At 68.6% G+C, this 40737-nt stretch carries 44 protein-coding genes and 4 pseudogenes; 18 read left to right on the top strand and 30 right to left on the bottom strand.

Annotated elements, in window-relative coordinates:
- The 4 genes and pseudogenes from AOJ26_RS44185 to AOJ26_RS43340 all read left to right on the top strand — a co-directional run.
- A pseudogene (locus tag AOJ26_RS44185) lies at positions 1-201 on the top strand (hypothetical protein); the annotation flags it as partial.
- Positions 198-2633 (top strand): FxSxx-COOH system tetratricopeptide repeat protein, encoded by a 2436-nt coding sequence (fxsT, locus tag AOJ26_RS05810; RefSeq protein ID WP_053847076.1) that lies wholly within the window; start codon positions 198-200, stop codon positions 2631-2633. The pseudogene AOJ26_RS44185 and the gene fxsT, both read left to right, overlap by 4 nt.
- A gap of 838 nt (positions 2634-3471) precedes the next feature.
- On the top strand, positions 3472-4254 hold the full coding sequence (locus tag AOJ26_RS05805; protein ID WP_053847075.1) for a hypothetical protein: 783 nt from the start codon (positions 3472-3474) through the stop codon (positions 4252-4254).
- Positions 4255-4640: 386 nt separating this feature from the next.
- Entirely contained in the window at positions 4641-5129 is a 489-nt protein-coding gene (locus AOJ26_RS43340; protein WP_143663563.1) for a hypothetical protein, read from the top strand.
- Positions 5130-5659: 530 nt separating this feature from the next.
- Here AOJ26_RS43340 and AOJ26_RS43335 read toward each other — a convergent pair.
- Both AOJ26_RS43335 and AOJ26_RS05790 read right to left on the bottom strand, forming a co-directional pair.
- The gene (locus AOJ26_RS43335) at positions 5660-6553 is read right to left on the bottom strand and encodes a helix-turn-helix domain-containing protein (protein ID WP_143663564.1); all 894 of its coding nucleotides are present in this window, start codon (positions 6551-6553) and stop codon (positions 5660-5662) included.
- A gap of 375 nt (positions 6554-6928) precedes the next feature.
- A complete protein-coding gene (locus tag AOJ26_RS05790) occupies positions 6929-7774 on the bottom strand; it encodes an IS5 family transposase (protein ID WP_053847073.1) in 846 nt (281 codons plus the stop codon).
- Between the two features lie 468 nt (positions 7775-8242).
- On the opposite strand from AOJ26_RS05790, the gene AOJ26_RS05785 reads away from it, so the two are divergent.
- From AOJ26_RS05785 to AOJ26_RS45180, 3 genes are all read left to right on the top strand, one after another.
- Entirely contained in the window at positions 8243-9112 is an 870-nt protein-coding gene (locus AOJ26_RS05785; protein ID WP_053847072.1) for an IS5 family transposase, read from the top strand.
- A 552-nt stretch (positions 9113-9664) separates the two neighbouring features.
- Positions 9665-10153, top strand: coding sequence for a DUF6233 domain-containing protein (locus tag AOJ26_RS05780; RefSeq protein ID WP_046917774.1), 489 nt, complete (start codon positions 9665-9667; stop codon positions 10151-10153).
- 62 nt (positions 10154-10215) lie between these two features.
- Positions 10216-10347: a hypothetical protein gene (locus AOJ26_RS45180; protein ID WP_373413176.1), complete on the top strand. Its 132-nt coding sequence runs from the start codon at positions 10216-10218 to the stop codon at positions 10345-10347.
- A 465-nt stretch (positions 10348-10812) separates the two neighbouring features.
- Here AOJ26_RS45180 and AOJ26_RS43330 read toward each other — a convergent pair whose 3' ends face one another.
- Positions 10813-10974, bottom strand: a complete 162-nt coding sequence (locus tag AOJ26_RS43330) for a hypothetical protein (RefSeq protein ID WP_159026228.1) — start codon at positions 10972-10974, stop codon at positions 10813-10815.
- 234 nt (positions 10975-11208) lie between these two features.
- On the opposite strand from AOJ26_RS43330, the gene AOJ26_RS05775 reads away from it, so the two are divergent.
- Positions 11209-12345 carry a hypothetical protein gene (locus AOJ26_RS05775; RefSeq protein WP_143663565.1) on the top strand — a complete coding sequence of 379 codons (1137 nt, stop codon included), beginning with the start codon at positions 11209-11211 and terminating at the stop codon, positions 12343-12345.
- A 405-nt stretch (positions 12346-12750) separates the two neighbouring features.
- Here AOJ26_RS05775 and AOJ26_RS44175 read toward each other — a convergent pair whose 3' ends face one another.
- Positions 12751-12993 (bottom strand): LAETG motif-containing sortase-dependent surface protein, encoded by a 243-nt coding sequence (locus tag AOJ26_RS44175; protein ID WP_234358461.1) that lies wholly within the window; start codon positions 12991-12993, stop codon positions 12751-12753.
- On the opposite strand from AOJ26_RS44175, the gene AOJ26_RS44170 reads away from it, so the two are divergent.
- The 3 genes from AOJ26_RS44170 to istB all read left to right on the top strand — a co-directional run bounded on the left by AOJ26_RS44170 (position 12911) and on the right by istB (position 15343).
- A complete protein-coding gene (locus tag AOJ26_RS44170) occupies positions 12911-13093 on the top strand; it encodes a hypothetical protein (RefSeq protein ID WP_234358460.1) in 183 nt (60 codons plus the stop codon). The genes AOJ26_RS44175 and AOJ26_RS44170 overlap by 83 nt on opposite strands.
- Positions 13094-13157: 64 nt before the next feature.
- Positions 13158-14576, top strand: coding sequence for an IS21 family transposase (gene istA / locus AOJ26_RS05765; RefSeq protein ID WP_053847069.1), 1419 nt, complete (start codon positions 13158-13160; stop codon positions 14574-14576).
- Complete coding sequence (istB, locus tag AOJ26_RS05760; RefSeq protein WP_053847068.1) at positions 14573-15343, top strand: IS21-like element helper ATPase IstB; 771 nt, start codon at positions 14573-14575, stop codon at positions 15341-15343. The genes istA and istB overlap by 4 nt, the downstream gene beginning before the upstream one ends.
- Positions 15344-15396: 53 nt before the next feature.
- Here istB and AOJ26_RS05755 read toward each other — a convergent pair.
- Positions 15397-15810 (bottom strand): annotated as a pseudogene (locus AOJ26_RS05755) (SpaA isopeptide-forming pilin-related protein); the annotation flags it as partial.
- A gap of 168 nt (positions 15811-15978) precedes the next feature.
- Between AOJ26_RS05755 and AOJ26_RS44165 the strand changes: the two are divergent.
- Complete coding sequence (locus AOJ26_RS44165; RefSeq protein WP_234358459.1) at positions 15979-16287, top strand: hypothetical protein; 309 nt, start codon at positions 15979-15981, stop codon at positions 16285-16287.
- Between the two features lie 85 nt (positions 16288-16372).
- Here the strand turns inward: AOJ26_RS44165 and AOJ26_RS05745 are convergent, their stop codons facing one another.
- Positions 16373-17230, bottom strand: coding sequence for an ABC transporter permease (locus tag AOJ26_RS05745; RefSeq protein WP_234358458.1), 858 nt, complete (start codon positions 17228-17230; stop codon positions 16373-16375).
- Positions 17227-17835 carry an ABC transporter ATP-binding protein gene (locus tag AOJ26_RS05740; protein ID WP_053847067.1) on the bottom strand — a complete coding sequence of 203 codons (609 nt, stop codon included), beginning with the start codon at positions 17833-17835 and terminating at the stop codon, positions 17227-17229. The genes AOJ26_RS05745 and AOJ26_RS05740 overlap by 4 nt, the downstream gene beginning before the upstream one ends.
- A 170-nt stretch (positions 17836-18005) precedes the next feature.
- Here AOJ26_RS05740 and AOJ26_RS05735 point away from each other — a divergent pair, with 170 nt between their 5' ends.
- Positions 18006-20321, top strand: a complete 2316-nt coding sequence (locus AOJ26_RS05735) for a polyprenyl synthetase family protein (RefSeq protein ID WP_053847066.1) — start codon at positions 18006-18008, stop codon at positions 20319-20321.
- A gap of 266 nt (positions 20322-20587) precedes the next feature.
- Here AOJ26_RS05735 and AOJ26_RS05730 read toward each other — a convergent pair whose 3' ends face one another.
- The 23 genes and pseudogenes from AOJ26_RS05730 to AOJ26_RS05630 all read right to left on the bottom strand — a co-directional run bounded on the left by AOJ26_RS05730 (position 20588) and on the right by AOJ26_RS05630 (position 35879).
- Positions 20588-20902, bottom strand: a complete 315-nt coding sequence (locus tag AOJ26_RS05730; protein WP_053847065.1) for an MSCRAMM family protein — start codon at positions 20900-20902, stop codon at positions 20588-20590.
- 118 nt (positions 20903-21020) lie between these two features.
- A complete protein-coding gene (locus tag AOJ26_RS43325; protein WP_053847064.1) occupies positions 21021-21413 on the bottom strand; it encodes a hypothetical protein in 393 nt (130 codons plus the stop codon).
- A 164-nt stretch (positions 21414-21577) separates the two neighbouring features.
- Positions 21578-21874 (bottom strand): hypothetical protein, encoded by a 297-nt coding sequence (locus tag AOJ26_RS44160; RefSeq protein ID WP_234358457.1) that lies wholly within the window; start codon positions 21872-21874, stop codon positions 21578-21580.
- Entirely contained in the window at positions 21875-22072 is a 198-nt protein-coding gene (locus AOJ26_RS44155) for a hypothetical protein (protein ID WP_225966874.1), read from the bottom strand. It lies immediately after the preceding gene.
- A gap of 41 nt (positions 22073-22113) precedes the next feature.
- Positions 22114-22980 (bottom strand): DUF317 domain-containing protein, encoded by an 867-nt coding sequence (locus AOJ26_RS05715; RefSeq protein WP_053847063.1) that lies wholly within the window; start codon positions 22978-22980, stop codon positions 22114-22116.
- Positions 22981-23020: 40 nt separating this feature from the next.
- Positions 23021-23701: an HAD family hydrolase gene (locus tag AOJ26_RS05710; protein ID WP_053847062.1), complete on the bottom strand. Its 681-nt coding sequence runs from the start codon at positions 23699-23701 to the stop codon at positions 23021-23023.
- Entirely contained in the window at positions 23698-24858 is a 1161-nt protein-coding gene (locus AOJ26_RS05705) for an MFS transporter (protein ID WP_053847061.1), read from the bottom strand. Before AOJ26_RS05705 ends, AOJ26_RS05710 begins: the two co-directional genes overlap by 4 nt.
- Positions 24855-26075 (bottom strand): ATP-grasp domain-containing protein, encoded by a 1221-nt coding sequence (locus AOJ26_RS05700; protein WP_053847079.1) that lies wholly within the window; start codon positions 26073-26075, stop codon positions 24855-24857. Before AOJ26_RS05700 ends, AOJ26_RS05705 begins: the two co-directional genes overlap by 4 nt.
- Positions 26076-26177: 102 nt before the next feature.
- A pseudogene (locus tag AOJ26_RS44150) lies at positions 26178-26507 on the bottom strand (hypothetical protein).
- A 47-nt stretch (positions 26508-26554) separates the two neighbouring features.
- Positions 26555-27796 carry an MFS transporter gene (locus tag AOJ26_RS05690; protein ID WP_053847060.1) on the bottom strand — a complete coding sequence of 414 codons (1242 nt, stop codon included), beginning with the start codon at positions 27794-27796 and terminating at the stop codon, positions 26555-26557.
- Positions 27793-28344, bottom strand: a complete 552-nt coding sequence (locus AOJ26_RS05685) for a hypothetical protein (RefSeq protein ID WP_053847059.1) — start codon at positions 28342-28344, stop codon at positions 27793-27795. The genes AOJ26_RS05690 and AOJ26_RS05685 overlap by 4 nt, the downstream gene beginning before the upstream one ends.
- Positions 28341-29219, bottom strand: a complete 879-nt coding sequence (locus AOJ26_RS05680) for a winged helix-turn-helix transcriptional regulator (protein ID WP_063790235.1) — start codon at positions 29217-29219, stop codon at positions 28341-28343. Before AOJ26_RS05680 ends, AOJ26_RS05685 begins: the two co-directional genes overlap by 4 nt.
- Before the next feature lie 33 nt (positions 29220-29252).
- On the bottom strand, positions 29253-29678 hold the full coding sequence (locus tag AOJ26_RS05675; protein WP_053847058.1) for a hypothetical protein: 426 nt from the start codon (positions 29676-29678) through the stop codon (positions 29253-29255).
- Between the two features lie 9 nt (positions 29679-29687).
- Positions 29688-30131 (bottom strand): hypothetical protein, encoded by a 444-nt coding sequence (locus tag AOJ26_RS05670; protein WP_053847057.1) that lies wholly within the window; start codon positions 30129-30131, stop codon positions 29688-29690.
- Positions 30128-30601 (bottom strand): hypothetical protein, encoded by a 474-nt coding sequence (locus tag AOJ26_RS05665; RefSeq protein ID WP_053847056.1) that lies wholly within the window; start codon positions 30599-30601, stop codon positions 30128-30130. The genes AOJ26_RS05670 and AOJ26_RS05665 overlap by 4 nt, the downstream gene beginning before the upstream one ends.
- 110 nt (positions 30602-30711) lie before the next feature.
- Positions 30712-31056, bottom strand: a complete 345-nt coding sequence (locus tag AOJ26_RS05660) for an SH3 domain-containing protein (protein ID WP_053847055.1) — start codon at positions 31054-31056, stop codon at positions 30712-30714.
- Positions 31057-31250: 194 nt separating this feature from the next.
- On the bottom strand, positions 31251-31970 hold the full coding sequence (locus AOJ26_RS05655; RefSeq protein ID WP_078959758.1) for a hypothetical protein: 720 nt from the start codon (positions 31968-31970) through the stop codon (positions 31251-31253).
- Between the two features lie 59 nt (positions 31971-32029).
- On the bottom strand, positions 32030-32716 hold the full coding sequence (locus tag AOJ26_RS05650) for a hypothetical protein (RefSeq protein ID WP_053847053.1): 687 nt from the start codon (positions 32714-32716) through the stop codon (positions 32030-32032).
- Between the two features lie 30 nt (positions 32717-32746).
- Complete coding sequence (locus AOJ26_RS41525; protein ID WP_264086544.1) at positions 32747-33088, bottom strand: GNAT family N-acetyltransferase; 342 nt, start codon at positions 33086-33088, stop codon at positions 32747-32749.
- A 143-nt stretch (positions 33089-33231) separates the two neighbouring features.
- Positions 33232-33825 (bottom strand): hypothetical protein, encoded by a 594-nt coding sequence (locus tag AOJ26_RS05645; protein ID WP_053847052.1) that lies wholly within the window; start codon positions 33823-33825, stop codon positions 33232-33234.
- On the bottom strand, positions 33822-34310 hold the full coding sequence (locus AOJ26_RS05640) for a hypothetical protein (RefSeq protein ID WP_053847051.1): 489 nt from the start codon (positions 34308-34310) through the stop codon (positions 33822-33824). The genes AOJ26_RS05645 and AOJ26_RS05640 overlap by 4 nt, the downstream gene beginning before the upstream one ends.
- The gene (locus AOJ26_RS05635) at positions 34307-34984 is read right to left on the bottom strand and encodes a DUF4913 domain-containing protein (RefSeq protein WP_086724224.1); all 678 of its coding nucleotides are present in this window, start codon (positions 34982-34984) and stop codon (positions 34307-34309) included. Before AOJ26_RS05635 ends, AOJ26_RS05640 begins: the two co-directional genes overlap by 4 nt.
- 139 nt (positions 34985-35123) lie before the next feature.
- Entirely contained in the window at positions 35124-35879 is a 756-nt protein-coding gene (locus AOJ26_RS05630; RefSeq protein ID WP_046918732.1) for a DNA-methyltransferase, read from the bottom strand.
- Positions 35880-36416: 537 nt separating this feature from the next.
- Here AOJ26_RS05630 and AOJ26_RS05625 point away from each other — a divergent pair.
- The 5 genes and pseudogenes from AOJ26_RS05625 (at position 36417) to AOJ26_RS05605 (ending at position 40735) form a co-directional block, all read left to right on the top strand.
- Positions 36417-37526 (top strand): C40 family peptidase, encoded by a 1110-nt coding sequence (locus tag AOJ26_RS05625; RefSeq protein ID WP_053847049.1) that lies wholly within the window; start codon positions 36417-36419, stop codon positions 37524-37526.
- Between the two features lie 196 nt (positions 37527-37722).
- The gene (locus tag AOJ26_RS05620; RefSeq protein WP_234358456.1) at positions 37723-38088 is read left to right on the top strand and encodes a hypothetical protein; all 366 of its coding nucleotides are present in this window, start codon (positions 37723-37725) and stop codon (positions 38086-38088) included.
- A gap of 255 nt (positions 38089-38343) precedes the next feature.
- The gene (locus tag AOJ26_RS05615; RefSeq protein WP_053847048.1) at positions 38344-38652 is read left to right on the top strand and encodes a DUF6112 family protein; all 309 of its coding nucleotides are present in this window, start codon (positions 38344-38346) and stop codon (positions 38650-38652) included.
- Entirely contained in the window at positions 38652-39335 is a 684-nt protein-coding gene (locus AOJ26_RS05610; protein ID WP_053847047.1) for a hypothetical protein, read from the top strand. The genes AOJ26_RS05615 and AOJ26_RS05610 overlap by 1 nt, the downstream gene beginning before the upstream one ends.
- A 40-nt stretch (positions 39336-39375) precedes the next feature.
- Positions 39376-40735 (top strand): annotated as a pseudogene (locus AOJ26_RS05605) (SCO6881 family protein).
- Positions 40736-40737: the final 2 nt, after the last annotated feature.

The following is a 40737-nucleotide window of genomic DNA, read 5'->3' as shown; positions in this document are numbered from 1 at the left end:
TCCACCGGGGACGCCGGGGTGCGCAGTGCCCCGGACAGCTCTCCGGCCCGCCCGGCGCCCCAGGCCCCGGCCCCCCCTGCACCCCAGCCCGAGCCTGGGCCTGGCTCGGTGGCCGCGTCCGGAGAACGGTCGATCGCCATCAACGGCAACCCCGGGGGCACCATCTCCACCGGCGACCAACTCGGCGAGGACCCCGCGTGAAGTGGCCTTTCAAGAAGCAGCCCGCGCAGCCGCAGGCATCAGAGCCCGATGTCCTCCCCAGCGTCGAGGCATCCGGGACGCGGTCCGTAGCAATCGACACCGGCGGCGGCGACTTCCTGGGGACCGCCCTGACCGGGGACAACGCCACAGCCATTCAGCTGCCGCCCGAGGCGCTCGTGCCCCCGGCTGAGATCCAGGCCCCACCAGGACTGGACAACTTGCCGATACGCCCGGATACGTTCGTGGGCCGCGCCCGTGAGCTGGAGCGGTTGGATGCCGCACTCTCGTTCGGGGGCCAAACGGTCGTCCAGGCGGTACATGGGCTGGGCGGGATCGGCAAGAGCACTCTGGCCGCGCACTGGGCCGCCACCCACCCCCACGGCCGTGCCCCGGTCCGGTGGATCAACGCCGAGAGCCCCGTCGCCGTCCAGCAGGGCCTGGCCGACCTCGCCACCGCCCTGCAACCCGCCCTGGCCAAAGCCCTGACCGCCGAAGCACTCGCCGAACGCGCCGCACAGTGGCTGGCCACGCACACCGGCTGGCTGATCGTCCTGGACAACGTCAACGATCCCGCCGACATCACCGGCTTGCTCGCCCGCGCCCCCGGCGGACGCTTCCTGATCACCAGCCGGCTCGCCGCCGCCTGGACCATCGCCACCACCGTGGTCCGCCTGGACATCCTGGCCCCGGACGAGTCCCTGGACCTGTTCACCCGCATCACCACCGCCACAAACCCCGGGCGGGACCTGGACGGCGCCGCCGACGTGTGCGAAGAACTCGGCCACCTGCCCCTGGCCATCGAGCAGGCGGCGGCCTACCTCGCGCAGAACCCGCTCATCACCCCCCGCGCCTACCTGCGCCTGCTCGCTGAGCACCCGGCGGCGATGTACCGCCACGGCGCGGCCACCACCCCGGCCGAGCGCACCATCGCCCGCATCTGGAACGTCACCCTCAATCGCATCACCGAACTCCAGCCTCAGGCCGCCGACCTGCTGCGCACCCTGGCCTGGTACGCCCCCAACCTCATCCCCACCACCCTGGCCGACGGCGGCCCCGCCGACCCGCCTGCGCTACACGCGGCACTCGGCCTGCTGACCGCCTACAGCATGATCACCCCCGACAACGTCACCGGCACCCTGGCCGTCCACCGGCTCGTCCAGGCCCTCGCCCGCACCCCCGACCCCGAGGATCCTCACCGCACCCCGCACCACATTGCCCAGGCCCGCGAACAGGCCACCGCCAACCTGCGCACCGCCCTGCCCGCCACCTGGGAAACCCCCGCCACCTGGCCCACCTGGCGCACCCTGCTCCCCCACATCGACGCCCTCGCCGATCACACCACCGCCGACACCGACACCGCCACCACCGCAGGTATCCTCAACCACACTGCGGGCTTCCTCGGCGACCAAGGCCGGCCCGCCCACGCCATCAGACACCTCCAACGCGCCCTCACCGCCTGTGAACGGGTACTGGGTGAGGACCACCCCGACACCTTGAACTCCCGCAACAACCTTGCCCTGGCCTACCGGTCGGCTGGCCACCTAAAGAAGGCCATCGCCCTATACGAGCGGACCCTCACCAGCCATCTGCGGTTGGACGAAGACCATCCCTCCACGCTGACCGTCCGCAGCAACCTCGCCAGCGCCTACCGTGAGGCGGGACTCCTCGAAGAGGCCATCGCCCTGTACGAGCGGACTCTGATTGACCAGCTACAAGTGTTGGGCGAAGACCACCCTGGAACCCTGGCTTCCACCAATGGCCTCGGCCGTGCCTACCAGTCGGCGGGAGACCTGAAGCGCGCCATCCCCCTGTTCAGGCATGCTCTCATCGGCCATCTGCGGGTGTCGGGCGAAGACCATCCCTCCACGCTAGCCGTCCGCAGCAACCTCGCCGGCGCCTACCGTGAGGCGGGGCACGTGAAAGGCGCCATCCTCCTATGCGAACAGAACCTCGCCATTCGGGAGCGGGTTCTGGGTAAAGACCACCCCGATACCCTAGCTTCCAGGAACGACCTCGCTGGCGCCCACCGGGCAGCAGGGCACCTGAAAATCGCCATCTCCCTGCACGAGCAGACCCTCACCGACCAGCTACGGGTGTTGGGCGAAGGCCACCCCCACACCATGGCTTCCCGCGGCAACCTCGCCGAATCCTACGAGTCGGCGGGAGACCTGAAGCGCGCCATCCCCCTGTATGCGAAGGCCATCAGCACTTATGAACAGGTGTTGGGCGATGACGACCCCCATACCTTTGCTCTCCGCCGAAGGCTCGCTAGCGTCTACCGCTCGGCGGGGTTTCCCGACCGCGCCATACCCCTGTACGAGAAGATCCTCGCATCCTGCGAACGGGTGATGGGTAAAGAACACTCGCTCGCGGTGATGGCCCGAGACGATCTCACCGCTGCAATCGCCGAACGCGACGGTGCAAGATCGTAGTGACCGCCGTGTCACAAGCACGGATGTGACACAGGCGGCCGACCGCCGGACCGTGATCACGTTCCCGCAGGTCGCCTTGTGTCAGAAGCTGACGTCACCAGGCTTGGTTCAAAGCCCGCGTCATGGCGCCAAGCCGTGGGATCGATCTCGCCTATTGCCGTGTCAGTACGACCAATGGAGCGCCATGGACGGGGCTTGAGCAAGCGAACTCGTGTCCGGGGCGGTCTATCCGATCTGCGACTACACCTTCGTAGGTCCGGGCGCTCCCGTCCGCGGCGCGGACGGGAGCGCCCGGACCTACGGATGCACACCCTTCTCCATCACAGCCTCAGCGGCGAACTCTCCGGCGGCCATTGACCTTCAGGCTCTCCCCGGGCCATCTGCCGGGGGAAATGAGGAAAGGGCCACGCTTCTGAGACAGGCACGTGGCCACCGGCGTGAGACACCGCGTCAATGCGCCTGCCACAGTCCTCCGAGATGTCAAACGGCATGAGATCTACACAATGAATCCAGTAGTCCGCCCCGCGCTGACCTGCGACGACTAACGTGACTGGCAAAGGGGTTGGTGCGTCCGTCCCGCTCACCAACGCCGTGACCTATGGTGACTGCGTTGGATGGCAAGGAACTCCACGGACTGGGTTCGATATCGGCGGACAACTTGTCAGTTGACATTATGTGTGGGATCTCAGGTCCCGTAGCCGCACTTCACGAACCGTGGCCACTCAGCGGCCAGTTGGCCGCGGTTGCGAGACTGACCAGCTATCCATCGCATTCCCGGCCACGAGCCGGCGCCGCCGGGCCCCCTGCAGCGTGATCTTCGGCGTGAAACAATGCCGGGATGGATCAGGGGGCGGCTGCCGTACTCGCGGCGCTGATCGCAGTGGCAGGTGTGGCGCTTGGCCTCTTCGGGGCCCGCTGGCAGGCACGCGGCATGCAGGAGCAGGCGAACGCGGCCATCGAAGCGGTCAGGGCGCAGGGACGAGACCAAAACGCACAGTGGCGTCGAACCGTAAGGCGCGACGTCTGGGTTGAATATCTCGGAGCCGTGGATGAGTTCAGGCTGACTGCCGGAGTCGTGGCAGGACATCTCGCCGACGAGAATTTACCGGAGGCCGAGCGGGAACTCGAAGTGGCTCATTCCCGCTACGTGGACGCAACTGACGCATATCGCAAGATCGAGCTTGAAGGGCCCGAGCAGCTCGTCACTAAGGGCTACGCCTTGCAGGGCGCCATAGTCTGGACGATCTTTGAGCTGGAACAGGCACTCACTGCCGTGCGCGCGATGGGAGTACTCGAAGGTGCCGGGCAGTTCGAGCAGCGCGAGGTTCCCTCTGATGAGAATCGGCCGATCGCGGCGGTTCTCAGGTCCCTACGGGAGCTGCGGGGAATGGACTCCGACGATCCGGGCAGCACGGAGTACGGACAGCGACTCAGCCTCCAGATCCACGCCTTGGACTTGCTAGCTGCCTCTGACACCACGGCCCTCGTTTACACGTACGCACACCAACTGTCTCTAAGCGAAGCTGTGGAGCGCTTCCCCCACGGGCGGTGGCGGCGTTTCCACGAAGTGCGAACAGACTTCGTCCAAGCGGCTCGCTCGCATCTCGATGGCAGCACCTGAGCGTGACCGCCGGTCAGGTCGCTGGTAAATCGTCGCTCGCTCAGGCCGATCCGAGGATTCGGACACGACCGTGAGCCTGGCTGGCCGGGAAACGGCGACAGACTTCAGGCGAAGGGGACAGCGTGCCGCCGCCCCCTTTCCTCGCTTGGACCGGTCAGCGTTAGGTAAGGATCCAGCGCCCGGCAGGCGTCACCGCTGTGACTGAGCCGCCTTACATTGGCCACCTGAGCATCCCAGTTGGCCACCACGATGACCTGACGCGGTCAGGGCGTTCCTCGGCCAGCCAGAAGGGCCTGGTAGACGAAGAGGGTGGAAGTCTCTCCGCATGCCCAGTCCCAGCGGCGAGCGTCCCGGCCGACAGACAGGGCCGCGTCTACCGTGCGTCCATGCACGGAGTTCGCGTCGACAGTGGTCCCACGCCGGCAGACTGGCTGAGCGCCTGGTCGACAGCCTTTGCGGCGGTCGGCACCGTGGGTGCGTTGCTCCTCGGCTTGCTCCTCTGGCGACAAGACCGGAAGCAGCAACGCCGTGCCCAGGCACGCCGCGTGCACGGCCATGCTGTCCCAACGGAGGAATACATGCAGGGCACGGACGTCAGTGCGGCGGAGTACGTCATCGAGAACAAGAGCGATGGTCCGATTTACATGGTCCACCTGCCCCGAGAGGGGGGCGCCGTGATCCAGCTGAGCAACATGGTCCCGGCCGAGGCGAGTATCCGCTACGCGGTCGAGAACGTCACCGACGTTGAGCGCCTAGGGCTGGCAGACGGGACCGTGAGTGCCGTGCCCATCACCTTCTCTTTCACCGACCAAGACGACACCCGGTGGACGCGCTTCGACAACGGGCACCTCAAGGAGACGGCAGACGCTCCATGACCGGGCCAGCACATGCTCAGAATGACCAACCGAAGCGCTCCGTGGCCAGGTAAGGCGCTCAGTCACAACCGCACCCGCGCAACCAGATGTGACCTCCACCGGTAGATAGCCAATCCGTCCAAACGCGTCGCAGGCCACGGGCTCGCGCTCAACCGCAACTGGCCACTTTGCTCAGTGATGATTGGCCAACTGGGTCACGGGCTCGGGTCCAATTGGCGTTTGGGTCCGTGGGCCGTCAGTGACATCCGGGACGGCGGTCGCATGCCTCACCGGCGGCGGCCAGGTGCCACGGCTCCTCCTTCAGTCCGAAATCTCGCCGTGCCGCTGGCCGTCGGCTAGGGCTCTGACGTGGGATGAGTCGACTGCCGAGCGGGACCAGTCCAGCGGCGAGGCCGCGCCGAGTTCGGTGAGCAGGGCCTCGGGCCGCTGCTGCCACACGTCGGCCGATCGGTAACGCCACGGCGACAACGAACGTGAACCCACCAGGGGCTGTCCGCCGGTACTACCGCGAGGCGGCACCGCCCAGCGGCCTACGTGAACGACATCTCAACGGAGATGGTCTCCCACATTGCGTTGAACCAGAGAACCGACTGCTCAACGAAGTCTGTGTCTGGACCGTTTTCACCGGCTCCGAAAACCCGCACCAAGCCCATGGGACCCGCGTCATACACTTCCATGATCCGTTGATCGATCTCTATCTCACGTCGCACCATTGTGTAGTACGAAAACAGTGCGGTGCTGTCATTGATGAGGTACAGCTTCGCCATGGGGGCAAAAGGAATCGCCCGATACGCAACTTGCACATCGACGCCGTGAGTTGCGCGAAGTGATCGCAGCGAGGTCGTCATCGACCTTGCATGAGCGTTACGCTCACTGAGCCACGCCTGGTGGACATGGCCGTCTTCGTCATCGTCCGGCTTCGCCGCGCGAGGGAACGCCAAATCAATGTCTCGGCTGGGAAGCAGCACTCGAACGTTGATCCTTTCTGGCTTCACCTCCCCAGCATGAATCGCATGAATGGGATCTCCCATTGCAACTGCCAACGACTGGCCGTTGAGACACATGGCGTCAATCCAAACCTCTGGCGCCGCGAAAGCGGACCTGAGGTGGTCACGGAGGGCCACAACGGAAGAGGCGAATGGAACCTGGGGAGCGTCTGCGACTGCCGGAGATTCCATTAGTTGTCGCCAGCGGCGTTCGACCGGCGGATCCTGTTTCGCCCATCCACATAGCAAACGGACCACTTTCAGCAATTCCTCTGCGTCCCGTGGTACGTGGTTACCTCGGCGCCAATCGCTGAGTGTCGCCACCGGGACACCTGATTCCCGGCTGACCCGGGTGAGCGTCAACCGGCCTCCAGCCTCGGCCTGCGCCACCTCCCACAACTTGGACAACTCGACGACCACGGGGGGAACCGCGCTCACGCGGGCAGATCTATCCAGCATCCGAACCCCCACCGTTCGTGGCTTGCTTCCGAGTCGGAAGTTCCGACTCGTGTGCCGAGCCTACGGCTCGCCAACGGCCTTTCCGAAGTACTTCGAGAGCACTGCCGTTGGGCCGCCGAAGCACCATCAATGGACCTCAGGCGCAGCGGCATTGAGGGCCGCGACCCACCTGGGGAGGCTGCAATGAAGAGGAACAGTCCAACTGGTCAGCGACTCGCACGCACCGCGTTGTTCGCGTTGGTTCGTGGAGCGGGAGCGGCTGTGGGCTCAGCCGCCGTCGCAACGGTCGTCTGGTGGGTGCAGACGCGGTGATGCTCTCCCCTTAGAGGACGTCCTGCTTGAAGAAGCGATAGTTCATGGTTTGTGCCAGGTTATGACCGTTTCACCCGTCGCTCGTTTTGCGAGATTGGAGATCATCGCGAGGCGAATCATGCTCTCGGAGTGCGCCGGTTTGGTCTCGTAGTCGCGGGCGAGGCGACGGTGCATCATGATCCACCCGAAACTCCGCTCCACGACCCAGCGCCGCGGGATCACGGAAAAGCCTTTGACCTGCTCGTTCCGTGGAACGACGTCGACATCGATACCGAGCGAGGCGCCGTGTTCGATGGCCTTCTTCTTGTAGCCGGTGTCGACCCATGCCTTGCTGATGGTGGGGTGGTCGGCGGCGACGCGGGTGAGGAGCTGGATACCGGCCGCGTTGTCCGAGACGCTGGCGGCGGTCACCATGACCAGCAGTAACAGGCCGAGAGTGTCGACGACGATGCTGCGTTTGCGTCCGACGATCTTCTTGCCGGCGTCGGTGCCTTGGGTGTCGGTGGGAACGCTGGTCGCGGTCTTGACGCTCTGGGCGTCAATGACACAGGCAGTGGGTTCGGCGGTGCGTCCTGCCTGCTCACGGACCATCCGGTGCAGGTGGAGGCCGAGTTTCTCGATGGTGCCGTCGGCGGTCCAGGCGCTGAAGTAACCGAACACGGTGGTGTGCGGCGGGAAGTCATGGGGCAGGTAGCGCCAGGGGACGCCGGTCCGGTTGAGGAAGAGGATCGCGTTCATGACTTCCCGCAGGTCAGTGACCTTTCCCCCGAGGTTGAGCGAGGTCTTCTGCCGCTCGGCCCGCCAGGCCGTCAACGTCGGCTCGATCAATGCCCAGCGGGCATCGGACAGATCGCTCAGGTACGGCTGGCGCTGCTGCGAGGAGGTCATGGGGATACTCATGCACGAGGACCACACCCGGGCATATCGCTCGATCGAGCGAGGCAAAAGCCGTCTTTCAGAAGGTATTCGAACCGGACAGGAGCTATCGGCTTTAACCATCGCGAAATGCGAGATCAGCACCGACGCGACTGCGGCCGCAAACTACCTGTTTCGCCTGTACGACGCGAATTCCGGCAGGAGCGAACCCCCATGAAGCGTCACATAAGTGACGCGAACGTCCTCTTAGAGGTCGTTTTCATCTCTAGTGCGGTGATAGCTCCGCTATTGCGCCAGCCGATGAACTGGTGCGGGTGGGGCTGTCGAGGTGGTCTTGCTTTCTGAGGCCGATGGTGTGACGTCTGGGGCGCGATTCGGCTTACGCCTGTCTCATTCCAGGACGCCCGGATCTGTTCCGTGCTTCCACCAGGCAGGATGCACGCCTGGGCGCACGCCCCCGACCGGCGGTAGGTCCAGGACATGGCCGACCGTCGTGCGTATCCGAGTGATCTGTCCGATGCCCGCTGGGAGTTGATTGAGCCGGTCCTGTCCGCGTGGCGCTTCGAGCGTCGCGGCCGGGCCCTGGACTTCGGCCGGCCCCCTGAGCATGACCTGCGCGAGATCATGAATGCGATCCTGTACGTGGACCGCACCGGGGTGCAGTGGCGCTACTTGCCGCACGACTTCCCGAACTGGAACACGGTCTACGGCTACTTCGCCAAATGGCAGCAGGAAGGCGTGTTCGCCCAGCTCAACGGCCTCTTACGGGAGTTGGTGCGTCAGCAGGAGGGCAAACACCGCCACCCCTCGGCCTGCGTGATCGACGCCCAGAGCGTCAAGACCTCCACTTCCGTCCCCGCCAGGACACAGGGCGTCGACGCGGGCAAAAAGATCGTGGGCCGCAAGCGCAGCATCATCACCGACACCCTCGGCCTGCTGCTCGCGGTGCTGGTCACCGCGGCCGGCGTCCAGGATTCCACCGCCGGCCGACCTCTCCTGGAGCAGGCCGCCGCCGACCACCCCACCCTGCGCAAGGTCTGGGTCGACGGCGGCTACCGCAAGCACTTCGTCGAGCACGCCGCAGCCCTCGGCATCGACCTCGAAATCGTCCAACGCACCCCTGGGGCCAGGGGATTCACCCCGATCCCGAAGCGGTGGACGGTCGAGCGGACCTACGGCTGGCTGATGCTCCACCGCCGCCTGGCCCGCGACTACGAGACCCTCCCTGCCCGCTCCGAAGCCATGATCCACCTCGCCATGACCGACCTCATGGCCCGCCGCCTCACCGGAGAGAACACCATCTCCTGGCGCGACCCGACATCACCGGATCAAATCCGCATACCAGGATGAAACAACGGGAGAAAACGACCTCTTAGCCGGTCCAGAGCGCGGCTGGCAGCACATAACCCACGTTCATGCAGCGAACGATGCATGAACGTGGTCTTCGCCGCAGGAACGGCGTTGCTCATCGGCAGAGCGAGCGTCCTCGGCTTCACCGCAGTGGTCACCATCGGCCGACGCCACCTTCGGATACACGCCGTCTCTCGAAGGTGACGGGGGCCAAGTAGCACTGCGAATGGCCAACCATCACTGCGAGGCACACCAGACGGCGAGAGATGCGCCGAGAATCGAACAAATGATTGAATATGGCCATGGAGTTTGCGCCCTACCCTCGTGACCTGCTGCAAGCGCAACATGACTGGTATCGCACGTACGACGCACTTGCCGCACTGCCTCCCACGGTGGGGGCCACAGCCCTGCGTCGACGGCTCCTGGTCTTGTCCTCCCGGATCGCGTGGCATCGGCACTGGTCAGTCCAGCCGTCTCGTCCTGCCGCCCGCGTGGAGTTGCGGCGTCAGGCGCGGGCTCTGGAGACCGAGGCCCTGTAGAGGAGGGACCGTCGTGGCCGCCTCCCCGTCGCAGCCGTTCGCCTTGATAACGCTGGTCTTGCCGGATGAGCAGGCCGTGCAGGTCCGCCTGTACGAGAGGTTGCAGACGACGGGAAGACACCCATGGAGGTACCGCATCGGCGTGCCCTCCTGGGTCGCGACGGAGGACGGGGTGGAGCCTGCCGAGTACTCGGTGTGGGTCACGGACAAGCAGCTCCAGCCGATCGATGGTGTAGACCTGTCGATCGTCCCAACACATCGGCGCCTTGATGCTCTTCCGCTGCCGAAGCCGTCGGGGTGGGTCGTACGGCCGGATCCGCAGCGTCGCGGCGGCACGGTCGTCCATGATGCCGTTTGCCGCCATGCGACGGTCGGAGGCAAGGAGTTGGGGACCATGGAGGCGCTGGACGCGCTGATGCGGCCCGGCGCCTCAGCGTGCCACGAGTGCGTCGCGGCCGAAGTGCTCGTCCCCGCACTGGAGTTGGGTAAGGGTTTCGGGTAACTGCCACGGCGGTGCCGGAAGCGGCAGCACTGTCGATCCCGCGCCCCCTACCGTGTCGAGCCATGACGGTCCTGATCATCCGCGGCAGCGGCTTCCTGGGAACCGAACTGGCACGCCAGGCCACGGCGGCGGGGCACGAGACCGCCGCGACGTTTGCCACCACCCGACCCGGCACGGTCTCGGAAGTCCCCTGACATCCCCTCGACGTCTGGGACCCCGCGCAGGTTGACGGAGTGATCGACGACGTGGCTGCCAGCATGTCGAGGACCTGGCTGCCGCGCTCTTGGAACTCGCGCTGCCCGATGCAGCGGGGGTGTTCCACCTCGCCTGGCTGGAGGCGCTCAGCCGTGGCGACCTCGGCCGACTGATCGCCGAGCGCGAAGGGCTGGACGCCGCGCGGCTGACCCCCGGGCCGCGAACCGACACCCCGCTGCCGGGACCCCTCGACGTGCGTCTTGACGGCCGCGCCACGCAGGAATGGCTTTATCCACGAGAACGGGAGTCGTTTGTCAATGAGCGCGGGAAGCACTTCAAAGCCGGCCAAGTCGATGTTCACGAGTTCGGGAGGCACCCGCGGTGCCGCCCTGTTGGGCACAGAGCGGCCAGGGGCACCTGACGGCGCCGGTGGAGGGTGCCAGCAGCCCCCTCCACCGGTTTCGCTACGCCACGAGCTTGTGCAGGGCGAGCACCGTCGCGCCTGCGGCACCGAGCCCGGGCAGCGGGCCTGCCAGGCTCAGGACGAGGGCGCCCGCCAGGACTCCGGCGAGCAGAATGATCGCCCAGCGCTGGGGCAGGGGCTGGGGGTCATTGGAATCTGCCACGTACTGTTCTCCTTGAAGGAATCCTCGAGCAGGCGGCCCCGGCTGAACCCCGGGGCCGTTCGCGTCTGTGCGAACGACGTGACCGCCGAGCCCGCGTTGAGCGGGCCTAAAGTCCATGGTGAGGGGCCTGGAAGTCCCTTCGTCGGGACGTGATTAACGTTTTGATCCGGGTAAAGGCTCTTGAAGGTCTTTACCCGGATCAAGACGGTGGGATCAAAACGCTAATCTTTCTTCGTGGCTGATGCACGGGAGACGAACGAGCGCAGACTGCGCCGACTGCAGCAGATGCGAAGGACCGGCTCGGTAACGAAAGCGTCTGAGGCCCTGGGCGGAATCTGGAAGGCAGGGAAGAAGCCGGACTCGATCGTCCTGCGCACCGCTTTGCTGCGGGCCGACGGGGAACGGTCGAGACTCACCAAGCTAGTCCTTCCGCGAGGGATAGCGCTGCGCTTCTACCTGCTGGCCCTCTTCGAGGCGCAGTGCCGACTGGACACGAGGGACCCCTGGCAGAACGTCCGCCCGCTGAAGGGTGCCGAATCGTGGTCCGCCCTCGTTGCCATCGACGGTGCGTACGACACGGCGTCGGGGGCGTACGACGCCGCGTTCAAGAACATGCCTCCAGAGCTCCGCGGTAGTACGCGCGCGGAGGAGCGGTGGCGCACGAGGAAGCTGGAGGACCTGCGGCTTCGGCAAGTCAAGGGAGCCCTGAGAACTCTGGAAGAACTCGGCCATGAAGACGCCTTGGTCTCCCTGCCCCGGGGCGCGCGCGGACAGCGGTTATACGAGGACTTCTCGCTCATGGAGGAAGGCGGGCGGGGCGATATGCCGACCCCAGACTTCTACACCGTCCCCGTCCGTAGCTGGACAGCCGCCAGGACGATCACGCTCCCTAAGGATTTCTTCCTGAAGGGCTGGATCCAGGTGCTCAATCCTTCCGAGGTCGCCACCTGGCTCATCCTGAGATGGATGAGCCAGTGGGCGCCCAGGAAGCACCGCGTGTCGGGCGTCTTCCTCACCACGCGGCCCCGCATGCAGGCCTTCGGTCTGCGTGACGATGCCTGGGAAGACGGGTGTCAGCGCCTTCTCGAGTTCGGTCTCATCCGCCACGCCGAACCTCCCGAGGGGCTAAAGGCTGCCCTGGACGCGATCGCCGACCCCGTCATAACGGCGCTCTTCTCTCAGCCCACTCGCGTCCGCCAGCCTTACCAGCCACATTTTTGGCAGATGACCGACGATGGGCTCGCTGAGAGCGCCGCGCAGGCGCTCGACCGGGAACTCACCCATCGGCGAGAGGCACTCGCCGATGCCGCCATGAAGCGCGTGCAGCACGATCCCGAGCGGCTCGCCGGCCATGCGCCGGCCGACGAGTGAGGCGCGCGCCGCACGCGGCTGCCCTGAGCCCGGCCCGCTTTGCCAAGGGGGACCCTCGAACCGCCGACCCGGCCGTCAGCGACTCCCGAACTCATCGACATTGATCAAGCGGCGGGGTCTCCCAGTGACTCCGGGAGTCGTTGATAAACGACTCCCGTTCTCATGCGCAGAGCCACAGGAACGCCTGCGGACCAGGATCCGAGGCGCCCGCGAGCCTTCGTGACGGCGGTCGCGCTGTCCGCCACTTCCGCAGGTTCCGTCGGCCGTCGTAGGTCGCCCGCGCATGCTCCTGTGGGGTCCGGCCAGGTGGCGGCTCCCATCCGTAGGCCCGTCTACCGGGCACGCGAAAGCCCCCGAAATCCGTGACGGAATTCGAGGGCTGTGGCGGGTGCCGACGGGGCTGTATCAGCTGTGAGCGGGGCCGTCGCTGTCGTCGATTCGGCGGCGGCGTGCCGCGAAGATGGCGCCTCCGCCAGCGGCGAGGAGGAAGCCGGCGCCGCCGAGTAGCCACGGGGTGGCGTCGACTCCGGTGTGGGCGAGCGTGCCCTCGGCGGTGGGGACCGCAGTGCTCGACGCCGTCTCGGTTACGACCGCGCTGTCGGATGGCGAGACAGACGGCGAGGAAGTGGTGTCGCCCTGGTTCGGGATCGGCTTGTCCGACGTGGACTCGTCGGCCGGCTTGTCTGACGGTGTCGGCGTACACGTGAACGTGCATAGCCGCGTACGGATGAACGTGCAGAGTTCTTGATGTGTTGGGGGACGATGCTCGGCACTCTGCTGCCTGTTGTTGAGGTTGCAGAGAGGGGTGGGCCGTGGTCCTGGATCCGCAACGCTGGCTGGAATTGCGGCGCTTTCGCGGTCTGGTCGAGTCCGGTGCCATGAGCCTGTCGGAGGTCGCCAAGGAGACCGGACTCAACTGGCGGACGGTCAGCAAGTACCTGTCTGCCGACGGGCCTGTGTCACCGCCGCGCCGGTCCCCGAGCGGGCGGTCCCGGGCGAGGGTGATCGACGAGTTCGCGCCGCTGGTCGACTCGATGCTGCGGGCGGAGATCCTGATGAAGGCCGCCGTCATCCACGAGCGGTTGGCCACGGAGTACGGGTTCACCGGCAACTACCAGCGGACCAAGCTCTACGTTCAGGAAGCCCGCCCGCGGATCGCCGAGGAACTCGGCATCACGCCCAAGGAGTTGGCGGGGATGCACCGCCGGTTCGAGGTGATCCCCGGGGCCCAGGCCCAGGTGGACTGGGGCGACGAGGGCAAGGTCCTCGCCCACACGGGCATCACGAAGGTCTACTCCTTCCACATGACGCTGTCGTACTCGCGCGACCCGTTCTGCTGCTTCACCACCAGCCAGGACCTGCAGACCTTCTTCGACTGCCACCGCCGGGCATTTGCCCACTTCGGCGGGGTGCCGATGACGATCGTCTACGACCGGACCAAGACCGTCGTCCGCCGCCACGTCGCCCCCGGCGAGGCCGTCCCGCTGCACCCGGAAGCGGTCGGCTTCGCCGGCCACTACGACTTCGACATCGACGTGCTGGCCGCCTACCGGCCCACCGGCAAGGGCCGCGTCGAACGGCAGGTGCTGATCGTCCGCGACCACGTCCTGTCCGGGCGGGCCTTCTCCTCCATCGAGGAGATGGACGCCGCTTTCCTGTCCTGGGTGCCGCAGCGCAGGGCCCAGATCCACAAGACCCACCGGGAGGTCATCGGCGAGCGGGCGGCCCGTGACCACGCGGCCCTCAAGCCGCTGCCGCCGACGCCGTATCTGGTGGCCGAGCGGCACCTTCGGCCGGTCGGCAAAGACTGTCTGGTCGCCTTCGGCGGCAACCTCTACTCGGTGCCCGCCCGCCGCGTCCGCTCCCGTCAGCTGGTCGAGGTCCGGGCCACGAAGTCGCAGGTGATGCTCCATTCGACCGCTCCCGACGGCAGCGGCGAGACGCTGCTGGCGATGCACCCGCGGGCTGTCGGCCGCGGGACGCGTGTCGTCGAGGAGAGCCACTGGGACGGTCTGCCCACCGGAAAGGGCCGACGGACCACCACGGGTGACGTCCCGCCGCGGCCCCGGCACGAACCGGCCCCGGGCGAGGCGGCCGGGCCGCTGCAGGCCCTGCTGAACCGGGCCGTCGCCACTCAGATCGAGGTCGGCCGCCGACCGCTGTCGGTCTATGACGAGCTGACCGGGACCCGGCCCTTCACCACCAACTCCCCGACGAAGGAGTCCTCTTGAGCGAGCTGACCGGCAACCGCATCCGCACCACGGCCGGCAAGCTCGGCCTGCCCCACCTGGCGGAGACCATCAACGAGTACACCCGCCGGGCCGACGAGGCCAAGCTGGGATACCTCGACTTCCTCGACCTGGTGCTGTCCGAGGAACTGGCCGTCCGCGACGACCGACGCTTCCGCCAGGGCCTGCGGCTGTCCCGGCTGCCGCATCACAAGACGCTGGATGAGTACGACTTCTCCTTCCAGCCTGAGCTCGACCCGCGCAAGGTCAAGGACTTGGCCACCCTCTCCTTCGTCGAGGCCAAGGCCAACGCGGCCCTGCTGGGGCCGCCTGGAGTCGGCAAGACGCACATCGCCGTCGCCCTGGCCGTCGCGGCCTGCCGGGCCGGCTACTCGATCTACTTCACCAGCCTCGACGACATGGTCCGCAACCTCAAGGCCGCCGAGGAGACCGGACGGTTGAGCAGGAAACTCGGCACCTATCTGCGGCCCAGCGTTCTCGTGGTCGACGAGGTCGGCTACCAGCCCCTCGAGCGAGCCGAGGCGAACCTGGTCTTCCAGGTGATCTCCAAGCGTTACGAGAAGGGCTCGATCATCCTGACCTCGAACAAGACCTTCAGCGAATGGGGCCAGGTCTTCGGTGACGAGGTCCTCGCCACCGCCATCCTTGACCGTCTCCTGCACCACTGCGAAGTGATCTCGATTAACGGCCCGAGCTACCGCCTGAAGAACCGCCTCAAAGCCATCGAGCGCGAGACCGAAGTCGCCTGACACCTCTGCACGTTCATCCGTACGCGACTCTGCACTTCAGCTCGTACGCCGACAGACGGTTTCTCGGAGGTGGCGGGCTCCGGTGTCGTGCCGGTGGTCTTGGCGTTGGTGACGGTCACGGTGACCGGGCTGCCGGGCTTTGCGGTGAAGCTTTTCGAGGGCTTGTACAGGTCGTATCCGTCCGTTGCCGTCGTTTGCTTGACCCAGAAGTGACTGCCGGTACGGCTGTTGATGGGCAGTTTCGCGGAGGCGGTGCCGCCTGCGCCGGTGGTGAGGGTGAGGAGGGTGGTGTCGCCGGTGCCGATGTTGACGGTCGACCCGGGCAGCAGCTTGTCGCTCTTGCTGTCCTTGGTCTTCAGCGTGACCGTGGCGGGCTTGAAGGGGTCGGTGATCGTCAGCGGACTGTCCGCGCCAGGGGTGACGATGACGTCCTGGTCGTCGACGACGTCATGCAGCGGGCTGCCACTTGTCGGGACTCCCGTGAGTTCCTTCCGTTCGATGCATCTCCCGCTGACCTGCGACGCTGGTGAGGCGGGGTTCACTCGATCGCGTGGAGAGTTCGACGTTCCGTCGAGATTCCTGAAGGTCTGCCGCTATCCATGACGCATGGACGTTGGCATTGAACTGAGGCGTGGATGACGCTCGCGGTCGTCCGGTCGATCGGGACACCGCGGCGGCTGGAGACGGCACAGGAATACGAAGACTTCGAGCAGGAACTGGTCGACCAGTTCCTGCTGGCCGGAGTCGGCGCGGGGCTAAGCGACGACTCCATCGCAGACGACCGCCGGGCAATCTTCGAGTTCGTGGGGTTCCTCGGCGCTCCGCTATACCTCCACCGTCGACCAACCCGGCATCGTCGAGTACCGCCTGCGCAACTCCGGACCACGCCCGTCCCTACGAGCCGGCGACGTCGGCTGACGCCGCTGGCTATGCCCGCCGGTTGAGGCTCAGCCACGTGTGTGGATAGCCGGGCCAAAGGCGCGAGCGAAGCCCGCATCCTGTCCGGCCGCTGTCCGGTCCCCCCGGCCTTCAAGCCGTGGGTTTGGCGCTACCCGGCTGCATGTCGTGCCCGGGCTGCCGTGGAGGGATGAGGCGCGCTTGTCCGGTCTTGGGCAGGGTGTTGCGGGTGCGGCGGTGGAAGGCGAGGAAGCCGATCAGTGCGGCCGTGGTGAACCACAGGAGCTGGATGGCGAGGTACTTCGGCAGCGGAGTGTTGGAAAAACCGGCGCCGGTGCTGGCCTGCATGGCGCCGTAGGAGGGCAGGTAGCGCACGATGGAGCCGTCGGAGCTGGAGCTGTAGAGGGGGTTTTGCAGGGCGAGGTCGATGACGCTGGTCATCAGGATGGCGAACATGCCCTCGACTTCGCGGCGCAGCAGGGAGCCGAAGGCGACGCCGAGTGCGCCGTAGGTCAGTCCGGCGCAGAACAGTGCGGCGGCGAAGACAGCGGGCTGTTTTGGTGCTTGGAAGGCGCAGGTGAGGGCGGTTGCGTAGGTGGCGACGGCGGCGGAGGCCAGTGCGAGGCCGGTGATCTTGGCGAGGACGAGATGGGTGCGGGGGTATCCGGCCAGGGCCAGGCGGCGGTCGAAGTGGCCGCCGGTGAAGGTGGCCGCGAACATCATGAATCCGATGATCAGAGTGACGGCATTGAGGACTCCGGTGATCTCGGTGATCTGATTGCCGCCGGGGGTCAGTACCTCCCCGGTCGCCCGCAGCCGGAACCGGATCTCGGTGCTCGGCACGGACAGGAAGCCGAGCGCGGTCCATGCGGGGATGAAGAGGGCGACGAGCACCATGGCGAAGCGGTTGCGCAGATGCTCGATGAGCGCGTAGCGGGTGGCGGTCGCGAAGAGGGTGAAGTGGCGGCTCAAGACCGGGGGGTGCATCATGCGACCTGCTCCGTGGTGCGGTCGTGCAGGAGGCCGCCGTCCAAGCGCCACAGCACGTCGAGGCGTTCGGCGTCGTAGGCGAGGTGGGAGACGACGAGGACCGAACGGCCGGCCTCACACAGCCGGGCGGCCAGGTCCCAGAAGCGTTGGTAGGTGTCCCAGTCGAACCCTTGGTAGGGCTCATCCAGCAACAAGACCTGCGGGTCGTGCATGAGGGCCAGGGTGAGGTTCAGCTTCTGCCGGGTGCCGCCGCTGAGGACGCCGGCCCGTTCGTCGATGTACTCGCCCAGCCGGAGCGTCTCCATAACCTCTTCGGCCCGGCGCAGATCGGTGAGGGCGTAGGCGGTTTTGAAGAAGTCCAGGTGCTGGCGGATGGTGAGGGCGTCGTTGAGGACGGCTGTCTGCGGGCAGTACCCGAATCTGCCGTGGTGACGAACCTGGCCGCGGTCCGGGCGGAGTTCACCGGAGAGGATCTTCAGCAGTGTGCTTTTGCCCGCGCCGTTCTCGCCGACGATGCCTGCCAGCACGCCCGGTCGCAGTTCCAGGTCGATTCCGCGCAGCACCACGCGCTTGCGGTAGGCGTGGTGCACATCGCTGACTTCCATCGAGGGCTTCCTCCAGCATCGTGGCGCCATGGACGCACTGGGCTTCGTTCAACGTCCCGCGGGGGCGTGAAGGCACGGAATCGCCCAGGATCAGCGGAGCATGTCATCCGATGAGGTGGAGATCATCGCGATCGGCGCGACGGTCAGGCAGCGGACTCTAGGTTTTCGAGATGACCACCCCCCTCTCCCCTTCCACAGTGCAGATGCCTGCGCAGGCCCCGCACGGAGCTGTCGACGCGGCGGCCTTCGGTGCTCCTCACCCGTCCGCCGGCGTCGAGATCTGGTACCTGACCGGGCACGTGCGTGATGAGGATGGCCAGGAGCACACCTGGACGCTGAGTATCCTGCGCCACCACGACGCGGATGATCCGGCTGCCGGCCCTGGCTACTGCCTGTGCGTCACGCACCACGGCCCGGCGGGCCTGGCCTACGGCACGTGGATCACGCCTACCGCCCTGCGGGTGGTCCGGCAGGCGCTCGACGGCGACCAGGCCATGGATTCACGGGTTCGTACTGCACTGTCCGAGGCCCTGACACAGGGCCCGCTGCTGCCCGACCGGCTGCTGCAGCAGCCGGTGACCGAGGCGGCCGGGAACCTGGACATCACTGTGGGCGATCTGGCGGCGCTGCGCCGCGAGGAGGACGGGACCTTCCGCCTGTCCTTCCGGGAGCGGACAGAGTTCGAGCTGGTCCTCACCCCGGTCAAACCGGCGGTGCCGCAGTTCGGCCCCACCGGACGCACGCCCGACGACACGACCGGGCTCACCTCACTGTTCATGCCCCACCTGGACGTCCAGGGCACCCTGCTCACCGCTGACGGCACGCGCAAGCAGGTGGCGGGGCGGGCCTGGTTCGAGCAGGACTGGGGCGCCACCTACTACCGCAACTCCCAGACGCGGGGCATGTCGGACCTCATCTGGGAATGGGCTGGCCTGCATCTCGACAACGGCTGGGAGATCAGCGCCACGCACGCACGCGCCTCCGATCCCGCCACCGGCGCCACCTCGTCCGTCCTGACCCGCGCCACCGCCGTCGCCCCCGGCTGCGACGTCTACTACCTCGACATGTCCTGGCAGCCGACCCGCCACTGGACCTCACTGAGCACCCTCAACACCTATCCGACCACCGTGCGGGTGAGCGTGCCCGCCCTCGGCCTGGAGGTGGAGGTCACCGCGCCCACAGCCGGGCGGGAGATCCGCTCCCTCACCGTGGGCCGCGCCTTCTGGGAGAGCCCCGCCACCGTGCGCGGCACCATGAACGGTGTGCCCGTGTCCGGCGCGGCTGTCGTGCAGACCCGCCCGGACAACACCATCGGCGACATCGAGCACTACATGCGCCGCAGCCACGACATCGCCCGCGCGGAAGCCGCCGCCGTGTACCCGGACGGCCCGGACGACACCGCCGCGATCAGTCTCCTCGCGGGCACGCACGACGGAACGCAGCTGGACGACACCGCCCACGCCCGGCTGCACCAGGCCCTCGTCGCCCCGGTCCTGCATCTGCTGGACAATCCCGGACGCTCCTGGCGCCCCTACATCGCAGCGACCGTCCTCGGCCTGCTGGGCACCGACCCCGAGCCCTACCGTCCCCTGACCGCGGCCACCGAGCTCATGCACACCTCGGCCCTGATCGTTGACGACATCCAGGACGGCTCCCCGACCCGACGCGGCCGTCCGAGCGTCCATGAGGTCTTCGGCACCGCCGAGACCATCACCTCCGGCACCCTGGGCTACTACACCTTCGACCCCCTCTTCCAACGCGTCCCCCAAGCCGACCCGGCCACCATGCTGCGCATCTACCAGCTCTACTTGCGGGCCATGCGCGCCGGCCACGCCGGACAGGCCCTCGACCTCGCCGGACATCACACCGCCTTCGACGAAGCCGTCCAGACCGGCGACCCCCGTGCCCTTCTGGAGCAGATCCGCACCACCCACCGCCTCAAAACAGGCCGGCTTGTCCGCTGCTCCGCCGAGGTCGCCGCCATCCTCGCGGGCGCCGACGAACCACAACTCGCGGCGATCTCCCGGTACTTCGAGGACGTCGGTATCGCCTACCAGATCAGCGACGACGTCATCGACCTGTACGGCCAGGTCAGCCCGGATGAATACCGGCAGGGCATCACCGTCCGTTCTCCCGCGGAAGACCTCGCCACCGGCACCGTCACCTACCCCGTCGCCCACGCCACCGGCCTCCTCGACAAAGCCGACCGTCAGCGCCTGTGGGCGGCCCTTCACGCACGCACCGACGCCGGCGCCATCGAGGCATCCGACCTGCTGATGCAAAGCGGCGCCCTCGACGTCTGCCTCACCGAAGCCCGCGAACTCGTCGACCACGCCTGGCAAGCCCTCGACCCCCTGCTCCCGCCCACCGTGCACAAGGCGATGGTCCGCGCCCTCGGCTGGTACGCCGCCCAGCGCATCTCCGAATACGACTCGCACGCACCAATCCGCCCCACTTCATCGCTCAGCCACAACGCCCCTCATTGAGGCGTGTTCGCGAGCGATCGCGTTTCCGCATGCCACCGATCGCAGAAACCCTCACAGAACCTGGTGCTCTGCGTGACAGTTCCGACGACCACCGCCGGAGCCATCACGCCGTACGGAGGCGGCGAAGCGGTAGCGGCCCAGGACGTTGAGAGTTCCTGTGCTCGAGCGGGGGCAACCTCGGCTGCCACTGCCCCATCTGTGGCAGCCGGTTCGGCCAGCCCGGACAAACCCTGGCCCGCCGGGTGCCGCTATGGTCGAACCACCCGTCAGTTCGGCTTCGAGCCCCCTTCGGAAAACGCGAACCCACGGCCCTTGGACACCTCCTTGAGCCGGTAGACCCCCGGTGCCAGGTGCTCGAATGCGAGCTGGCCGTCGGCATCGGTCTTGCCGCGGGCGGCCTGCTGACCCGTGGAGTCGAGCAGGGTGAACGAAGCGCCGGCGAGGACGTCACCGCCGGGATCCTTCTTCAGGATGGTGACCCCGCCGGTCTCAGCCGCGTTCAACGGGACAGTGGACGTGGACTGCGTCGGCTCGGGGATCTGTGCCGCGGCGGCCGGAGCCAGGGACACGGTGCTGGCCACAGCGGCGATGGTTACCGCTGCGGCAGGAAGACAGCGGGCAGAGCGGGTGTGCAAGAAGGGGACTTTCCTGGATGGGGCGCGGGCAGGACTGCCCGTCGGCAGAAGGGGGTTGGGCCGGTCAGCGGGTAGGGCGCGGAGGCTGGACCAGTGGGGCGGCCGGTACCTGACGGATTCGGGTCCGGCGACGTGAGGGCATGGTGCTCGCGTAGCGGCGGGCCGCTACGCGTACGAGATGTTGCTGGTCGTCGATGGGACGTGTCTCGATGTGGGCCAGGCCCTGGGCGATGGAGGGGCCGAAGAGCGAGCCCGCGGGCAGGCCGGCGGCTTGGACGATCTGCGCTGCGGCTTCGACTTCGACTTCGACTTCGACTTCGACTTCGACTTCGACTTCGACGAGGATGCCGTACTCGGCGGGGATGTTGAGCAGGTCGACGGCATGGTGGCAGAAGCCGTCGATGGCTTCGGTCAGGGTGAAGTCGTCGTCCATGACGTCTTCGATCAGGTCGAGCATGGTCAGCGTGGCGGATTGCAGCCGGGCGCGGAGGTGCGGGTCCGTGAGCCAAGGGCCCTGCGGTGCCGACGGGGTGTGGGCCTCAGGCTCGGCGGTGCGTGTGGCCTCGGCCGGAGGGCCAGCCAGCGGGGCGGGGCCATGTATCTCCGTGTTTGTGTGGTGGGTCAGCGTGTTCGTGTTGCAGTGGGGCTGGCCGGGGCGGCGGGGACCTTCTGCACGGTGCAGGCTGCTGGCCGGGAGCGTGCGGTGGTCGTCCAGGCTCCGGGGAACCAGACCTGTGTGTACTGCTCGATCGCGGCCAGTAGCCCGCCGACCTCGGCGCCGGTCCGCGGTGGCTGGCGGTTGTGGCCACGCAGGTCGAGGATGCGGGCGTAGCCGCTGTAGCCGGGCTGGTCCTCACGGACGGCGTGGCGCCGCGTAAAGGTGCCGTGCTCGTCGAAGGCGAGGACCACGGCGTCCACTTACCCCTTCTCAGGATGGCGAACGGCAAGGCGCAGACCGTCGTACTCGTTTTCGCGGATGGTGCGCGAGAAGTCGATCCGCAGCCGCAGCGAGGAGCTGGGCAGCGGGGTGGCGTAGTAGGTGTTGCCGATGACCGAGCTCTCGGCGAACGGGAGCGTGAGGTGCTCGGTGAAGAACTGCTGGGCGTGCAGGGACACTTACGGAAGACCTTCTGGCGTGCGTGGGCAGGAGAGATCGTTCAGCGGCGTGGGCCGGTGCGGGCGGCGGGAGTCGCGGCAACGGTGGTGGTACTCCAGCGGGGGACGCTGCGGGTGCCGAGGGCCGGTCGGCGGGCGGTGGCGCGCTGGACGTCGAGAGGTGTGGGTACCGGGGGTGCGGGTGGTGTGACGGGGGTGAGCTCGGCGGCTTCGCGCAGCGAGGAGAGCATCGAGTCCTTCCAGCGCGGCAGGGGTGCCGGGTCGGACACGCTCTGGGTGATGGCTTTGACCAGGGCGGTCGGTGTGTGGGTGGAGGCAGTGGCGTACCAACGGGCGTGGCCGCTCTTCGGGCCGCCCCACAGGTACCAGCGGGCCTCCAGGGTGGTGAGTTCCTTTGCCGGGTCGAGGCGGCCGGTGGTGTATTCGAGGGTGGCCATTCCGTCGGGGGGCTGGAGTTCCATCACGCCCCAGCGCGGGTGCTGGAACTGCCAGCCGTTCTTGATCAGCGGGACCACGGCGTCGAAGGCGCCGAGTTCGGGGTCCTTGAGGTCGGGCGGGGCCAGATACGTGTCAGGTCCGGCCGTGTATGCCTCGGCGAGGGCGGTGGTGAAGGCGGTCACGAACTCCGTGGGGGCGGAGTCGTTGAAGCTGACGCCCCACGCGGGCGGGCCGAAGCGGTCGCGGTGGGCATTGATCCGCCACAGCCCGTCGTCGTCTCCCTCGGGCAGGTACCCGAGGCGGACGCGGTGGTCGGGCGCGGTGACGTAGGCGTTGCCGAGGTCGTCGTGACGCAGATCAAAACCGAGCGTGAGGAGAGGCTCCAGCGCGGGGTCGCCGATGAAGGTGCTGCCGGCAAGGTAGCGAGGGGAGACGTAGACGTCGCCATCGATCTCTTCGGTATCGGGCACAGGGGTCCTGGGGGTCGGGGTGGAGCAGTGGCAGGCGATATCAGGTGCTGGTGCCGCGCGGAGCTGCCGGCGAGCACACGGCGGCCGGACCGGCGGGGATCAACTGCTTCTCCAGGTCGGCGGGTTGGCCGGTGTAGTGCAGGTTGCGAAGACCCAGAGCGGCTGCCGCCTGGCAGTTGTCTTCGCGGTCGTCGATGAACAGGACGCGTCCGGGATCGGCGACGCCGGTGGCCGCGAGGGCGTGTTCGTAGGCGGCCGGGTGAGGTTTGCACAGGCCCAGGCGGGCCGAGTACAGGGCGTCGGTCATCAGCGTGCGCCGCCAGTCGGTGGCATCGAGGATGTCGCTCAGGAAGTGCGGGGCGTTGGAGAGGAGCACCATGGGCAGGCCCGTCTGGTGGGCGCGGTGCAGGATGTCGAGGACGCGGTCGTCGGTGCGGGTCCACATGGCGGTGTCGGCGATGCGCAGGGTGCGCAGCCAGCGCGGGCCGGGGTGGTGGCCGAGGACCTTGGCCCAGTAGGCGAGATCGCTGAGCTCTCCGGCGTCGTACGCCTCCCGGGGAGCCCAGAAGGCGTCCTGAAAGGAGTCGAGTTGCCCGTGGGGCCACTCGGCGAGGTCGGCGAGGCGTCTCCACATGATGGGGGTGGGCTGTCGGCCCAGAACACCGTTGTAGTCGATGATCAAGGCGTCCACACCGGTGGGCGTGAGGGAAGTGCTGGTCAAGGGGCGGTCTCCAGAGCTTTGCGGGACAGGGCGGCGACGGCGGCTGCGAGGAGGGCGGGCAGCAGCAGCGCGATCGGCAGCGCGGTGAGGGTGGCGAGGGCGCCGATGAGGGCGGGGCCGGCGAGCAGGCCGACGTAGCCGGTGACCGCGACGGTGGCGACCGCGCGGGGTCCGCCGACGCCGGCGGCAGTGATCAGGCTGGGGATCGTGACGGACAGCCCGAGGCCGAAGGCCGCCCAACCGGCCAGTGCGAAGGCGATGGTGGAGCCGGCCAGGCCCGTAGCGAGACCGAGCCCGGCCAGGGCTGCGCCGGCGCGTACGACGGCGGGTGCGCCGTAGCAGGCGGTGAGCCGGTCTCCGGCGAGACGTCCGGCGGCCATGGCCGCGCTGTAGAGGGCGAATGCCGCCGCGCTGGTCGCGGCCGTCGCGTCGAGGTTGTGCAGGTGGATGGCGGCCCAGTCGGCGGCGGCCCCCTCCCCCAGCAGGGTTGCGGCCGCCAGCGTGCCCAGCAGCCACAACCGGGAACGGGACATTCCCCCACGCCCGTCCGGGCTCGGGGGGTTGCGGTACTGGGCGGGCTCGAGTCCGGGGGCGGCAACGCGGCGGGTGAGCCGAGTCGTCGCACAGGCCGCTGCCGTGGCGGCGGCCGAGACGCCAGCGAACAGGACGGTGTGGGGTGTGTGGGCGGTGGCCGCGGCCACCGCGGCCCCCAGGAGGGCCCCCAGGCTGTAACTCGCATGGAGCCCGGCCATGATCGGGCGCCCGTGGGCGTTCTGGCATCGGACCGCAGCAGCGTTGACTGCGACGTCGAGGACGCCGTGCGCGGCGCCGAAGACGAACGCCGCCACAAGGAGGGTGTCCAGGCTGCGGCAGGCGCCGACGGCGGCGAGGCAGGCGGCGAGAGCGATGGCGCCGCCGGTCAGCAACGCGGGCAGGCGGGCCGGGTGGGCGAGGCGTCCTCCGGTCTTTAGTCCGGCGACCATGCCGAGGGCGGCGGCCAGCAGGACGAGGGCGAGTTCGGCGGTACTCAAGTCGGCGGTCTTTGTGACGGCGGGCATGCGCGCGCCCCACACGGCCATCACGACACCGAGACCCGCGAAGTACCCGGTCAACAGGCGGCGGCTGCGCACCAGATCGGTCGCCGCGGTGCCGCTCACGCGGCGAAGTCCTCTTCGGCCGACTCTTTCTGCGCAGCCGCGGTCACCTGGACGTCGAGGTTGCGGTACGCCTCCTGGGCGCGGGCCTGGGCGACGGAGGCGTTCGGGCCGGTGGCGATCAGGAAGCCGATGCGCGCGGTGAACAGATCGCCTCCGTCGTGCGGCAGCACCAGCCGGTCACCGGCCTGTCGCTGGAAACGTACGCGCTCCAACCCCTGGGTGCGTTCGGTCAGGCGGCGGGCGGTGAGGGTGCCGGAGTAGGCGGGGTAGATGAAGCGGATCGCTGCGGCCTGGTGGCGGGTGGGGGTCAGGTCGGGGGCGCGTCCGCAGGCGATGTCGGCGGCGGTCCGGGCGAGGTCGATGCCGGTGGCGAGGTGGACGAGGTGGCCGATCAGGTCGCCGGCGAGGCGCGCGTTGACCTCGATCAGTCGTGGGCGGCCGTATACCAGGCGCATCTCTACGTGGCTGATCCCGTCGGTGATGCCCAGCGCGGTGATCGCGGATTCGGCGACGGGCGTCACGGTGGCCAGCAGCGCGTCGGCCGCGTCCACCGTGTGGGCGAGTTCCTCGAAGTAGGGTTCCAGGCCGACGGTCTTGCGGGTGACGGCGACCACCGTGGTCTTGCCCTGGAACGTGGCGCACTCGACGCTCACCTCGTCCCCGTCGAGGTACTCCTCGACCAGGACCTCGGTGCTCTCCACACCGTGTCCTGCCGTCTGGGCGGCGATCGCGTACGCGGAGGGTAGGTCGCCCGGGGCGTTGACGCGGATCACGCCGATGCTGGCCGCGTACGCGGCGGGCTTGAGGACGACCGGGTAGCCGATCCGTGCGCCGGCCTGCGCCGCCTCTTCGACGGTGCGGACCCGGGCGGACGCGGCCGAGGGCACCCCGTGCCGGGCGAACAGGGCCCTGGAGGTGGCTTTGTTGCGGCAGCCCTGCATGACCTCTGGGCCGGTCGTGGGCAGGCCGAGGCGGCGGGCGAGGCGCGCGACGGGCACGAGGTACCACTCGGTCCACGTCATCACCCCGGCCACCGGGTGCCGCTCGGCCAGGGCCAGGGCAGCAGCGGTCAGGGCCGCCTGGTCCGTCGGATCGGCGACCTCCCAGTCAAGAAGGTGCGGGCGTTCCCAGGTTGGTTCGCTACAGGTGATCAGGACGACGTCGTAGTGGGCGGCGACGTTCTGAAGGCAGTCCGCGCGATACGCCTCGGCCTCCATGTCAGCGGCGGCGACGACCAGGACGACGGGACGAAACGGCAACAGAAGGCTCCAAGTGCGTATGTGCGAAAAAGGAATTGATGTGAGGGCACGCCGGTCGCGTCAGGGGGTGCGGCGGCGCAGTTCGAACGCGGGCGCGCCCAGGGGGGTGATCGGCGTCCCATTTGCGGGCGTACAGGGAGGTGAAGTTGATGTTCAGCCCGGCCACGCCCTGCGGGAGGCGCCAGCGCAGGGCTTCGAAGAGGTCTTTGAGGCCGATGCGGGTGGCTCCGCCGCGAGCCGGTCTGCGGTCAGGCGTTCCAAGGCGCGGTAGACGTGGGGGCGTTGGGCGTCGAACGCGAGGAACTGCTCAGTGATCGTGGGCCGGCCGGTGGTGCGGCCGGAAACAGCATCGGAAAGGGACAAGAGGTCCAACTGGGGAGCGTGGGGCATGGGTGTCGGGAAGCCCTCCGGGAAGCAGTTGAAGAGGGCGGGGCGGGTCAGGTGGCCGAGGGGTGCAGGTCCGGGAGGGTGCGCAGCCGGGTGAAGGCGGTGGCCAAGCCGATCGCCTGCACGACCGCGCAGGCGGTGATCACGTGGCCGAGCCGGCCGGGCGAAACGGCGGCGACGAGCAGTCCCGCGATCGGGAAGGGCAGCAGGAGCAGCAGGATCGTCACGGCGAGGGTGTTGCCGAAGACCTCGGCGGGAATCAGATGGGAGCGCAGGGTGCGCAGCACGACGGTCATGCCGCCCTCGCCGGCCAGGGCGAGGGCGATCAGTACCAGATAGGCGTGGTAGGTGTCGGCGAGTGTGAGGGCGAGGCAGGCCGAGCCGGTGATCGTCGCGCAGACAGCACCGACCGCCCAGAGGCCGTAGCGGTCAATGGCACGCTGGCACAGGATGATCGCGACGAGGCCGGCTGCGGCGGCGGCCGACCAGAGCAGGCCGACGTCGGTGCTGGAGTAGCCGAATCGCTGGACGACGATTACCGGGGCCGCGGCCTGCAGGACGCCGACGGCGAGGTTGGACAGCGTCAGTCCCCCGACGAGCCAGCCGAGTGCTGGCAGGGAGCGCAGTGCCTGCCAGCCGGTCCGCAGTCCCCGGACGACAGTTGCCTGGGAGGTGGTGTGGGGAGCCGTGTTCTGTCGTGGGGTGAGTGCGGCGGCGAGCAGGGAGAAGGCGGCGGTTGCGGCGAGCATGCCGGTGGCGCCGCTGTGGGTGAGGAGCAGCCCGGCGAGCGCGGGACCGATCAGGGTGGCGGTCTGGTCGATGCCGAGGAGGACCGACTGCACCCGGTGGGCACGCGCACCTGCGGTGCGGCTGGCGATCCCGCCGGCGGTTTCGGCGGCGAGGTAGCTGAACTCGGTGAGCACACCGGTGCCGCCGGCGAGCGTCATGACGGTAATCGTCTCGCCGGGCCCGTCGGCCGGAGACCCAAGGATGAGCGCGGCGGCGAGCACGAGGGCGGCCCGTGCCGTCGAGGCCAGACGGAACACGTGGGTCGTGCCGTAGCGGTCGACCAGGGCTCCGGCCAGGGCGAACGCCATCAACCGTGGCAGCCATTCCAGGGCGAAGGCTAGGCCCGTGAGGGCTGCGGAGCGGGTGGTGGCGAGCACCAGCAGGGGGATGCCGTACGTCGTCATGGCGAACGCGGCGGCGTCCATGCCACGCGGCAGGTAGATGCCGCGCAGCAGTGCGGAACCAGGTCGGCGGGCGTGCCGGGATCCGGTACGGATTCTCACGCAACAAGCTCCGTCTCGTCCGCCGCCGCAGTGGAGCGCGGTGCCGCGGCGGGCAGGGACTGCGGATGCGTCTGGAGCCACTCGCCCAGCGCGGTCCTGAGCCCATGGAGGGCGAGGTCTGCCTCGGTACGCAGCACTCTGGCGTCGGCGGGGTCTCGCGTCGGCGCGTCGGCTGGCAGGCCGAGCAGTTTCAGGGCGTGCTGGACACGGGTGACGAAATCGCAGACGGCGTGGGGGCGTTGGTGCGTGCGGGACCAGCGGGCAGCGGTGTCGTAGAACTCGGCGAGGTCTTCGCCAGCCTCGGTGAGCCGGTAGCGGGTGGTGGCGTATGGGTCGGCGTGGACCAGGCCGAGGGTGCGGGCGACGTCGATGGCGTAGCGGAGCTGGTGGGTGGTGAGGTCACCGAACGCGCTCTGCAGGCTGCCGCGGCGGCGGCTGATGGGGCCGTTGTCATCGATCTCGGTGACCAGGCGGATCAGGGCCGGCAGGGAGAGGGCGTGGATGACCCGGCCGGCGTGGGGGTGGCTGAGGTGGAGGGTCGTGGTCATCGGCGCTGGCCTCCTGCCGGGGAGACCGACAGGGGTCGGGCGGGTATCCGGTGAGAGAAGAGGTCGCCGGTCTTCCACGACAGGGCCTGGGCTTGGGCAGGTGCGGGCGAGGCAAGCGGGTCCGAGAGCCTGGACTGGGTGGTCAGGTACGGGCCGGACCGGGTCTGCGAGGGCGTCGGGGCGTGTCCCCACAGCGGGTGCGTGGCCGCGTCGGTGAGGGGACGGCCCGCTGCCCAGGCCGAGAGGGCCTGGTAGACCGGGGCGAGGGCCTGGCCGCTGGCGGAGAGCTGGAAGTCACCAGACCCCGTGACCTGGACCAGCCCGTCGTCGATCACCCGTCGCAGCGGCGGGTAGACGCGGCTGAGGCTGTAGTGCGGCATGACCTCGGCCGCCAGCGCCTTGGCGCCGGCCGTCCCGCGGGCCCTGAGCGCCCACACCAGTGGCGTGGAGTGCCTGGGGCTGATCAGGGCGATCGCGTCCTCGATGTTCTGGGCCGCCGCGACCGACTGCGGCTCCAGCACCCCGGTGCTCTTGTCCGGCGCGAGGGGCTTCTCCAGATGCGTGTCCGCCCAGGTGTTGAGCGCAGGCAGGACAGGCATCAGAGCGGCGCCGCGGCTGCTCAGCCCGTAGGTGACGTTCCGCGGGCCGTGTTCGTTGCGCTCGACGAGACCGGCGTCGACCAGCTTGGTCAGCTTCGGGTGGAGCTGGCCGTCGGCCAGCAGGGCGAGCTTGGCCTTGACATCGCTGTAGCGCAGGGGCCCCGCGGAGAGGGTCATCAGCACCCACACGCTCCAGTTGGGGGCGAGCATCTTGAGGCTCTCGGTGACGCGCGAGAGATCGGTCAGGGTGGTGCGGGACAGACCGGTGGCAGCCAAGGGAAGGGACTCCTCAGACAGGAAAGGGAAAGGTCAGCGGGTACGGGCGACGGCACGCGCAGGAGCGGGAACCGGTGCGGCGGAGGTGGCTGGCGCGGACTCGGGCCGCACGTCCGGGGCGGGGACGCGGTGGAGGCTGGCCAGGACGCCGCTCAGGGTCTTCGCGTGGGCGTCGCGGGTGGCGAGGCACTCGACGATCCGGCGAGCGCAGTCGAGAATGTGGCCGGCGCTGAAGCGGCCGATCTCACGCTCCGGGTCGGTGAGTTCACGCAGCCGCTGCACCTGGAAGGCGATGTTGCGCTCGGCCAGCCGCAGCTCGGCCAGGCCGCTGAGCAGGGCGGCGAGCATGCTGGAGTCGGGACGGCCGTGAGCGAAGACTTCAAGGTCGGCCAGCGGCTGGGCGTACAGGGTCTCGATGCGCTCGGCAATCGACTGGGCGGTAATGGGGGACGGGGGCAAACGGGGCTTTCACGATGGGGCCTTGCGCACCGCCCCGGCGCAGGTGTCTGCCGGGGCGGGCGGAAGGCTGGTGGTGATCGTCGGCTGGGTGAGGCGTTCGGCGCGGCGCGCAGCCGGGCCGGGCGGGGGCATCGCGCGCAACAGCCGACCGAGCGCGGCGACGTAGCCGGCACGGCCGGCCAGCGCCGCCTCCATCCACTGCGCGTCGAAGCGCAGGTCGTCGGCGGACAGCTCGCTCATGTCTCGGTCCGCGGCGGTGGCCTCATGGACCCGGTCCCGCACCCGGGCCACCTGACCCTCGGCCACGACCAGGAAGCTGCGCAGTTCCAGCGCGCGCACCAGGGCCGCGGACGCACCGGGGCCCATCGCCTGCGCGTACAGATCCCGCACCGGGGCCCCGAACACCTCCTCCAGCAGGCCGTCCTGACTGGAGGCCTTCTCGACCACGTTCACCGGGCCACCCCGCGCGCGGGTGCCTGCCCGGTGGCAGGAAGGGACGGCGAGCCGGTAGGCAAAGCCGGTCCCCGGCGGACCAAGGGGGATGGGCCGCGCCACACCCCCGACCGGTTTCCGATCGCCTGGGGATCGAGGAGGTGACGCACCGTCATGACCCGCCCCTGCCGTGCGGTGTGGGCGCTGTTCACCATGTCCGCGAGGTACATGACGTGCTCGGGCAGCTCGACGAACTCACCGTCGGGCACAGCGTCCACGTGCTGGGCGAGGGCTTCGGCGAGGGCGTCCTCGGCCCTCTCCAGCACTTGCTGGGCCTCGGTGAGCATCCCGTGCCAGCGCACGATCGTGGTTGCCTCCGGGTGGGCCTGCGGGGCGGCGGCCACGGCACGGCGTAGCTCGGCGATCGGCATCTGGAAGCGGGTTTCGACCTGCTCGGTGAGGACCCCCATCACCTCGTCGGCGTCAGGCACAGCAAAACTCCTTTCCGTCACATTCGGGGAAATAGGGCCGGACACTCGCGGCCCAACCGCGCTGCGGGTAACGGCGGTTCAGAATCGACTTCGACGCTCCGGTGGGCGGATTAGTCCAGGCACATGCCGACAGTGCGGTAGACGTACTTGGCGGACACCCATCCCTTGACGCCGGTGGTCTTGTCGGTGATGTAGCGCCACTTTCCGCTGGTCTTGTGGACGGTGAACTTGTGGCCCTTGTAGAGGATTCCGACCGCGGTGGACTTGGCAGATGCCTTGGAGCGGATGGTGACGGCCTTGGTGGCGATCACCCACGGTCCCGGATCAGTACACGACGTGGTGACCAGAGATGCCGGCGCCTGGGCGGGCGTGGCGCTCGCAGCCGTTGCGGAGACCAGCGGCAGAGCGAGGGCGCCGAGGACAGCGGCGGAGACGACTATTCGAGTTGAGCGCATGGGAATTGGGCTCCATGTCAGTGAGGGAGGAAATGGCAATGCAGCCCGGGCAGTTGCCGTGCGGGCTGGATTAAAGAGTCCAGAGAATCCCCGGTTTCGCTAACCGGGGATGGGGTGCTATGTTCCGCTACCGCCGGAGCAGAATCGGTGCAGCTGTCCGGAAATCCGGCGGCACGGAATTGAGTTCTTGGGTTTCAGCGGCCGGGCCGACGCGGCGACGGTGGCACGGCGCTCGCCGCTGCCGCGGGCGGCGTGCTGTGGCGGGTGGTCGGTGACGTGGTGGGCAGTGGGACGTCCTCGCCGCTCCAGTGCGCTTCCCGCCACGTCGTCGCGGCCTCGAAGGTGGCGAAGCCGCCTTCGCGCAGGGTGCGTGTCCAGGTGTCGGTGTCGACTTCTTCCAGCAGCACCCGGAACGGCAGGGGCACCCGCTCGTCCAGCGCCCGCAGCAGCACCGTGGTCTGGAAGGGCTCGTCGTCCCGGGTGTAGCTGGTCAGCAGGGCGAAGTGGTCGCCGTCGCCGCGCAGCCGCGCCTCCAGGGCCCGGGTGGCGTCGTCGGAGGGTGTCCCGCCCAGGCGCTCGGGCAGAAGGATCTTCTCCTCGGGGCAACCCCGGGCGATCAGCCAGGACTGGGCCATCACCGGCAGGGGCAGTTCCGCATGGTCGAAGCGGAAGGTCCGCGCGACGGTGTCGCGCTGGAGGTAAAGGGCGACGAGTTGGGGTTCACCCGGGATCCCCCAGGTGACGGCCCCGTTGTGCAGGACGAAGAAGCTGCTCCGGCCGTCGCTGGTGTGGTGCTCGGCCAGGACGGTGAGCTGGTCCTCCTCGATGCCGATGTGCTGCCAGAACTGGTCGTCAACGCGGTCGTTGACGGCCTGGTAGCCGCTGAGGCGGAAGTCCGGGGGGTGTGAGGGCATAGGTGCTTTCGGGTCGATCAGGGGGAAGAATCGGCTGTCCTCGCGCCGCGCCGGAGATGTCAGCGGCGCGGCGCGGAGGAGACCGGCCAGGCTCCGGCCCGCTGCACCGGCGGGGCGGGCACGCGGCGTGAGGCCAGGAGGGCGCGGCCGGCATCGGTGAGGGTGACTGGCTGCCCGGCGTGCAACGGATGGGCCTCGTCGCGCACGACGAGACCGGCTGCCTCGAACCGCTGGAGGTGGCTGTAGGCGATACGGACACCGGAGGCGGTCACGACCGACAGGCGCTGGGTGAGAAGGTGTTCGCGCAGTTTGGCGCCCTGGGCGATCGCCAGCAGGGCTGCCTGGTCCGGTGCCGGAAGCTCCGGCCCGCCACCTGCTCCGCGCGTGCGGGTGGCGGCTTCGACGGATTCCAGCGCCGCCTTGACCTGGGTCTCGCGCTGGTCGCGGGTCGCCGCAGCCTCCTTGAGCGCGGCAACGGTGCGGTTGATCCGCGTGAACAGCGCCTGGTCGACGGCGAACTCGTCGGAGGCCAACCGCCGGAGCTGAACCCGGTAGAACGTGACGGCCTGTTCGGCCTGGACCAGAGCACGGTGGGCGTCGGCCAGGCAGGTGCTCGGCTCGTCGAGGAGGTTACGGCCGCGGTGCTGCCACAGCTGATCGATGCTGTGGCCGATCGCTGCCTCGATGCGGAGATCGAACTGCGTGAGCGCCTGCTTCGCGGACGCGCGTGCGGGATGAGAGGGCATGGGTGGGGTGGTTTCGTCTGGAGGAGGCGATCAGGGCCGCCGTCCTGTGGTGGGCCTCTCGCCGAGGAGGATGCGGACGTCCAGGTACGTGCCGTGACGCGTGTGCGCGGCCGGGCCGAGGCGATCGAGGAGGCGCAGCATCGGCGTGTTGGCGGCGTGGAGGTACGCGGTCAGCGTGTGGGCGCCGCGGCGTCGGGCGTGGTCGGCGGCGTGCCGGGCCAGCAGGGTGCCGATGCCGCGGCGCTGATGGGCGTCGGCGACCTGTAGTCCGAGATCGACGACACCCGCTTCCCGACTGACGAACCCGGCCGAGACGATCCCGAGCGGAGCGCCGTCGGCGTCCAGACCGATCCAGATCGTGCTGTGGGCCAGCAGCCGGGAAATATCGCGCCGGGTGATCCTGCTCCGGCCCCAGCGGCGCAGCAGGCTCTCCGGACAGCAGCCCCGGTGGAAGGCGTCGATGAGATGCCAGTCCGCCTCGCTCCCTCGGCGGATCGTGGAGAGCGTCGGGTGGCTCAGCAGGGGTAGCCGTACAGCGCGATCGTCAGGGCACTGCGCCGGTACCCCTTGCCCCGGCCGTCCGACAGCGAGCAGGGGTGGACGGTGTGCACGGCCAGGAGACGGGCGAGGTGGCCCTGGGTGAGGTGGACGTAAGGGTTGGGTCCTTCGGCACTGCCGGGCAGCGCGCGCAGGTGGTCGACGATGTCGGCTGCCGGCAGCGCGGGCGGGTCTCCGGCGGCGGCGAAGGCGTCGAGGCAGGCATGCACGATGGTTTCTGGCCGGCCCGGCCCGCCCGGCTCGCCCTCCGCGTTGTCCTCCGGGTTGTCGGTGCTGGCGGTCTCGGTGGCGCAGCAGCAGGACTGGGACACCGCCTGGGTCAGCTGGACTTCGAGGGAGAGCCGCTCGGCGAGGAGACGGGTGAACCGCTCGGGCTCTGCGATGGCCAGGACACCGTCGGCGTGGTCACCGACGAGGGCGTCGAGCTGCTCGTCAAGGTCGTGGCACATCTCGGCGATGTCCAGGATGAGCAGGTGATGCTGGTTGGCCTTCGGCGGCTCGACGGCGAGCACGTCGCTGACGCGGTCGAGGATGAAGGGGAGACGGGTCAACGGGTGGGGCCCTTCGGGATGGTGGATGCGGGTTGGGGGAGGCCGGGCATCGTGTACGGGGACGGGCCCGGCTTGGGGATCGGCGGCCGTTGGGCGTCCAGTTGCGGGGAGCGGGCGCGGGCGGCGTGGGTGCGGGCGCCGGTCGGGCGGCGGGTGATGCCGAGACGGGCCCGGGCGGTCTCATACACGTCGTGCCGGGCGCGGGGGCGTACGGCGACGACGTGGATCTCGGTGCGGTGGGACGCGCCAGGCGGGGCCGGGCGCTGGGCGTAGACGATGCGCCAGGCGTTGCGGTGATCGACGTAGATCTTGCGGTACCCGGTCAGTTCCTCGGTCAGCTTGCCGCCGAACAGTTGGGCGTTGACGACCTTCTGGAGCTGGTCGAGGGACAGGTCGCGGATGTCGGCGGGGGCCTGGAGCAGGTCGGTCAGCGCGCGAGGGTCGAAGGACAGGCCGAAGGCCGGCCGGGGTTCGGGGCCACTCATGCTGCGGCCTGGCCCGGCTCGCCGACCCTCTCCGATCCGTCGGCCCGGGAACTCGCCGCCCGTGTGGAGGGTTTGGGGCCGGGCAGCAGGCGGTGGGCGTGACGATCCGGGTCGGTCATGCATGCGGACAGCGGCCCGCCTGGGGCCCGGACGGTGGCCATGGCGTGGGTGAGGAAGTCCCGGTGCCAGACGAACAGGCCCGACAATCCTGCCTCGGGGTCCTTGTGCTGCTGATAGGCCAGCCATAGGGCATGGAGCCAGGCGACGACACCGTCGTGTTCCTGCCACTGCGCGCACCACGGCGCGGCGGTGGTGACCTCCGCGCCGTAGACGGGCATGAGGAAGTCGTCCACCCAGTCGGAGAGGCTGTCGAGTTCGTCCTCGTACTCCTCACCGTCCAGTTCCAGGATCGGGCGAGGCTCTGGTGGGGCAGGCGGCAGCGGCAGGCCGGCGAATCCCGGCATGCCGAAGCCGTCGAACGCGCGCGGTCCGGGCTCGGTGGACAGGCTGTCGAGCTGCTTCGCCTGCTCCGCCGACTGCTTGAGCAGCTTGCGTACGCTGGCCTCGATGCTTTCCAGATCCGTGTCCGGCAGCCGGACCGGTTCCATTTCCCCGTTGTCGTTGGGGTTTATGGATTCAGGCACGAAAGGGTCCTCCTCGAAGCCGCTTCCCATGGGCTGGGATGGCGGCTCCAACAATCCGGACGATTCCCGGTTTCGCTAACCGGGGATCCAGTGTTATAACGCCTGCATGCGGCGCCGGAGGGGAATCCGGGCATGCGGAATTCCGGCCGTGGCCAGCCGTCGACTCGGGTCAGGAGGACAGGACGAAATCGTCCTGCTTCAGGGTCTGTTGCAGGGTCTCAGTCAGCCGGTCGGCGGCGATCGCCGCGTAGTGCTCGGTCTTCTCGACGCCGATGAAGTCACGGCCTTCCAGAAGAGCCGCCACACCGGTCGAGCCGGAACCGGCGCAGAAGTCGAGCACCGTGCCCTGCTCGGGGCAGATCTTGACGAGCTCGCGCATCACCTCGACTGGCTTCTGCGTGATGTGCTGCCGGTTCTTGCCCGACGGCTGCGAGGCGCTGTAGAGGCCCGGCAGGTAGACGGGGTTGCGGGAGGCGTCGATGGCGCCCTTGGACGCCCAGACGATGAACTCGCAGTTTTGGGTGAAGCGGCCCTTCTGGGGCCTGGCCTGCGGCTTGTGCCAGGCCAGCACACCACGCCACAGCCATCCGGCCGCCTGGATCGCGTCCGTCGTGGTGGGGAGTTGACGCCAGTCGGTGAACAGGAGCGCGGTGCCGCCAGTACGGGTGAGCCGGTGCGATTCGGTCATGATCTGCGTCAGCCAGAACCCGTAACTGCGCTGATCCATGTTCTCGCCGGTGAAGTCCGGCAGGTTGTGGCCGGCGTCGGCGGAGGTGTACTTCTGCTTGGCGCTGCGGCTCGTGCGTTCCTTCGCAGTCCGGCCACCGGAATTGTATGGCGGGTCGGTGATGACGGAGTCGACGCAGCCATCCGGCAGTTCAGCGAGGGCGTTGAGCGCGTCGCCCTGGTGTAGGGAAAAAGGCAAAGAGGTGCCCCAATTTTCGGGTCGGGCGAGATGAGGGTGAATACCTCCCGGCTCACGCACGTAACCCCGGGCAGGCCGAATGCGGGCATGACGGCACCGCTGACCTACGAAAGTGGGGTGGCGAGGGGAGGAGCCAAAACTGTAAGGCACGATCCCCGGTTGAGACGCATCGCAGCCTCCCAGCCCCGGAAATCAGGGCTTGATCACCCGCGATTTCGGCAACCGGGGATCCGCCCTTACTGTTTTGGAACTGCCCGGCGAACACCGCCGATGGCGCAATCCCCTGCCCGTGCCCTCATGGAGACTCCCCGTGCCCCGGTACACGTGACCTGACACTCACGCGCCTCGTGAGCTGAATTCAACGCTCGCGAGACACGCCCCGACTCACTCAACTCCCGTGCCGCAGCGCCCTTTCCACCTCTGCCGCCGCGCGGCCGGGACCTTGCCTTCGAAGGACCCCCTTGTGACAGCTCCCTACCCTCCCCTGCCCGAACACCGGCCCCCGGACCGTGATTGCCGCTCGGGAGGCATCGCCGGTTGAAGGGCGTAGCCGCTGGCATCGGCGCCTTCGTCCTCTCCCCTCTCCTCCTCGCCGGCACGGCCATGCTGATGGCCTCCTCCAGCGAGGCCGCCCAGACCACCTACTCGTCCTTCAGTTGCGTGGGCGACGTCGACACCGACGCCGTCGTCGAACAGGTCACCAAGATCCTCAACGGCGCGTCCGCCAAGACTGTCCACGTCGAGGGCCTGACCCTGCCTGAGGAGCAGGTCCCCAACGCCCATACCATCGTGGCAACCGGGATCAGCCTTCACGTGCCGAAGAAGGGCCAGGTCATCGCGCTCGCCACCGCGATGCAGGAATCGCGGCTGCGCAACCTGAACTCCGGCGACCGCGACTCGCTGGGCCTGTTCCAGCAGCGGCCGAGCCAGGGCTGGGGCACCGCCGAGGAGATCCGCGACCCTGTCTACGCCTCCACCCAGTTCTACACGCACTTGTTGGCGGTTTCCGGCTGGCAGCAACTGACCGTCACCCAGGCCGCGCAGAAGGTCCAGCGATCCGCCTACCCCGACGCCTACGCCGACTGGGAGGACCTGGCGACCGCCTTGCAGAAGGCAATCGCCGCCACCTTCCCCGACGCCTCCGGCACGGACACGGACAGCACCCCCAGTACCGCGTCCTGCACGGCGACCGAGGACGGCTCCGGCTACGGCACCATCCCCGAAGGTTCGGTGCCGAAGGGCTACTCGATCCCCAAGGACGCTGATCCGAAGGCGCGCAAGGCGATCGCGTGGGCGATGCAGCAACTCGACACGATGTACCAGTGGGGCGGTACCTGCACGGCGCCGCACGGCCCGGATCCGATGGGTCGCTGCGACTGCAGCTCGCTGACCCAGCAGGCGTACGGGCACGCCGGAATCCAGCTCACCCGCACCACATACACCCAGATCAACGAGGGCAAGGCCGTCTCCTCTAAGGCGCTCAAGCCCGGTGATCTGATCTTCTCCCGCGGCAGCGCCGCCCGCCCCGAACACGTTGGCCTCTACATGGGATCGGGACTCGCGATCGAGGCACCCCGAACCGGAAAACCAGTTCGAATCACCCCCCTGGCGGACTGGGACATCCTCGCCGCCCGCCGCGTCATCTGACCCCCAGTCGGGGCGCAGAGACCCCACCTGCCGCCTGCATCACCAGTTCAGCGCGGGAACAGCCGCGCACGGCACATGAGCCGGATCGCCGCCCCCATCCCCCTGGGCCGCCTCCTTACTCCCCCGCAGACGGCTCATCGGCAGGACGACACCTGCCCACTTCTCTCCCCCTCTCTCGACACCACGGAGTATCTGAGTGATACCTCACCACCGCGTCCGGCGCACCCTTGCGGGCGCCTCGATGGGACTGGCCGTCGCAGCCGGCGGCCTGGCCACCGCCGCCACGGCGCAGGCGTATGACACCGGCCACACGACGATCTCGTGCAGCGCGGTCAAGGTACGCAAGTCCCCGTCCAAGACCGCCACGGCGCTGGGCGTCGCCTACCGGCACGACAAGATCGCCTACGACCAGTGGGTCTACAAGGCCAGCCAGAAGACCTGGTTCACCCGGGGCACGGTGACCCGCAAGTCCGACGACCAAAAGATCCGCGGCTACGTGATCTACCAGTGCGCCAACCCGTACGCCAGCAACGGCGCGCCCACCCCGCCGATCCCGAAGTAGAGCGCCCCGACAGCCGGATCAACGGTTGAGCCGTAGCGCCGTCGAAGCGGCACCGGCCCAAGTTGCGGCTTCATCCCAGCTTCGGCACGAGCGCCGTGCCCTCGCGCGCGCCACGACGCTTCGAATGCGTCGACCGGCTCGGCCGGACCTCGCACGGCTGCCGGCCCGCCTCCCCGAGGCCGCCGCCTGGCACCTCCCCCTCTTCTCTTCATTGATTCCCACGCGTCGGCTTCGGCGCGCGCAAGGAGCCTCCCTTTGCACCTGATCGACACCGTGCAGTACCTGGCCTACGACCCCGGCATCTCCCCAAAGGGCGGTGGCCTGCCCGGCCTCGCCGTCCTGAAGAACGTGGTCAACAGCATCAACCTGTTCGCGATCGTCGCCGTGGTCGGCGCGCTCGCCGTCTCCCTCGGCGTGTGGGCCTGGGGCCATCACACCGGTGGCCACCAGGCCGAGGCCAACGGCAAGAAGGGTGCGGTCGTTTCGGCCGGCGCCGCTCTCGGCCTCGGTGCCGCGAACGGCGTGATCGCGTTCTTCTCCGCCCTGGGGTCGCAAGTCCACTGATGCCGAAACGATTCCCCTCCCTGTCCGGCTACGGCATCGGCTGGTCGTCCCGGCAGCGCATCACGGTCAGCGCGATCGGCCTCGCCGTCCTGCTAACTCTCGCCGCCATCGTCGCCCTGCTCACCGGCCGCACCGCAACCCGTGACAGCCAGAGCGCCACTCCGTCCGAGCGGAGCAGCACCGCCTCCGCGTCCGCCGGTCCCACGGCGTCGGCCGGGGCCGGTTCGGTGGCGAAGCCTCCGGCGGTGGCCGATCCGGTCGCCTTCGCCCAGGCCGCCGCGGCGATGTTGTGGTCGTATGACACGCGCACCACCAGCCGTGATCAGCAGCTCGCCGGGATGAAGGCATGGCTGACGTCGGAGACGAAGTACGCCGACTGGTCCTCTCTCACCGCGCAGGTGCCGGATCCGGTGTTGTGGTCGCGGATGGCCGATCAGGACCAGTACGCCAACGCCATCGTGGACGAGGCCCACTACCCGTCCGCGTTCAAGCAGGCCCTGGCGGACGATCCGTCGGCGATCACCGAGGCGTACATCTACGCCGTCACCGTCACCGGCAAACAGCAGATCGCCTGGAAGAAGGGCGGAGCCGCCTCCGAGGACCGCTCGATCACCCTCGCCGTGCAGTGCCGCCCGAGCTCCGACTGCTCCCTGGTCTCCATCGCTCCCCGCGTAGTGCCCTGACACGCCCCGAGCCCACTGAAGAAAGGAGGGGTGACTCCCCTTGGGCTTCTGCGACCTCCCCCTCGCGGACAAACTGTGCGCGGTCGGCGACGCGGTCGAATTCGCCTCCGACCCTGGCGCAGCGATCGGCAACTGGATGGCCAAATCGGCGGGCGAACTCGCCGCCGCCGCTGCCGACTTGGCTGCCGAGGCCGTCAACACCACCACCAAGGTCGATTTGAATGCCGGGTGGTTCCGCGACAACTACGAGATGATCCTGCCGATCGGCTTGGTCGTCCTCGTCGCCACGTTCTGCGCCCAACTCGTGCGCGCGGCGATCCGACGCGACGGCCAGGCCCTCACCCAGGCGTTCACCGGCACCGCCACCGGCGTGCTGTTCGCCTTCACCGCGATCGCCTTCACCACTGTCGCCATCGAAGTCGTCGATGCGTTGAGCGACGGGCTGTTCAAAGCCGCCAACCTCGACGTCGCCACCGCGGTGCGGCGCATCGTCAAGGTCGGCCAGATCGCCTCCCTTTCCGGCCTGGGCTGGCTGGTCACGGTCGTCGTCGGCATCGGTGCCGCGATCGGCGCCTTCTTGTACTGGTGCGTGATGATGGTCCGCAAGGTCGGCATCCTCGTCATGGTTACCCTCGCCGTCTTCGCCGGAGCCGGTGGCGGCTGGGAAGCCGCCCGGCGCTGGCGCAAGGGCTGGATCGAAGCCACCGCCACCCTCGTGGTCAGCAAGCTGCTGATGACTGTGATCTTCGTGCTCGGGATCGCGGCCATGGGCAAGACCGAGGCCAAGGACGGTATCGCCGCTCTGGCCGACGTGATGGCCGGCATCGTCATCCTGGCGTTGGTGTTGTTGTGCCCGTACGCGACATTCAAGTTCGTGCACTGGGCGGCCTCCGAGGGATCGGACGCCGAGACGCTGCACCGCTCCGGCGGCGCCGGCGCGCAGATGGCCCGCCAGCACGCCGAACGCGCCGGGCGCAAAGCCGCCGCCGCGGTCGCAACCGCAGGGACCGGTGGCGCCGCTGCTGGAGCGGGCGCCGCACCCCAGGGCCCGGACGCGGTGCCGGGCGGCTTCCCGGGCGACATCGCCGCCACCCCCACGCCGGACACCGGCAAGCAAGGCGGCGGCTCCGGAACCGAGTCGTCCGAGAGCGGGGCGATCAAGAGCGGTCTGGACATGGCGGTACAGCCCCCGCCGACCAGCCCGCGCGACGACACCAGCGGCCACCTCGGCGGCGCCCCCGGACCAGGTGGGTCGAGTGCCGGATCCGCCAGTCACGGCAGCGGATTCATGTCCTCGCCCGCGTCCGATGCCTTCACCCCGCCGCCGCAGGGCACCCCACCGGCCCCGAACTCCGCCGAGTTCGGCCGGCAATCCGCCGCCCCCGCCCACCGGCCTCTGACC

This window comes from Streptomyces sp. NRRL B-24085, assembly GCF_001282115.1.
Lineage (GTDB): Bacteria > Actinomycetota > Actinomycetes > Streptomycetales > Streptomycetaceae > Streptomyces.
This window is presented reverse-complemented; position numbering and strand designations above follow the sequence as displayed.

Excerpts from the sequence above, each read along its gene's own strand:
- AOJ26_RS05805 (WP_053847075.1), top strand. The coding sequence starts at position 3,472 with ATGGATCAGGGGGCGGCTGCCGTACTCGCGGCGCTGATCGCAGTGGCA.
- AOJ26_RS43340 (WP_143663563.1), top strand. The coding sequence starts at position 4,641 with ATGCACGGAGTTCGCGTCGACAGTGGTCCCACGCCGGCAGACTGGCTG.
- AOJ26_RS05790 (WP_053847073.1), bottom strand. The coding sequence starts at position 7,774 with ATGACCTCCTCGCAGCAGCGCCAGCCGTACCTGAGCGATCTGTCCGAT.
- AOJ26_RS05785 (WP_053847072.1), top strand. The coding sequence starts at position 8,243 with ATGGCCGACCGTCGTGCGTATCCGAGTGATCTGTCCGATGCCCGCTGG.
- AOJ26_RS45180 (WP_373413176.1), top strand. The coding sequence starts at position 10,216 with ATGACGGTCCTGATCATCCGCGGCAGCGGCTTCCTGGGAACCGAACTG.
- AOJ26_RS44165 (WP_234358459.1), top strand. The coding sequence starts at position 15,979 with ATGACGCTCGCGGTCGTCCGGTCGATCGGGACACCGCGGCGGCTGGAG.
- AOJ26_RS05745 (WP_234358458.1), bottom strand. The coding sequence starts at position 17,230 with ATGATGCACCCCCCGGTCTTGAGCCGCCACTTCACCCTCTTCGCGACC.
- AOJ26_RS05740 (WP_053847067.1), bottom strand. The coding sequence starts at position 17,835 with ATGGAAGTCAGCGATGTGCACCACGCCTACCGCAAGCGCGTGGTGCTG.
- AOJ26_RS05735 (WP_053847066.1), top strand. The coding sequence starts at position 18,006 with ATGACCACCCCCCTCTCCCCTTCCACAGTGCAGATGCCTGCGCAGGCC.
- AOJ26_RS43325 (WP_053847064.1), bottom strand. The coding sequence starts at position 21,413 with ATGCTCGACCTGATCGAAGACGTCATGGACGACGACTTCACCCTGACC.
- AOJ26_RS05700 (WP_053847079.1), bottom strand. The coding sequence starts at position 26,075 with ATGGAGGCCGAGGCGTATCGCGCGGACTGCCTTCAGAACGTCGCCGCC.
- AOJ26_RS05685 (WP_053847059.1), bottom strand. The coding sequence starts at position 28,344 with ATGACCACGACCCTCCACCTCAGCCACCCCCACGCCGGCCGGGTCATC.
- AOJ26_RS05660 (WP_053847055.1), bottom strand. The coding sequence starts at position 31,056 with ATGCGCTCAACTCGAATAGTCGTCTCCGCCGCTGTCCTCGGCGCCCTC.
- AOJ26_RS05655 (WP_078959758.1), bottom strand. The coding sequence starts at position 31,970 with ATGCCCTCACACCCCCCGGACTTCCGCCTCAGCGGCTACCAGGCCGTC.
- AOJ26_RS05650 (WP_053847053.1), bottom strand. The coding sequence starts at position 32,716 with ATGCCCTCTCATCCCGCACGCGCGTCCGCGAAGCAGGCGCTCACGCAG.
- AOJ26_RS05640 (WP_053847051.1), bottom strand. The coding sequence starts at position 34,310 with ATGAGTGGCCCCGAACCCCGGCCGGCCTTCGGCCTGTCCTTCGACCCT.
- AOJ26_RS05635 (WP_086724224.1), bottom strand. The coding sequence starts at position 34,984 with ATGGGAAGCGGCTTCGAGGAGGACCCTTTCGTGCCTGAATCCATAAAC.
- AOJ26_RS05610 (WP_053847047.1), top strand. The coding sequence starts at position 38,652 with ATGCCGAAACGATTCCCCTCCCTGTCCGGCTACGGCATCGGCTGGTCG.